We start from the raw sequence: 54,378 nt of genomic DNA on the forward strand, positions 1-54,378 counted from the left end.
GCGCGCGTCCTCCTCCGGAGGAACGACGCACGACCCTACGGGTCGTAAAGATGACAAAGCCCTACGGGCTTTCAAACCCATTCCTCCGGAATGGGTTTGTGAATTCCTCCGGAATTCTCGCGCTATCCCTGAAAGTGGTCCAGGTGTGCTTAGCGGCTTCGGGTTTTGGTTGTGACACACAGTCAGAAAAGTTTGAAAACCTGCCCACACGGCTCCGCAGTGCGGGCAGGCTGAACCCGGAAAACACCTTCAGCACTACTCGACACGCTCTCCCAGACAACTACGCGCCAACAAGAGGGGAGGGGCGGCCGGAGGGTGAACCACGTGTCTCATTCTCGGCCGTAGCTAAGAACTGGACTCATCGCCCACCACCCTGCATCACTAATAGTTAGGGGTAGAAACCGTTAATTTTGTGGTCCCCGCCGAATGCTCAGACGTACGGCACGTGAAGCTGCGCAGCCAGAAATCCCGCAGGCCAGACGACCCGAACGTTCCATGCCTGCGTAGACTCAATAAGCTGCCCAGAGCCAAAGACCTGCTCACCCAAACTGCATAACACCAGGTCAAAACCATGGCCACTGTGCAGATTCACCGACCGGCGACACAAGAAATCACCCGATACCGAATGACGAGCCTGCCTGCGCCCCACCGGGAATGGGGGCCTCAGGTCTGGCCCGCTCTTCCTGGGGCTGCTCCGCAAGGCGGCAAGGGCCGCCTCCGCCGGAAAACCTACCGTGTCGCGCCCCCAGATGGCCTCCGGTATCCGGACCAACATCGTCCACCAGCTCAAGGGCGACGTAGTGGACAGCGTCCTGCTGTTGCTGCCTGATGCCGGAAACGTCCAGCGCTGGGCGACCTCCGATCCGGCCACCGACGAGGTCCTACGGGTCTGGTACGTCGCCGTCACCCGCCTGGTCGCCATCTCCGTACCCGAGGAAGAGACCGAGGCGCTGGCGCACCTACTAGGTCCTGTCCGATGGGTCGCTGTCAGTGTGACTGAGTAAAGGTGGCGCCCATGGCCAGCGAATCCATTCAGATCCCTCTCGATCAGCTTCGTCGTGCTCTGGACCTGGCGATTCGGCACATTGAAGCGTCAGCCGAGCCCACCGTGATGCTCAGGGAAGACCTCTTTTGGTCTGTCTCAGCCGACGAGGTCTACGACGTCGGTGCCGAGCCCCAAGCCCTGACGGTCGGGCAGGCAACACCTTGAAGATCTGTTTGCTCACCAGGGCCTGCCTTGCAGACGTGATCCGGGCGATCGGCCAGGACGTTCCCTGACAGAGCTGCCGACGGCTCGCGGGCGGAGCGAGGCTACGGTCACCGTTCCGTGGAAGACGTAGGTACGCTCATCGAAACGGGTGGATACGGCCTTGAAGCACTTGGGTGCTTCGTTGCGGCGTTTGTAGATCGACTTGTCAAAGCCGGTAGGCCGACCGCCCGCGCTGCCACGGCGCCGGCGGTTGACCCGCTGGTCCATGCGCTCGGGGATGGTGTGCTTGATCGGCCGCCGCCGCAACTATCGGCGGTTCTGGCGGGACGAGTACGCCCTGTCGCCTCCGACGTGATCAGAGCGCGTGCGGAGTATCACCCAGATCACGCCATGGCGTACCGGTTCGCTGCCCGAAGAGTTTTGCGTTCAGCGATAGATGCAGCTCCAAGCGAGCCCACTCCTGATCCGACAGATCACCTCGCCCTATACCTGTCGGAGCGATCCTCGGGTGGACAGGTCCCGCGACCCATCGGACAGGCCCCAGCCCTCGAGGATCACCCGGACGTGTCTCGGCCAATGGCGCTCAGCTCGGTGTCGGGCACCGGGGCATCCAGTGCACGGCGTTCTCGCGGAAGGACGCGTTGGTGGGTACGAGGTCTGCTGTGCTGGTGTCGTCGAGGGCGGGGACGTTGATGCCGGTTTCCGGGATGTCGGAGTCGACCGCCGCGACTCTGGTGCCGCAGGTGGGGCAGAAGCCGCGCTTGGCCCTGCCCGGGAACGTTTCGAACCAGGTCGGCTCGCCGCCCTCACCCATCCACGTGACGCGCTCGAATCCGGCCACATCACCGGGGTTCCGCCGAGCCTCTGACAATGCTCGCAGTGACAGGTGTGCGGGTAGACCGCTGGTCTCGTGGCGGTGAAGCGGATCCGGCCGCACAGGCATCCGCCAGTGCGTACGTCTGCAACAAACGGCTGCGTGGTGCTCCTGCCCGGTGAGGTGTGGCGAGCGCCTGTGCGTGGCCGGTCAGCTGCCTTTGCGGGGCGCGGGAATTCTTGGCAGGAGTTCCCATAGTGGGCGTCCGCCGCCGGCCCAGGTCGCCAGGGTTCGGCGGTCGGCCAGGTGCATGTGCAGTTGCGTGGCAAGCGGTGCGCAGCGGGTGGAGAAGCGGCCGTTGGTGATGACGAGGACGATGTCCGCGCCGTACAACTGGCGGGCGGTTCCGTTGACTCGTTGGAGGTCGGGGGTGCCGACGGCTGAGCCTCGGTCGCCGTCCTTGCGGTGTTTGCACTGGATGACCCAGGTGCGGCCGAGAGGGTCGGTGGCCAGGACGTCGGCGCCGTTGTCGCCGGCGCCTCCGGTCTGGCGGGCGTCGGTGCATCCGTCGCGGCGCATGAGGTCGCGGACGGCGTACTCGAAGTCGCGGTGGTGGAGTGTGTCCAGTTGTCCCAGTTCGTAGCGCAGGGCTTGCTGCTGTACCCGGTTCCACAGTCGCCGTTGCTGGTGGCGGTGGAACCGCCATATTCCGGCCGCTGTCGCGGCGGTTCCCAGAACGGCCAGGATCCACCAGTGGGTCAGGAGCCACGCGATGGTGGCCCATGCCACCGCGACGGCCAGGGCGCCGGCGGCGAGCTGGGTCGTCCGGGCATCGTGCCGGCGCTGTCGGCGGGTGCGGGAAGGGCGGCGGCGCGGCGGGGTACGGCGGGTCTTCCGCCGGGGTGCGGGGCGGCGGGTGGCCATCGGGCGGCTCCGGTGGTGTCAGCGGCTGGAGTCGGTGATGCCGGTGGCGAGTTGGCCCACGAAGTCGAGGATTCCTTCGCCGACCGGGGTCGGTGCGATGACGATGCCCAGAGCGAGCACGATGATCACGGTGAGTTTCTCGTCGGTCCGGCTGCGGGCTTCTGTGCGTCGGCGCAGCCGCAGGAGAACGATGACGGCGAGCAGTACTCCCACGTTGATCGTCAGCATTCCGCCCGTCCCTGGATCACTCTCGGTTCGTTCCGACCCCTTGTGTATCCGTAACCCGCCCCGTTGCGTCGCCCGGTCGCTGATGATGACGTGAAGTGACTGGTTGGCCGGATTCGGTGTGCTTATCCGTTGGGGAATTCACTGTCCGAATTCCGCCAGCCCCTGGGGTGGGGAAGTCGCATGCTGAAGTCTGAGTCACCAGCGGATCGCACCAGGGAGGCGACGATGACCGCCTGCACCACCCTTTCCAGCCCGGTCGGCGATCTGTTCCTGGTCGGTGAGGAGTCGGGTACTGCGCCGGGCGGGACGGCGCTGACGTCGTTGTCGATGCCCGGGCAGCGGCGGGTGCCCGTGGTCCAGGGCGGCGGGCGCCGGGATCCTGGGGCGTTCGCAGTGATCGCGGCGCAGATCGGCGCGTATTTCGACGGTAAACTCGACTGCTTCGATATCGAGTTCACTGTTTCCGGCTCGGATTTCCAGCAGCGTGTGTGGGCTGCGGTCGAGGAGATTCCGTACGGAACGTCGACGACTTATGGTGCGCTGGCCGCGCGGCTCGGTATGGCTCGTGCGGATGTACGTGCCCTGGGTGGGGCTATCGGCGCGAATCCGCTTCTGCTGGTTCGTCCCTGTCATCGGGTGGTGGGGGCGGACGGTTCCATGAAGGGGTATGCCGGCGGCCTGGAGGCCAAGCGTCATCTGCTCACCCTTGAAGGCGTCCTGCAGCCGATGCTCGGCTGAGAGTACGGAGGAGTTCCTCATCATGTTTTCCACCCTTCCGGTCAGTACGCTCACCCGGCGTGTCGAGGCCGAGGACTGGCAGGCCCTCACCGGTGAGGTCGATGGGCACGGGAGTGCGCTGACCGGGCAGTTGCTCACGGCGGGGCAGTGTCGTGAGATCGCCGAGCTGTACGACGAGGACAGGTATTTCCGCTCGACGATCGATATGGCCCGCTATCGCTTCGGCTCGGGGCAGTACCGCTATTTCACCCATGATCTGCCTGATCCGGTGCGCGAACTGCGTGAGGCGTTCTACCCTCATCTGCTGCGCATCGCCCGTGCCTGGATGGCGAAGCTGGGCCGGCCCGCGCCGTGGCCGGACACGCTGGAGGAGTGGATCGCCATGTGTCACGAGGCGGGGCAGGCCAAGTCCGCTCAGATTCTTCTGCGCTATGGTCCCGGCGACTGGAACGCGCTTCACCGTGACGTGTTCGGCGAGATGGTCTTTCCCCTCCAGGTCGTCGTCGGGCTCGACGCCCCGGGTGCCGATTTCACCGGTGGTGAGTTCCTCATGACGGAGCAGCGGCCCCGCGCGCAGTCCCGTGGGTCGTCCGTCACCCTGCCGCAGGGCCATGGGCTGGTTTTCACGACGCGTGAGCGTCCGGTTGTCTCCAAACGTGGCTGGTCCGCCGGTCCGATGCGTCACGGTGTCAGCACGGTGCGGTCGGGGCGCCGGCGCACGCTGGGCCTTGTCTTCCATGACGCGACGTGAGTGCCGCTGCCGGCGGGCGGCCCGGTCCGCGGGTGTACACGCTGGTCGGGCCCGATGGGCGGTCTTTCGTGAGCGCCGTGCCGGGCACGCTGGGCGGGCACCGGCGGGGGCGGTTGTACGGGCGGTTGGACTGCCCTTCCGCCCTGCGCGCGATCGCCCGTGGTCATTATGTGAGGTACCGCGTGTTCTTCGCCGATGAGGGCGCCGCTCTGGAAGCCGGCTACCGGCCGTGCGCGGTGTGTCTGCCGGAGCGGTACGCCGACTGGAAACAGGGCCGGCGGCGGTCGGGAACGCTCTCGTGAGGGTGGTCAGAGAGGCAGCAGGTCGGGCCGTTTGGGGCGGGCGTCGTCGGCCGCCGATCCGCCGAACAGCCGTCGGCCGATCCAGGGCACGAAGTGTTCGCGTGCCCACTGGAGGTCGTCGCTCCGGCGGGTGGCGGGCGACCGGGGTGGGTCCATGGGCCGGGCGGTGGCCGCCCTCGCTCGCGTTCCGGGGGTGAGGAGGTCCGCGGCGCGCTGTGCCACTTGTGTGTGTCCGTACGCGGACAGGTGGAGGCGGTCATCGGTCCAGGCCCGCCGTTCCCTGACCGCGTCCAGTGACCACAGATCGACCACGGGGCAGCCGTAGCGGTCGGCGATCGCGCGGACGTGGGCCGTGTACGTGGCGATTCTGCCGCGCAGATGGCGCAGTACGGGTATGCCGCGGGTGTCGAACCCGGTGAACAGGACCACGGTGCCCGCGTCCTGTACGAGGGTGGCGACGGCGCGGTCGTACCGGTCGGCTATCCGGTCGGGGTCGCTGCCCGGTCGCAGGAGGTCGTTTCCTCCGGCGCAGAACGTGATGAGGTCGGGGTGGAGGGCGCGTGCGCGTGGTACCTGGCCGTTGATGATCTCGTCGATCAGTGTGCCCCGGACGGCGAGGTTGGCGTAGGTGAAGGCCGTTCGGGGGTGTTGCTGGGCCAGGTGGCCGGCGAGGCGGTCGGCCCAGCCGATCAGTGTGCCGTCCGCGGCTGCGTCGCCGAGGCCTTCGGTGAAGCTGTCGCCGACTGCCACGTACGACGCGATGCGGGGATCGCCGTCCGGGCCGGTCTTTTCCATGGGGTCCGCCTCGCCTTCCGTCGTCTGTTCCGGCTCTGTGGCAGGCATCGTGGTCCGGTGTCGCGAGGGCGGTCAATCGGGGCTGAGCGACTTGGGCAGATAGCGGCGCCGTCGCGTGTTGTACGGGGCGGGTTGCCCGGTGGTGGCTCCGACCTGGCCAAGTCCGGCTTGGCCGGGGGCTCCGGGCGGGGAAGGCTGGAGGCTGTGCCCACTGCGTCGGCGCGGTGCGGAGCGTCGCTTGGTCGGGCGGGGCCGCGTGCTCCGCCGAGGGCGGTCCGCGAAACGAAGGGAACGATCGTGCACGGTCCTGGTATCCGTCCGCTGACGTGGGAATCGGTCCATGTCGCGGCATCCGGACGCACTGTCCCGGCCCGGGTGCTGCGCCCGGGGGGTCCGCACCGGGGTTGGCTGGTCTGGGCGCATGGCGGGAGCTGGCGCAGCGGGTCGGCGAGCGACTGGCACGAGGCGTGTGCGGATCTCGCGCGGCATGCCTCGTACTGCGTGGTCAGTGTCGATTACCGGTTGGCGCCGGAGCATCGTCACCCTGCGGCGCTGGAGGATGTTCTCGCGGTCCTGGACTGGGCGCAGGAGCAGGCCGAGCGTGCGGGTGTGGGGCCGGTGGCCGTGGGCGGGGACAGTGCCGGGGCGACGATCGCCGCTTGTGCCGCTGTGGTCCGGCGGGACCGGGGGCTCGCGCTGTCGGCGCAGGTTCTGGCGTATCCGCCGCTGGATCCGTCCTGCCGTGCCCCTTCCTATGTGCGGTACGTGGGCAACTTCCCGACTCCGCAGGGGCTGGCCGAGGCGTGGCGGGAGTATCGCGGCGGTCCGGATGCCGGTGATCCGCCGGGTCTGCCGTCCACCCCGTTGTGGGTGGAGGACCTTTCGGGGCTGGCTCCGGCGATTCTCGGTGTCGGGGCGTTCGACCCGGTGCTGGACGATGTCCGTCACTACGCGGGGCGCTTGCGGTCCGCCGGTAATGAGCTCGTCTACCGGGAGTTCCCTTCGGGCCTTCACGGTGCGTTCCTCCAGCCGTCCGGCCGGCTCGCGGGCCCGGACGGCCCGTCGGCGCTCCGGCGGTGGCTGGGCGTCTCGCTCCGGGACCTGCGAGGCGCCGAGGCGGCCGTGTCCCCACCCGGCCCGGCCGCGGGGCCGGGTCCCGAATCCAAGGAGAAATCATGAACGGCACCCCGATGGCAGCCTCGGACGTCCCCGCCCACGCCGAGGCGTTGTTGCGGCACTTCGGTGATCTGCGGGACGGCACCCATGGGCATGCCTCCTCGCGCCAGGGCAAGGAATCGCTCTTCTCGGAGGCGGTCGAGCTGCTTGCCCCGTACGCCGTGCAGGCGCTGGAGGAGGTCAACACGTATCTGCTGAACGGGACCGGTGAGGTGGAGAGCACGGGAGTGCGGCGGTCGGCGGACGGTGGCGTGGTGGCTCTGTGGACCCTGTCCTGGCCGCAGCAGCGGGCGGAGGGCATCGAGCCGGTCACCATCGCCGCGCATTACGGCAGGGGTTTCCATCACCCGCATGTGCGGGGAGCGACGGTCAGTGAGTGGCCGCTGAACGTCTTCGACGCTCAGCAGGCGGAGGCCGAGCTGCCCACGCTGCGTGCGATCGTCGCCGCCGACCTGCACAACCTGGTCTTCCAGCGGGATTTCCGGATCGTGCCCGCAACCGTGGATCCGGCCGGTGCCGGCCGTCATGTCTGAGGAGCGTTCCATGTCGTTGCGTCTGTCGGTTCTGGACCAGACTCCGGTCGGGGAGGGGCATACCCCGGCTGAGGCCCTGCGGGCGTCGGTCGCTCTGGCCGAAGCGGCCGATCTGTTGGGGTACACCCGTTACTGGACGGCCGAGCATCACCATTCGCCCGGTTTCGCGGGCACCGCACCCGAGATCCTCGCCGGTGCGTTGCTGGCGCGTACGCGGCACATGCGGATCGGTACCGGCGGGGTGCTCCTTCCGCGGTACGAGGCGCTGAAGGTCGCCGAGGTGTTCGGTGTGCTGGCCGCGCTCCATCCCGGGCGTGTGGATCTCGGGATCGGGCGCGCGGGCGGGCCCGCGCACAATTTCGAGCGGCAGCTGGACGAGCTGCGTATGCGTCTGGGGCTGGCCCCTTCGGTCCTGCCGGGGCTGCCTTCGGGGCTGGTGGCTCCGGTTCCGCCGCAGATGTGGCTGCTGGGTGCCGGTACCCGTTCGGCTCAGTTGGCCGGCCGGCTGGGCACGTCTTTCGCCTTCGCGCACTTCTTGTTCCCCGCGCCCGCGCGGGCCGCTCTGGAGGCGTATCGCGGTGCGTATGCCGCTGTACCGGGGCGGTATCCCGCTCAGGGGGTGCTGGCCGTCCGTGTGGTGACGGCGGATACGGCGGCCAAGGCGGAGGAGCTGGCCGCGTCGGTCGTGCTCTGGCGCAGTCGCAAGGATCTCGGTGAGGATCTGCCGCTTCCCTCGCCGCACACGACGCGCAACCACCGGTGGACCGGTCAGGAGACCCAGCGGGCGCGGAGCAACGGGCGGGTACTGGTGTCCGGTGCTCCCGAGCAGGTGCGTGAGCAGCTGACGCGGCTGGCGGCTGACCACGGTGTGGACGAGCTCGTCGTGAACACCCTGACCCATGACCCGGCGGACCGGCTGCGGTCCTACGAGTTGCTGGCCGAGCTCTTCGAGCTGCCGGACCGATCCGGGCAGGACGCCCCCGCAACAGCCTCGGCCCCGGCGCCGGTGGGATGAGCTGCTGGGGGTGCGCCGCCTGGGCGGCACGCCCCCGGCCCCGGCCTGCGCCCGTGCAACCGATCGCGCCGGAGCGGGGTTCCTGGTGGTGGGGCTGTACCCCCGGGCGGCCGGGGCAGGCCCGTACCACCGACACCGAACGAGGCCACACCATGAGGTACCGCGACTCCCCCGCCCGCTCACCGCGGCTGGATTCCGCTTCCGGCGGGGAGGGCACGGAGGGGATTGCGGTACCTCACACCGGTCCCGAACTGGACGCGCTGCTGCGGCTCATCCCTGTCACGGTCCGCGATGTCGCCGTCGGCCATGGGCGCGCCGGTGTCCACCGGGATGCCGCCGAGGCTTTCGTCCGGGCGTGGGAGGCCACGGGGCGGGACGTCACGGCCGTGGTCGACTGGCCCGAGGACGCCGCCTCCTGGCTGCGCCCGGCGCAGCGGTTCACGGCCGGGGCCCCTGACGCCTGGGTGGTGGCCGGGGCGCCGCTGGGGTGGGCGCAGATGAGCAGGCGTCTGGTCTTCAGCACCGACTGGGCCGCGGAGCGTACGTACGCCTTCGCGTCGCTCGACTGCCCGCAGCTCGCCGAACTCGCCGGGCCCCGTGTCCTGGACGGGCTGCACGGGGTCACGGCCCGGGGTGGCACGTGGTGGATCGACGACGGGCGGAGCGTCCACCGGCCGCCGCCCGCGGCGCCCGGCGCTCCGTCCGGGGATGCCTCGGGCCGGGTGTGACCGGCGTCCGAACCGCCATGGAGCACGTATCCGAGAGCGAGCGTGTGACCGGCGTCCGAACCGCCGTATCCGTCGAGCACGTATCCGAGAGCGAGCGTATGACCAGCACCGCCAGTACCCCCACGACCTCCGCGGCCCCCACGGCTTCCGCGGCCTCCTCCGCTTCGGCCGGAGCCGTTCCGCACGATCGGGCCGATGGGGGGCCGGTGCCGGGCCAGGACGGTCTCGCGCGCTGTCCCTGGGCCGCCGGGCATCCGCTGAACCGCCAGTACCACGACACCGAGTGGGGGCTGGCCGTCCGTGGTGAGCAGGCGCTGTTCGAACGGGTCACCCTGGAGGCGTTCCAGGCGGGGCTGAGCTGGCTGACGATCCTCGCCAAACGGCCGGCCTTCCGCGCCGCCTTCGACGGCTTCGATCCCCTGAAGGTAGCGGCGTACACGGACGCCGACGTCAGCCGTCTGATGGCGGACGCCGGTATCGTCCGCAACCGGTCCAAGATCCAGGCCACGGTCCGTAACGCGGCCGCGGTGCTGGCGCTGCGTGCGCAGGGCGGGCTGGACGAGCTGATCTGGTCGCACCGACCCGTCACGACGCCGGTGCCGCGCACGGTGGCGGAGGTGCCCACGAGCACTCCCGGTTCGAAGGCTCTCGCCCGCGAGCTGCGGGGGCGTGGTTTCTCCTTCGTGGGTCCCACCACGGCCTACGCCCTGATGGAGGCCATCGGCATGGTCGACACCCATCTGGTGGGGTGCCACCGCCGGGGGACCTCGGGCGTGCACTCCTGACCGTGCGAACGGCGGTGCTCCGACGATCTGTCCATGTCGGACTTGTCTGGCGACCCCGTGTGGCGAACAGTTGGCCGACGACGGACGGGCCGAGGAGTCGCCATGCACCAGAACCTGCACATCAGCCGCCTACGGACCTTGATCACTGTCGTGGACCTGGGAGGCTTCCGGCGGGCCGCCGAAGCGCTGCACATCACCCAGCCCGCGGTCAGCCAGCACATCCGCCACCTCGGCGCGCTGATCCGGGGCCCGGTGTTCACCTCGACCGGCAGCTCGCTGCGGCTCAGCCGGGCCGGGGAGGAGCTTGTCGGCTACGCACGGCGCCTGGTGGCGCTCAACGACGAGGCCGTCGCCCGGTTCGTCACTCCCCGGGGCCGGCTCCAGGTGGCCGTGGGTGTCTCGGAGCAGCTCGCCGACGCGCTGCCGGAGTTCTTGGAGAACCTCTCCCGGCGGGCCCCGCACATCCGCGTCGACGTGCACACCGCGCTCACCGACAATCTCTCGGGACGGCTCACGGACGGCCGGCTGGATCTCGCGCTGCTGCTCAACGCCAGCCGCCAGGGTGCCGGTTACGAGACGCACGAGCTGGGGCGGCTCTCGCTGGCCTGGTTCGGCAGGCCGCCCTACGGCCGCGGGGAGCCGGTCCCGCTGGCCCTGTTCACCGAGCCGTGCGACATGCGGGGCCATGTCATGGACTCCCTCAGCGCGACCGCGACCCCCTGGCGTATCGGTTACGAGGGCTCCGAGTTCATCGGCCTGCGCGCCGCCGTCCGCGCGGGGCTGGGGTTCGCCTGTCTGATCACGAACGGCGACACGTTGTGGGGCCTGGAGCGCAGCTCCCACGCGGCGCTGCCCGATCCGCCTCCGCCCGTGCCGGTGGCGCTGGGCGTCCGGGCGGGCATCGATCCGCGCGTCACGGCGAGCGTGCGGGATGCTCTGCTGGAGTCGCTGCACGGCTACCCGTTCACCGGCGGGCGTCTCCCGGAAGCCCCGCCCCCGGGAGGCCCGCTCACGACGGCGGGGACCTGAGGGCCTGCCGTCGTGCCGTCACCGGGCCGGCCCGAACCAGCGGGCCAGGGAGGCCCGCAGGTCCTTCGCCTCCCGTGTACGGCCGTTGGCGCTCCACGCCGTACAGCCGTCGGGGCGCACCAGGAGGGCGGTGGCGGCGAAGGGCTCGTCGGCCACGGCGGTGACGATGTCCACCCGGTCGGCCCACGGGGCGGCCGCTTCGCGCAGGTCGGCGCGGTCGCCGAGGTCGAGCAGTACCGGGCGCGCGGTGTGCAGCAGCGCGGCGAGGGTGGTGGTCCCCTCGGTGGTCTTCAGCCGCAGGTCGGGGGCGAGGTGGCCGGTGAGGGGGCCGCCGCCGTCCCCTCCCATGTCGTACACCTGGGTGGTACCGGTGATCATGCCGCTGAGGTGGTCGTTGACCTCGTCGAAGTGCATGAGGTCGGAGAAGAGTTCGCGCAGCGCGTCGGTGCGGGGGTCCGGGTTCATCAGGGCGACCTGGGCCCGTACGTTGTGCAGGACCGCGGCCGCGACCGGGTGGCGCTCGGTGTGGTAGGTGTCCAGGAGGCTTTCCGGTGCCCCTGACCGCAGGTGGGCGGCGAGCTTCCAGCCAAGGTTGAAGGCGTCCTGCAGCCCGAGGTTGACGCCCTGTCCGCCCGCGGGGAAGTGGACGTGCGCCGCGTCTCCCACGAGCAGGACCCGGCCCTTGCGGTAGGTCTCGGCCTGCAGGGCGGCATCGCTGAAGCGGGTGAGCCAGCCCGGTGACTCCATGGGGACGTCCCGGCCGGCGATCCGCGCGACCTCGCCGCGCAGTTCCTCCAGTGTGACCGGGGAGTTCCGGGCGGGGTGCGGACCGCGGAAGTCGTACGTGCACACCCGGCTCGGGCCGGAGGGGCTGACCCACAGCAGAGTCCAGCCGCGCGGGGTGCGCTGCCAGCCCGAGGGCGCGGACCACGGATCGAGCAGTCGGACCTCGCCCATCAGCGCGGAGACCGTGGCGGGCGTGCCGGTGAACGGGATGCCGCTCAGTTTGCGGACCGCGCTGCGCGCGCCGTCGGCTCCGACGACCCATCGGGCCGTGGTGGTCCGGGTGCTGCCGTCCGTGTCGCGCAGGGTGAGCCGGACGTGGTCGTCCCTCTCCTGGAGGCCGACGAGTTCGCTGTCCCGCTCGATCCGGGCGCCCAGCGTCCGGGCGTGCCCGGCGAACACCTCCTGGGCCCATGCCTGGGGGCTGCCGACGATGACGGGGCCCTCGTCGACCACCCGGGACAGATCCAGGTCGAAGAGGGCGCCGAAGTGGAACCGGGTGCTTCTGGTGGCGTCGCGGGTGGCCGGGCGCCCCGGCTGGACCGCTTCCAGGATGCCGCGCCGGTGCAGCAGCTGCGCGGTGCGCGCGTGCAGGGTGCCCGCCTTGGACTCGGGGGACGGGGCGGGCAGCTTCTCGTACACCGTCGCGTCGATGCCCAGCAGGGCCAGTTCTCTGGCCATCAGCATCCCGACCGGGCCGCCGCCGACCACGGCGACCTCGGTGTCGGGGGCGGTGGCCGGGGCCGTTTCCCGGGGGCTGGCGGGCATCTGGGCTCCGTACGTCGGTGGGGTCGTCGGGAGGTCAAACCCCGTGCGGGCCGGGGCGGTTGCCTTCGTGGCCCTCGGCGCCGCCGGGCGACGGCAGCCGGACGGACTGGCGGTGCCGGAAGACGTCGCGCGGGTCCCACCGCTTCTTCGCCCGCTGCAGGCGGGGATAGTTGGCCTTGTAGTACAGCTCGTGCCAGGGGGACGAGGAGCGGTTGCGGGCGGGGTCGCTCAGGTCGCGGTCGGGGTAGTTGACGAACGCCCCGTCGGTGTCGGGGCCCGGTACCGGGACGCCACCGGTTTCGGCGTACACGTCCTCGTAGAACTCCCTGAGCCAGGTCAGGCAGCCGGCCTCGTCGGCGGGGTCGTCCCACCAGATCATCCAGGCCAGTTTGAAGGCGGCGTCGCGGTGGGGGAAGGCGGTGGCATCGTCGTCGGCCGCGGCGACCGCGCCGCCGAAGGAGCTGAGCATGACCGAGGCGGTCGGGTTCCCGCCGTCCTCGCGCGCCAGGTGGCGGTAGAGGGCGTCGATGTGGCGGGCGGGGAAGTCGCGGCGCATGTAGGAGGACTTGAAGGCGCCCTTCTGCGTGGGGTCGTTGGTGGTGGGGTTGGCCGTGCCCAGGTAGCGGGTGGCCTGCATCCAGGGAAGTCTGCGCGGGCGGGCGAGCTCGGGCATCGGGCCGTGTTCGCCCATCCGCGTGGTGACGGGGCCCGCCGGTGCGCGGACGCCCGCGGTGACGGCGGCGAGGAAGTCCTCCAGCTGCCGCAGCGATCCGGGGTCGTCGGCGGCCACCTGGGTGATCAGGCCGATGGCTCCGTTGGACCGGTGGTTGAGGGACAGCAGGCTGCACACGTCGCTGTACGGGTCGCCGGGCGCCCGGTGGGCCACCTGCCAGGCGCTGTAGTTGGCGACCAGCCTGACGAAGTCCTCGCGCCCGAGTTCGTCCCACTGCCACGAGATGGCGCTGACCCAGACCTCGGCGGGCGGGCGCGGCAGCAGCGCGGCGGGATCCGGCTCCCGGCCGGTGGGGGTCCCGGTGTCCGGTGAGCGGAACCAGTACCGGGTCACCACGCCGAAGTTCCCCCCGCCGCCTCCGGTGTGCGCCCACCAGAGCTCGCGGGCGGGGTCGTCGTCCTCCCGGGTCGCCACCACGGTGCGGACGGTTCCGTCGCGGTCCACCACGACCACCTCGACGGCGTAGAGGTGGTCGACCACCAGGCCGAGCCGGCGGCACAGGAGGCCCCAGCCGCCACCGCTGACATGGCCTCCCGCTCCCACCTGGAAGCACATGCCGCCGGGCACGGTCACGCCCCAGCCACGGTAGAGCCGCTCGTACACGTCCAGCAGCAGGGCGCCGGCCTCCACGGCGAACGCGTCGTGCTCCGGGTCGAAGTACACCGCCTTCAGCGCGGACATGTCGAGGACGATCCGTACGTCGGGGTGGTGGACGAAGTCCTCCCAGCAGTGCCCTCCGCTGCGTATGGACAGCCGCTTGTCGTCGCGCACCGCCCGCCGTACCGCTTCGGCGACCTCGTCCGTCGTGGTGGGCAGGAAGACCGTCTCCGGTGCGCAGACGAAGCGCTGGTTCCATCCCCGGACCAGGTCCGGGTAGCGGGCGTCCGCCGCGGTGACCGCGGTGACCGGGAGCGCCGGGAGGTCGCTCTTGGGTACGTCAGGGGGCATCGACTGGCCTAACGGGGCGGGGAGTTGGTGTCCCGGACGGTAGCCGGGGAGTCCCGCCGGGGCGCTCCGCATCTTGCGGAGCACGGCCCGCGGACCGTCTGGCTCGATTCTTCAGCGGCCACTGCGACAGTGCAGCCAGGAGAGAGACCCACCGCGGTTTCCGGCCTGTTCCTCTCCGGTCACGCAATGGATCACGATGGAAGAGGTGTGTCATGTCAAGCATGCCGCTGAGCGGCAAGGCACTGCGCCTGGCACGGCTGTCCAGACGGGGCGACGGGCGCTATCTGTTCGTTCCCCTCGACCACTCCGTGTCCGATGGTCCGGTTGCCGGCGGCGCTGAATTCCCCGGGCTGGTCCGGGAGATCAGCGAGGGTGGCGCGGATGCCGTCATCGTCCACAAGGGCCGGGCCCGGATGATCCAGCCGGGGCTGCTGACGCGTACCGCTCTCGTGGTGCATCTGAGCGCGAGCACCGCCCACGCTCCCGATGTCGACGCCAAGGTCCTGGTCGGTGACGTCGAGGAGGCCGTACGGCTCGGTGCGGACGCCGTCAGCGTGCACGTCAACATCGGCTCCGACACCGAGGCGGCTCAGCTCGCCGATCTGGGTGCCGTCTCCTCGGCGTGCGAGCGGTGGGGTATGCCGCTGCTGGCGATGATCTACCCGCGCGGGCCCCGGGTGGTCGACCCCACCCGGCCGGAGCTGGTGTCGCACGTCGTGAACATCGCGGCCGATCTCGGCGCGGACCTCGTCAAGACGGTCCTCGCCGCACCGGTCGAACTCATGGCGGAGGTCATCGCGAACTCGCCGCTGCCGGTCGTCGTGGCCGGCGGCAGTGGTGGCACGGGTGTCGACGCCGAACGGAGTCTGCACCGGTTCGCGTCGTCGGCGCTGGCCGCCGGGTGCAGCGGGCTGGCAGTCGGGCGGCGTGTCTTCGCCAGTCCTTCCCCCAAGCAAGCGGTCCGGGATCTGGCCGCAATCGTCCATGGCCGTGTGCTCGCGACCGAGCCGGCGCCAACCTCACACATGGCAGGTGTGCTGTGAAATTTGCCTGGATCGATATCCGTCCCGTCCCCGTCGAGCACCGCGAGGCGGTCATCGACGCGGCCGTCCACGCCCGGGTCGACGCCATCGTCGACAGCGACGTGGCGACGCTCGCCACGCTGCCGAACACGGTCAAGCGGGTGCTGGCGGGCGCCGAGCGCCCCGCCGACCAGGGTCTCGACGACCTGATCGTGCTGAACGAGATCGCCGACGCGGCGGAGCTGGGTGCGGCGCGGGCCCGCCACCGTGACGGCGAGAAGGACACCGCGGGCCTGGTCAACGTGGTCGACGACCCGACGCTGACGCTGGCCTGCGAGACGGCGATCGCGCTGCCGTACACGGTCGTCGAGTTCAAGGACCCGACGAAGATCCCGCTGGAGATCGTGATCGCGGCCGCGGACAGTTCGCCGGGGCAGCTGATCTGCCGGGCCGACGACCTCGAAGAGGCCCAGGTGATCGTCGACGTACTGGAGAAGGGCTCGGAGGGTGTGCTGCTGGCCCCCCGCGATGCCAACGACGTCTTCGCGCTGGTGGAGATGTTGCGGGTGAAGACCCCCGACCTGTCGCTGTCCACGCTGACCATCGACTCGATCGAGCACCTCGGGCTCGGTGACCGGGTGTGCATCGACACGTGTACTCACTTCGAGAAGGACGAGGGCATGCTCGTCGGCTCGTACGCGCACGGGTTCATCCTGTGCGTGAGCGAGACCCACCCGCTGCCCTACATGCCGACCCGCCCGTTCCGTATCAACGCGGGCGCGCTGCACAGCTATGTCTTCGGTCAGGACAACCGCACCAACTATCTCAGCGAGCTCAAGGCCGGCAGCGCGGTCCTCGCGGTCGGCGCCGACGGCCGTACACGCCGCATCGTGGTGGGCCGCATCAAGCTGGAGTCCAGGCCGCTGCTGAGCATCAAGGCGCATTCGCCGGAGGGCGTCGAGGTCAATCTGATCGTCCAGGACGACTGGCACGTGCGGATCCTCGGCCCGGGCGCGAGCGTGCTGAACGTGACCGAGCTGAAGAAGGGCGACCAGGTCCTCGGCCATGTCGCCACCGACAAGCGGCACGTGGGCTGGCCGGTCGGCGAGTTCTGCGTCGAGAAGTAGAAGCCCGGTGCCCGGGCCGGGCCGCCGTCGGCGACGGCCCGGCCCGGGCACCGTTCTGTGACCGGCCACGGAGGCAGTGGGGGAGGTACGGATGTCGCAGCAGTCCTGGTGGGGTGCGCAGTGGCTCGTGCACCGCGCGCGGGGCGACGTATGGGCGCACACCGGCCCGCCCGGCACGGAGGTCGGCGCGGCCGTCCTGCGCGCCGAGACGGAACGGCTGGCGCACATTCTTCGCTGTTACGGAATCGGGCCCGGCTCCACCGTCGCCCTGCACGGCACACCGAGCTTCACCCAGCTGTGGTCGCTGTTCGCGCTGTGGTCGCTGGACGCGCAGGTGGTGCTCCTGGAGCCGCGGCTGGGCAAGGCGGAGCGGGAGGCGCTGCTGGAGCTGAGTGCCCCGCAGTTCGTCATCACCTTCGGCGGTCCGCGGGGCCGTGAGGACGTGTTCGCCGGGGAGTGCGAGGTTCTGGTACGGCGCCGGAGCGGGGGGCGGCCCGCGCGTACCGGCCACTGCCTCGTGCAGTTCTCGTCGGGGACCACGGGCAGGCCCAAGGCGGTCGGCCGCACCGGTCAGTCGCTGCGGGTCGAGCTGGACCGGTTGCAGGCGCTGCCCGGGATGCCCCTGGCGGGCGAGCGGGTCGCGGTTCTGGGACCGCCGGCGCACTCCTTCTTCCTCGTGGCGGGGGTCCTGCACGCGCTGCGGGCCGGCGCCTGTGTGGTCTTTCCGTCGACGCAGGCACCGGACGCGCTCGCCGAGGCCGCCTCCCGGTCGCATGTGGTGATCGGCGGGCCGCCGCACTTCGCGGCGCTCGCGCACGCGGACGAGCGGTTCCGTCTGCCGGACCTGCGGCTGGCCGTGTCCGGCGGGGACGTCCTGGACGGGGAGACCGCCGGTGCCTTCGCCCGGCGGTACGGCGTGCTCGTGGGGCAGGGGTACGGCACCACGGAGACCGGCATCCTGGCCACCGATCTGTCCGGCGGGGCCGGTCCCGGGGCGGTCGGCACACCGGTTGCGGGGGTCCGCACCCGGATCGTGGGCGGTGTCCTGCACGTGCATCTCCCCGACTCCCCCTACGTGTTCGAGGAGTCGGACGAGGGCCTGTCCGGCGGTGAGGGCTGGATGTCCACGCAGGACCTGGTGGCCCTGGACCCGGCCACCGGGGTGCTGCGTCTGCGGGGCCGGCAGAGCGGGCCCCGCAGGTTCGAGCAGTACGGCGTCGATCCGCTGCGGGTCGAGTCGGTGCTGCGCGCCCACCGGGACGTCACCGACGCGGTCGTCCTGGGCGCCGACGCCCTCGATGTGCTGGTGGCGTGCGGGGACGGGCTGACGCGCACGGACCTGGGCGCCTGGTGCCACCGCTTCCTCGGCCCTTCCGCGGCCTCGCTGCGCTACCGGCTAGTGCCCGAGCTCCCGCGCACGGCCAGCGGAAAGGTGCTGCGCGACCGCGACCGGCTGCACGGGCGTGGCTGGTTCCCCTGTCCGGCCGCCCCGCGGCCGGCGGGCAAGGAGAGGGATGAGCGTGGTGAGGGAAGGCGACGTGGCGTACACACGTGACGTCACCGGGGCGTACACCAGCGACGAGGACCGCTGGCGGGCCGTGCGGGAGCACGACCGGGCCGCGGACGGCAAGTTCTACTACGTGGTGCGTACCACCGGGGTCTACAGCAGGCCCTCGTGCGTGGTGCGGCCGGCCCGGCGCGAGAACGTCATGTTCCTCCCGACGGCGGAGGAGGCGCGGGCCCGGGGGTACCGGTCGTGCCGCCGGTGCCGCCCCGACGAGCCGGGTCTGAGCCGGCTGCACGCGCTGGCGGTCGCGCGGGCGTGCCGGCTGATGGACGAGTCGGTGGTCCCGCTGAATCTGCAGGAGCTGGCACACGCGGCCGGTTACAGCCGCTTCCACTTCCACCGGATGTTCAAGGCGTTCACCGGGGTGACGCCGCACGCGTACGTGTCGGTGGTGCGCGCCCGCCGGGTCCGCCGCGAGCTGGCGGGCGCGCAGACCGTGTCGGACGCCATCTACAGCTCGGGGTTCAACTCCAACGGTCACTTCTACGCGGCGTCCTCGAGGATTCTCGGCATGACGCCGCAGGAGTTCCGTTCGGGCGGCCGGGGGGTCGTGATCCGGTACGCCTGTGCCGCCTCGTCGCTGGGCCCCGTGCTCGTCGCGTCGACGGACAAGGGGGTGTGCGCGGTGGTGCCCTCCGCCGACGGGGATCCGGCCCACCGGGTGCTGGCCCGGCTGTTCCCGTCGGCCCGGCTGGCGGTGGGCGACGCCGGGTTCGCCGCCCGGGTGCGGGCCGCGGTCGCGCGCGGGGAGCCGCCGGCGCCCGGCCGGGCGCTGCTGCCCGTCGATGTGCTGGAGATCTGCCTGTGCGAACGGGTGCGTCAGGAGTTGTCGGGGATGCCGTTGTCCGGGTGACACGTCGGCCCGGCCGGGAACCGGGCCGACGGAATCACCCCGCCGGCACGGGCGCTGTGTCACGTGCCGGCGGGGGCTTTCAGGAAGCGGACCGCCCAGGCCGCGGGCACCGCGAGGAAACACACCGCGAGACCGGTCAGCAGGGGCCCGTCCGCCCCGGCGCCACGCACCGCCGTGCCGCCCGCCAGTGCTCCCAGCGCGATGCCGGCGTTGACGGCGGACGCCGGCAGGGTGGCCGCCAGGTCACGGCCCGGCCCGGCCAGGTGGATCACCAGGTACTGGAGGGACGGTACGAAGCCGAAGCCGGCCAGACCCCAGACCGCGAGCGCCACGGCTGCCAGGGGTGCGGAACTGCCGAAGAGGTACAGGGTGCCCAGCGCGCCCACCAGTACGGCGGCCGCCGCGGCCACCGTGGTGGCGGGGGCCCGGTCGGCGGCCCTGCCGCCCGCGAAGGCACCGGCCGCGGTGGCCGCCCCGAAGGCCAGGAGGAAGGCGCTGACCACGGGCCCGGAGACGCCCGTGACCTGTTCCAGGAAGACGGTGATGTAGGTGAATGCCGCGAACTGGCCGCCCATGAGCAGGAATCCGACGCCCAGCACTGCCAGGACGCGGGGCGCCAGGGCGTGCCGGGCCTGGGTACGGAGCCGTCCCGGGCCGGTGGCAGCGGACAGCGCCGGCACACACAGCAGGGTCACGACGAGGGCGAGCGCGCCCAGCACGGTGATCGCGGCGAACGCCGTGCGCCAGCCCGTGGCCCGGCCGATCAGCGTGCCCGCCGGTACGCCGAGCGCGGTGGAGACGGCCACCCCGGCGAAGACCACGGAGATCGCCCGCCCCAGCCGCTCGGCCGGCACCAGTGCGGCCGCCGCGGCGAAGGCGGCGCCCATGAAAAGGCCCTGGAGGGCGCCGGTGATCAGCCGGGCGGCGAAGAGCATGCCGAAACCGGTGGCGGACAGGGCCAGCAGATTGCCCGCCGCGTAGCCGGCCAGCGACATCCTCAGCACCGCGCGGCGGGAGAGGCGGATGGTCGCCGCGGTCAGGACGGGTCCGCCGACGCAGATGCCCAGCGCGTACGCGGTCACCAGGCTGCCCGCCGTGGCGAGGGGCACGTCGAGGTCGCGGGCGACCAGGTCGAGGATGCCGACGACGACCAGTTCGGCCGTACCCATCACGAAGGTGCCCACGAACAGGCTTCCCAGTGCGAGCGCGGTCCGCCGGCCGCCCTTGCCCGCTCCGGGGACCGGGGCGTCCCGGGCGTCGGGCCCGGACCGGGTGCGCACCGTCATGTGTGCCTCTTCCTCTGGTGGCGCGGGGGTGCGTCGGGCTGCGGCCCGCGGCCCGGGGCGGCGCCGGGCGGGTGGGGGCGGCGCCCCTTCCGCGGGCGGGCCGGGTGGGCGCGCGGGGCGCCTGCTTCTCCGGCCGGGCGGGGGCGCGCCGCCTCGCCCCCGGCCGGGCGGTCCTGGTTCAGCCGTTGCTCCACAGGTTCCTGCGCAGGCCCTTGAGCCCCTCGAACGAGTCGAGGTCGGGCACCGTCCAGCCGTCCAGGTCGTACTCCTGGAGGCACTGCTCGGCGAAGCCCTTGTAGGCGTCCAGCTGACCGCTGGCGGCCTGCGCCTGGACGATGTCGGTGCGCACCGATTCGTGGTTGCCCGAGTAGTTGCGCTCGTACAGTTCGTGCCGTCCGCCGAACTCGGTGCCGACGGCGTCCCACAGGAGCTTCATGAGTTTGACGCGGCTCACCGCGTCGTGGCCGCCCGAGCCCCGTACGTACTTGTCCAGGTAGGGGCGGATCTCGGGGTTCTTGAAGTCCTCGGCGCTGGAGTTGATGTAGATCAGGCCGCTGGCGACGTCCTGCTCGATGATCTCCTTGATGCGGGGGTAGCCGATCGTCATGAACCAGCGGTACGCCATGCCGTAGTCGAGGCGGGGCAGCAGCGCGCCGTTCTTCCACTCCTGCGGGTTGCGGGCCGATGCGTCGCTGAGGGCCCAGAACATGTTCCGCCAGGCCAGCACCTCGCCGACCCGGGCCTGGACACCGCGGAAGTCCTTGGTGCCGGTCATCTCGACGGCCTTGAGCAGCAGCCCCGCGATGAAGTCGATCTTCACCGCCAGGCGGATGGAGCCGTGGAAGGTGAGCCGCTCCAGGAATCCGGACTGGGGCGCGAAACCGTTGACCTTCTCCACGTCCCCGTACAGGAAGACGTTCTCCCAGGGGATGAGGACCTTGTCCATCACGAAGATCGTGTCGTTCTCGTCGAGCCGGCTGGAGAGCGGGTAGTCGAAGGGGCTGCCCATGACGGCCGCGGTCGCGGCGTAGGAGGGCCGGCAGATCAGCTTCAGTCCGGGCGAGTCCATCGGGACGGTCGCGACGAGCGCGAACTTCTTGTCCTTCAGGGGGAGCCCGTAGTGCGAGATGAAGTTGAAGTGGGTGATCGCGGAACCGGTGGCCACGACCTTGGCGCCACTGACGATCAGGCCGTTCTCGGTCTCCTTCTCCACGTGGACGAAGACGTCCTTGACCTCCTCGGCGGGCCTGTTGCGGTCCACCGGCGGGTGGATGATCGCGTGGTTCCAGAAGAGCACCTTCTCCTGGGACTCGCGGTACCAGCGCTGGGCGTTCTCCTGGTACGGGGCGTAGTACTCGCTGTTGGCGCCCAGCGTTCCCAGGAACGCGGCCTTGTAGTCGGGGCTGCGGCCCATCCAGCCATACGTCATCCTCGCCCATTCCGCGATCGCCTCGCGGTCCTCCACGAGGTCCTGGACGCTGCGCGGGGTGCGGAAGAACTTGTGGGTGTAGCCGTCGCTGCCGGTGTCGGTGCGGGTGGTGAGCACGTCGCGCTTGGCCGGGTCGTGCAGGGCGTCGTACAGACGCGCGGTCATCAGCGCGGAGTTGCGGAAGGCCGGGTGCTTCGTCACGTCCTTGACCCGGTCGCCATAGAGGTATATCTCCCGGCCGTCGCTGAGACTCTCCAGGTACTCGTCGCCGGTCAGCGGGCGCGTCACGCGTGCCGGGGAGTCCGTACCCGCTGCGCCCGCGCCGGCGGCGTTCTGGCCGGCGGCGTCTTCCGCGTCGCCCTGCTTGAGCGTCATGTTCGTTTCCTTGTCCGGTTGATGATCCCGCGAGGGACCGGGGTGGAGGGGAGCACCGGGAGGTCAGCGGTGGCCCGTGCCCAGGGCGGCCGTGTTGTGCAGCGCGCGGAACGTTCCGCCGTGGAGGACCAGCGGTTCGCCGCCCGGGGCGTCGAAGCTCAGCACCTCGCCCACGAACAGCAGGTGGTCGCCGCCGTCGTAGGACGCCCAGGGGGCGCAGGAGAAGTGGGCCACGGTGCCCGCGAGCCGCGGTGCGGGACCGCCGCCCTGCCACTCGACGGTGTCGCGGGGGAGCTGTCCCCTGCCCGCGAAGCTCAGCGCGAGGTCGCTCTGGTCCGCGGCCAGGACGTTGACGCCGAACGGCCTGCCGGCCAGCAGCGTGCTCAGGCGGCTGCGCCGGTCCAGCGACACCATGATCAGTGGCGGCCGGAGCGAGACCGAGGTGAAGGAGCTGACGGTGGCCCCGTGCGCCCCTCCCCCTTCGCCCTGCTGGGTGGTGACGACGGTGACCCCGGACGCGAACTGCCCCAGGCAGTCCCGGAGACTTCGCTCGCCTGCGCTCACGAGAATTCCTCCTCATCGGGACGCGGGCGCCCGTACAGAATTCATGGAGATGGGGGTGCGAATTCGCTGGAACAATGGACACGCAAAAGAATGCGCCGCCCATTATTCCAACGATACGCAACCAGTGTCCCAGGGCCGCCTGAAGGATCAATCAAGGCGCCGTCCGGCGCAGCTTCCAATTGTTGACAGATATATTTGCTGCGGCTCTAATTGCCACACAGTGAGAGGCAGTTGCGACATGTATGCCTTCGGGCGCCGGTAAATCATCGAGGGGACCAGAGTGAGAATCCAGGTCGAGTTGAGTGACGCCGTGCAGGACTACGTCGCCGATGTGTCCCTGCGCGAGACCGATCTGCTTCGCGAACTGCGGGAGAAGACGTCCGAGCTTCCCCTGCACCTCATGCAGATCTCGCCCGAGCAGGGCCAGTTCCTGTCCCTGCTGGTGAAGGCGATCGGCGCCAGGCGCACCCTGGAGGTCGGTGTCTTCACGGGCTACAGCCTGCTGTCGACGGCGCTGGCGCTGCCGGAGGACGGTTCCGTGGTGGCCCTGGACCTGGACGCGGAGTGGGCCGCGACCGCGATGGAGTTCTGCGGCCGGGCCGGTGTCGCCGGCAAGGTCGATCTGCGGCTGGGCGACGCCCGCGACACGCTCGCGGAGCTGGTGCGCGAGGAAGGCGCCCCGGGTTCGTTCGACTTCGTGTTCATCGACGCGGACAAGGAGGGTTACGCCGAGTACTACGAGGCGGCCCTGAAGCTGCTGCGCCCCGGCGGGCTGATCGTGGTCGACAACGTCCTGTGGCACGGAGCGGTCGTCAACCCCGAGGCCCAGGACTCCGAGACCCGGGCGCTGCGCGCGTTCAACGCCAAGCTGCGCGACGACAAGCGGGTGGATCTGAGCCTGCTGCCGTTCGCCGACGGGCTCACCTTCGCGCTCAAGCGCTGAACCGCCGGCCGCTGAGCCCCTGAAACACCGGGCCCCTGAAGCACCGGGCCGCTGCCTCCCCGCCGCCGAAGCGGCGGGGAGGCAGCGGCCGTGTGGGGGGGGACCGTCAGGACGGAAGCTGGATGGACTGCCGGTGCCTGAAGACGTTCCGGGGGTCGTACGTCTTCTTGATCTGCTGGAGGCGCGGGTAGTTCCCCTTGTAGTAGAGGCCGTGCCAGGGCGTCGTGGACGTGTTCCGTGCGGGGTCGCTCAGGTCACGGTCCGGGTAGTTGACGTAGCAGCCGTCGGTCACCGTGTTGGGGACCGGGACGCCGCCGGTGTCGGCGTACAGCTCCTCGTAGAACTGCTGGTTCCAGGTCTCGTTGGCGGCGTCGTCCGCGGCGTCGCTCCAGAGCGACATCCACATCATCTTGAACACCGACTCGCGGTGCGGGTAGGCCGTCGCCGCGGGCGCGACCGTGTTGACCCGGCCGCCGTAGGAGCTGAGCGTCACCGAGGCGCGCGGGTTGGCGAAGTCGGTACGGGTCAGGTGCTTGTACATGACCTCCACCTGGCGGGCGGGGAAGCCGGCGCGCATGTAGGACGACTTGTAGTCCTGGCGCAGCGTCGGGTCGGTGAGGTCCACGTTCGTGGGGCCGAGGTAGCGGGTGGCCTCCAGCCAGGGCAGCCTGCGGGGCTCCACGAGCTGGGCCATCGAGCGGAACTCGCCGACGTCCCGCGTGAGCGCCCCGTGCGCGACGCCCACCCCGCTGTTGATGGCGGCGAGATAGTTGTCGTGCAGCGCGCGGGCGTCGGGGACGGTCGCGTCGACCTGGGTGACCATGGCGATCTGCCCGTTGGACTTGTGCGGCAGCACCAGGAAGCTGGCCAGCGCGTTGTACGGGCTGGTGGGGCCGCTGTTGGCCGTGAAGAACGAGGCGTAGTTGGTGACCAGGGCCCGGAAGGAGGCGGCGTCCATGTCGCTCCACTTCCAGGACACCGCGCTGAGGTACACCTCGGCCGGCGGCTTGGGCAGCAGGGCCGCCGGGTCGGTGCCGGTGGCGCCGGGGGTGCGGAACCAGTACCGGGTGATGACACCGAAGTTCCCGCCGCCGCCTCCGGTGTGCGCCCACCACAGGTCGCGGTTGGGGTCGTTGCTGTCGCTGGTGGCCACGACCGTGCGGGCTTTGCCGTCCGCGCCCACGACGACCACCTCGACGGCGTACAGGTAGTCGATGATCAGGCCCAGCTGACGGCAGAGCAGGCCCCAGCCGCCGCCGCTGACATGGCCGCCGGCGCCGACGGAGTAGCAGATGCCGCCGGGCACGGTGACGCCCCACACCGGGTAGAGCTTCTCGTAGACGTCCAGCAGCTGCGCGCCCGTCTCGACGGCGAACGCCCGGCGCGTGGGGTCGTAGTAGACCTGGTTGAGCAGCGAGACGTCCAGGACGACCTGCACCTCGGGGTTGAAGACGAAGTCCTCCAGGCAGTGGCCCCCGCTGCGGACGGTGATCCGCTTGTTCTCCGCGACGGCCTTCTCCACGATCGCGGGTATCTGTGCGGCGGAGCCGATGACGTGCACCGCCTCGGGGCTGCCTATGTAGCGCTGGTTCATGCCGCGGACCAGGTCCCGGTACCGCTGGTCCTTCGGTGTCACGGCGACGGGGCCGAACGCCATGCCCGTCGTCGTCGACGTCGTCGGAACGTCCGCCGCCTGTGCCGGCGTGGCGAGCGCCGTCGTCGCTCCGCCGAGCGCGCTCGCGCCGCTGACCGCTGCCGCGGCCCCGAGGAACCGGCGTCGGCCGATCCCGTCTGTCTTCTGCGCCATCCTTGAAGCCTTCTTCTGTTGTGGTCACTCGGACCGGACAGGGACGGCCCGTGCTCCCCGGAATTGGTGTACGGGCGTGGAATCGCGCGGAATTCGTGTACCGGTCCGCTGTACTCGCGTCGTCGCAGGCAGGAGTCACCGCCCGCCGTCCGCAGCCGACTGTACGACCGGCTCCCCGCGGCTCCACTCCAAATGTTGCGGCGCACGCTGCGGAATTGTCCGCAGGCCCTTATCCGATATCTGCGGTCCGCTTTCCTCACCGTCCGCGACCGAACGGTCACGCGCTTTCGACGCAATCGCAAGATGCGGGAGTGCCCCGAGCGCGCCCGAACACCGAGCATCGGTATTCGGTTGCCTTTTCCACGGACATTTCCCGAACATAAGGAGCGGTTATCGTGGCGGTAAGCAGAGGCGAGGTCTACGAGAATCCGCGGTGCGGTGAGCGCGTGGTCGTCAGGACGCCCGCGTCGGAGACCGACGGCCTCAGGACCATCCTGGACGTGTACGCGAGCCCCGGCGGGGCCGTGTCGGGCGAGCACGTCCACCCGGTGAGCGAGGAACGCTTCACCCTGGTGCGGGGGAAGGTGGCCTTCCTCATCGGCGGGCGGCAGGTGACGCTGGAGCGGCCCGGTCAGAGTGTGCTGATCCAGCCGGGCATCGAGCACCGCTGGTGGAACTGCACCGGCGAGGAGTCCTACCACATCTGCGAGGTGCGGCAGAACGCCGATCGCTTCGAGACGCTGGTGCTGCGGCAGCTCTTCGGCCTCGCCCAGGACGGCAGGACCAGCCCCGAGGGCATGCCCAAGTTCCTGCAACAGGTCGTCACGACACTGGAGTTCGGTGACGTGGTGCGCTTCACGACGCCGCCGTGGCGGGTGCAGCGCCTGCTGTTCGGGGCGCTGGCACCGGTGGCCCGGATGCTCGGCTACCAGGGATGCAATCCGGAGTACCTGGACCGCAAGCCGTCCGAGACCGTCGAGCTCGAACCGCTGCCCGACGAGGTGGCGGCCTGGCACTACGCGGACGCCGACGGCCCGCGTCCCTGAGCCGGCGCACCGCGTGCAACCCGTTCGGCGCGGGCGGGGTTTCCCCCCATGAGAGCGGAACGCAAGAGCTCCTCCCCCACCGCGGTGGGCGAGTACATCACCACGATAAGGACTTTCATGGACCTGCAGCTTTCCGGCCGCGTAGCAGTCGTCACCGGCGCCTCGAAGGGCATGGGGCTCGCCATCACCCGTACCCTCCTGCAGGAGGGCGCCCGCGTCGTGGCCGCCTCCCGCAAGATCAGCCCCGGTCTCCACGAGCTCGCCGGACCGAATCTGGTGCACGTCCCGGTCGACCTGACCGACCGTGACGCGCCCGCCAGCGTCATCGAGCGTGCGATCACCGAGTTCGGCAAGCTGGACATCCTGGTGAACAACGCCGGCGGCCCGCCGCCCGGCGTGTCCCTGCCCCGCGGTTCGTTCCTGGACGCCTCGGACGAGGACTGGCAGGCGATGTTCAACTTCAACCTGTTCTCCGCGGTCCGCGCCGTCCGCGCCGCGATCCCGCACCTGCTGAAGAGCGACGCCGCCTCGATCGTCAACATCACGTCGGGCAACGCCCACCAGCCCTCGCCGATCAACGTCGACTACGGTGCGGCCAAGGCCGGTCTGGCCAACCTCACCAAGCAGCTGTCCGGCGAGTTCGCCCCGCAGGGCATCCGGGTCAACGCGGTCGTCCCGGGCGTCACGCTCACCGAGTGGTGGACCGAGGAGGGCGGCGTCGCCGACAAGATCGCCGCACAGGCGGGCACCGACCGCGACAGCGTCATCACCACCGTCGTGCCGCAGATGCTGAACCTGTCCACCGGCCGCTTCGTCGAGCCCCAGGAGATCGCCGACGCGGTCGTCCTGCTCGCCTCGCCGCGTTCCGGCAGCACCACGGGCACCGAGCTCGTCGTCGACGGCGGGCAGCTCAAGGAGATCTGACCCGTACCGCGTGGCGGGTCCCGGAGGGCCGGGGCCCGCCACGCGTCTGTTCACACGGTGCCGGTCACCGGCACCCGGGCTCCGCTGCCCGTACTCCCCGCCCGCCGTGTCGGGCCTCGCCTCCTGGAGCCGGCATGGCGCTGTCCCACCTTGTCCGCAGGCCGGACGGGGCCCCGCCCGCCGTGTCCGGGAGCCGGGGCCGGACCGGGCCCGGCACGTCCCCGCTCCCGCTGACCCTGCTGGTCGCGCTGGCTCCGCTGCTGGCCAACGCGGACGCGGGCGTCGTGGTCCTGGCGCTGCCGGAGATCCAGCACGATCTGTCGATGAGCCTGTCGGGCGTGCACTGGGTGACCAATGTCTACGTGCTGCTGGTCGGCGGGCTCCAACTGCTGGGCGGGCGGCTGACGGACCTGGTCGGCGCGCGCCGGCTGTTCCTGTGGTGTCTGGCGGGATTCGCGGCCGCGTCGGCCGCCTGCGGTGCCGCGCCCAGCGGGGCACTGCTGATCGCATTCAGGGCCGCGCAGGCTGTGTGCGCGGCCCTTCTCGTTCCCTCCGCCATGGCCCTCCTGCTCGCCCGCTCCACCGGCCGTGCCGAGCGGGCCCGGGCACTCGCTCTGTGGGCGGGAGCCGGTGGTGCCGGATCGATCCTGGGCGTGCTGGCCGGGGGCGTGGTGGTGGACCGGCTGGACTGGCGCTGGGCCTTCTACCTCAGCCTCCCTGTCGCCTTCGCGGCGCTGTTCGCCGCGCGCCGGCTCTGTCCGCCGGACGCCGTGCGGGCCGGGACGCGGACCCCCGACGGGACGCCGGACCCGCACGGAAGACGGGCCCCGGACGGAACGCGGGCAGCTCCGGACGGGTCACCCGTGCGGGGGCCCCGGGTGGACTTCCTCAGCTCCTTCGCCCTGATCGGCGCCCTGTTGAGCCTGGTCGCGGCCCTCGTCCGCATCCCGGGAAACGGGAGCGCGGCCGGCACCTGGGGGCTGTGTGCCGTGTCCGCCGCCCTCTGGGCGCTCCTCGCGGTGCGCCAGACGCGGTCCGCCGATCCCCTGCTGCCCGTGGCCGTCCTGCGGGACCGGGGTCTGGTCGCGGGCGCCGTCGGCATACTGCTGGTCTCCGCGGCCACCGGGCCGGTGGTCTTCATCTGCAGCATCTACCTCCAGCGGGTGCACCACTACAGCCCGCTGGAGGCCGGCGGCGCACTGCTCCCCATGGTCGGCGGCATACTCCTGGTCGGCCGCGGGTGCGCCCGCATGCTCGCCCGGCACGGTCCTCGGCTGCCCTGCCTGGTCGGCTGCGCCCTGGTCGCCGCCGGGCTGCTGATGCTGACGAACGTCACCCCTGAATCGGGTTACCTGACGGGCCTGCTCCCGGGCCTGGCGCTGACCGGTGCGGGTCTGCCCTTCATCTGGATGACCTGCGAGGTGACCGCGTGCGCCGACATCTGTATGCGCAATGTGGGGCTGGCCGCGGGCGTGGTGCAGTCCGCGGGCCAGATCGGTGCCGCACTCGGGCTGGCCCTCGTGGTGACGATCTGCGCCCCGGCCGCCGACGGCAGCGGAGCGGCCGCTCTCGCCGGGGGCGTCTCCCAGGCGTTCTGGCTGGCACTGGCGCTGATGGTCCCCGCGGCGGCCAACGCCCTCATCGGGATGCGTGCGAAGAGCGCCGTCTGAACTCCTGTACGGCCGGCACCCGGCTGCCCGGGCGCGGTCCGGGCCGCTCGGCGGCAGCGTGCGGTGCGACGAGGTCCAAGGAGAGCCGCCACTGCGGCCTCGACGGGGACTCCAGCCGTGGATGTGCCGTAAGGATGTCGGTGTTGAGCTGCTGGATACGGTGCGAGGGCGCCGCCCCGTGCTCGTCGCGCAGCGCGCGCCGCAGCCGGTGGAAGACGGCCAGCGCGTCCACCCGCCGCCCCGACCGGTACAGGGCGAGCATCAGCTGGGCGGCGAGGTCCTCGTCGGCGGCGTACTCGTGGGCCAGCGAGCTCAGTTCGCCGATGAGCCCGTGGTGGCGGCCCAGGTCAAGGTCCGCGCGTATCCGCCTGCCGACGGCGTCGAGCCGGTTGCGTTCGACGACCGCTATCGCCGCGTGGAGCAGCGGACCGGTCGGCACGTCCACCAGGATCTGGCCGCTCCATCTGCGCTGGGCCGCGCACAGTTCGAGGGCGCCGCGGGCCAGCGCGCCGCTGTCCAGGCTGTTGCGGGCGACCCGCACCTCTTCCTCGTACAGGTCGAGGTCCAGCTCCCCCGGCCCGACCCGCAGGACGTAGCCCTGGTCCCGGGTACAGATCCGGCCGGGCCCGGCCGTCTCACCGGCGGCCCGGCCGCCCAGGGTGCGGCGCAGCTGCATGACGTACGTGTGGACGGCCGCGACGGCGCTGGAGGGCGGGCTGTACTCCCATAACTCCTCGACGAACTGTGACATCGACACGACGTGGTTGGCGTTCATGAGGAGCAGCGCCAGCATCTGACGCTGCTTCGGGGCACTGGGCGTACGGTCGATTCCCCCGTCGACGACGGACAGCGGACCGAGTACACAGAAACGCATTGATCCTCGCTTTTCTCGCGACCGCCACAGGGAGGTTTTCCCGCGGCCGGCCGTAACGAAAATCCCTGCAGTGGGTCAGCAGAGGTTTCCCGGGAATTCTTCTGTGTTCCACAACGCCCTGAGCGGGGTCGGATCATTCCGCGTCGAGCGGGGATCAGCGGAATTGATCGAAGCCATTCAGTCCGCTAATGGCCCGTCACGAGGCGGATGAGCGCTGCCGGGTCGGCGGGCAGCTCGTCGCCGCGCCACGCGACGTGCTGGTCGGGGCGGACCAGGACCAGGCGCCGTCCGTACAGTTCGCGTGCCTGGGCACCGGGCAGCTCCAGCGTGGTCAGGGGGACTTTGTGGTCCGCCGCCGCGGTGGCCAGCGCTTCGGCGCGGGGCGCCCGGCCGCCCACCCGCAGCAGGGTGAACCCGGTGCCGAGCCGGTCGAACAGCGAGCTGCCGGGGCCGTGGTCGTCGTCCAGCCACAGGTGCGGTGTCCTGCCGCCGGGTACCGAGGAGGGGGTGTACGAGGTGAACGCGTCGGCGGGCGGGGCGGACCCGCCGGCGTCGATGATCGCCGAGGTGTCGTAGCGGGCCCCGAGCTGGACGCCGAGGGTGTCCAGTGTCAGCTGTCCGTACTCGGCGAGTGCGAGGCCGGTCTTCTCCCGCGCGGCGCGGCCGTCGGCCGAGTCGTCCTCGAGCGTGGCGGGCCGTTCGATCGCTCCGAGGCCGATGCCCAGCCGGCGTGCGGCCGCGGTGTTGCGCAGGGCGACCGGCCTGCGCTCGGCTTCGTACGAGTCGAGCAGCCGCCCGCCCGCCCAGCCCTGGACGGCGGCCGCGAGCTTCCACGCGAGGTTGGCGGCGTCGTCCGCGCCGGTGTTCATGCCGAAGCCGCCGTTGGGGGTGAACAGGTGGGCCGCGTCGCCGGCCAGCAGCACGCGGCCGTCGCCGAAGCGCTCGGCGACCAGGGCGGCGCCCGCCGTCCACGGCCGGTGGCTCAGCACCTCCACCGGCAGGTCGACGCCGGCCGCGCGCCGGACGAGCCGCACCAGTGTGCCGTCGTCCGCCGTGTCCGGGTCCACGGAGCTGGTCAGGAGGAAGAACTCGGCGGCCCCGTCGAGCGCGATGAGGTTGAGCGCGAGCTCCCCGTTGAAGACCCAGTTGCTCCAGGCGGCGCGGTCCTTGAGGAAGTCCCGGTACAGCGTGGGTACACGCAGATGGGCCGCGGTCGCCCGGCGGCCCAGCACGTCCTGGTCCAGCGCGCCCTCCCCGCGGTAGGAGATGCCCAGCCTGCGGCGTACGAAGCTGCGCCCGCCGTCGGCCCCCACCGCGTAGCGGGCGTGCCAGGTCCGCGGTCCTGCGGCGCCTTCGGCGGTCAGTACCACCCGGTCCGGCTCCTGCCGGAGGCCGGTGACCCGGTCACCGAAGCGCAGGGTGATGTGCCCGGCGGCACGGGCCCGGTCGAGCAGCAGCCGTTCGACGTACATCTGGTTGGCCCGGTGCATCGGCTCGGGGACCTGGCCGGTCCGGTCCTGTGCCGCGACCTGCCTGCGTGACTCCCCGGGGCCGGGCCAGGGCAGTCGCGCCAGTGCGTGACCGCTGTACCGGGTGGAGAAGGAGATTCCCGCGTCGTGGTGGGCGGGCAGGCCCAGGGCGCGTACCCGGTCGGCGAGGCCCAGGGTGCGGTAGTGCTCCATGGTGCGGGCGTTGTGGGTGCTGCCCCTGGGTTCGTCGGGCACCGAGGAACCGGCGTTGAAGACGACGGAATCGACGCCGTACCGGTCGAGGAACAGGGCGAGCAGCAGTCCGACGGGGCCGCCCCCCACGATGGCGACCGGTGTGGTCGATGGTCGGTCCATCCGACGGGCCTCCAGCCGTAGTTCCGACAACTGCCGCGGGCATCTTCGCAGTGGTATCTGAAGAATGGATCGAGGCCCATTTCCGGCTGCCCGGCGGCGTCCCGGCAGCATCCCGGAGAAGGAATCAAGGCCGCGCTTTCCGACCGCCCTCCGGCAGCGGAATCGGGGCCGGGGGATTCCGGCAGCGTCCCGGCGGCGGAATCGGGGCCGTGGACCGGATTTATAGGGAGACCTTGCAGACTTCGGGCGAGCCGGGTCGGCAGAAGCCCTGCCGAGCGCCCCGGGTCCACCGTCCTCGCCCCAAATTCGGCTCTCCATGCGGAGCGTGAGGTATTTCTATGTTCCTGTTCGGCACACACCGGTCGGCAGCGCAGCGCATGCGTCTCTTCGCCGGTCGCGGACTGGGCGCCGGAAACTTCTTCTGGTACGCCTGGAAGGTCGCCGACGACCGTGACCGGCCGTTGATCTTCCACCCGGACGTCGACTCCCCGTCCTGGGCGACCGAGCAGTTGGAAGGCCTGTCCCTCAACGACATCCGCGTCGCCGTGATCCGCTACGCGAACTGGTACCGCGAACAGGGCGTGACGGCCGGCACCCATGTCGGTGTCCTCACCCGCAACGGGCTCTTCGGCCTGCTCCACCACATCGCCCTCACGGGCCTGGGCGCCGCGGCCGTGCACTGCAACCCGCGGATGGAGCCGGCGACGGCGGCCGAGTACTTCCTGCGCACCGAGGCCGAACTGGTCGTCGGTGACGACGCGCTGCTGAACGCGTGTGCCGGCCAGTGGGAGGCCGGTGCCGTGGACAGCCCGCCGCGGCTCCAGGACATCCAGGTGCTGGACGCCACCGCCACCGGGCCCGCCCGGCCCCTGGCCGGATTCCCCCACCGGCACTCCCCCGACGACCTGGTGATGATCTCCCACTCGTCCGGCACCACGGGCCGCCCCAAGGCGCCGGTGTTCCACCACGGTTCGTTCTTCACCGGCAAGCGCGAGCGGCTGTGGACCTTCCCCTCGCTGCGTACGGACCGGCTGCTGACCGCCCTGCCGCACAGCCACTCGGCCGGCATCAGCTACCTGAGCATGGCCATCCTGCTCGGTATCCCCACACTGATGCTGGACGGCGCGAACGGCGAGCGGGCCGTGCAGGCCATCAACAGCTTCCGCCCCACCACGATCCTGGGCTTCCCGCTCACGCTCGCCGAGATCGATCCCGGCGAGATCCTGCCGGAGGCCGCCCAGTCCATCCACACCTGGAACGGGATGGGGGACGCCTCCCACGAGCGGCACATCCGCCCGCTGATCGCCCTCGGCAGCCGCGGCAGGGGCGCCAAGCGGGTCCCCGGCTCGGTCTACCTGGACGGTCTCGGGTCGTCGGAGATGGGGATGGTTCTCTTCAAGCAGGCTTTCACTCCCACGACTTCGCGGTACGGGCGGCTGATCGGCGCGCCCGCCCGAGTGGTGCGCCGGGCCGCCGTGCTCGACGAGGCCGGCCGCGAGGTGCCGGCCGGGCAGGCGGGGCGGCTGGGCGTGCGCACGCCCAGCGTCACGCCGGGTTACTGGGACGACCCCGGGCTGAACGAGGAGTCGCTGGTCGACGGCTACTTCCTGACCGGTGACATCGTCCGCCGGGACGCCGAGGGCCGGTGGTACCACCTCGACCGCACGCCGGACGTCATCAGGACCGGTGCCGGTGACGTCCACAGCCTCCCGCTGGAGGAAGTGGTGCTGCTGACGACCGGCGCCCTGGACACGGCGGTCGTGGCCGTGGAGGACCCGCGGGACCCGGAGCTCTCGGTCCCGGTCGCGGTGGTGCACTACGCGGACAGCACCGAACGTGTCCCGGGCGACCTCCTGCGGGCCTGCAACGCGGCCCTCGACGCGGCGGGTCTGGCCCGCCTCCACGCCCTGGTCCTCGCCACCGGGCGGGACGAGCTGCCCGTCGGAGTGACCGGCAAGGTCCTCAAGCGCCGTCTGCGCGAGGAGCACCGCCGTCTGCTGCACGAACCGGCGGGGGACACCGTCGCGATCGCCCAGCGGTCCGCGCACTCCGGCTGAGCCCGCCCCGCCTCCGTACCCCCACCTCGCAGGAAGGCCCCTTCATGGTCGACCGCATCGCAGCGCGCCGGGTCGTCGACATCATCACCGGTGCCTGGCAGTCGCAGGCCCTGTACGCGGCCGTGGCCCTGGACATCCCCGACCACATCGCCGCGGGACACACCACCGACGAGAAACTGGCGGCCGCCGCCGGAGCCAGCGAGGACGGCATCACCCGTCTGATGCGGCTGCTGACGGCCATGCAGGTCTTCGAGGGCACGGGCGAGGACGGCTACCGGCCGACCGCCGTCAGCGAACTGCTGCGCGAGGAGACCGACCAGTCCATGAAGGACATGGTCCGGATCTACGGCGAGGAGTTCCACCGGGCGTGGGGGGCGGTCGTCCCCGCCGTCAGGAGCGGCACCTCCGGCTTCACCCACGCGTTCGGGGTCTCGCTGCACACGTATCTGCGCGGTGAGGCGTCGGCGGGCCTGAAGTTCCAGCGGGCCATGAACGCGGGCAACGTGTTCTTCCCCGATGTCCTGGACGCCTTCGATTTCGGCGCGAGCGGCACCGTCGTGGACGTGGCCGGCGGCAGCGGGGCGCTCCTGGCCACCGTACTGCGGGCCCACCCCGACATCCACGGCATCCTCTTCGACCAGCCCCACATGGTTCCGATCGCCCGACGACATCTCGACGCGGCGGTCGGTCCCGGCCGGTACGAGGCCGTGGGAGGCGACGTGTTCCAGGGCGTGCCCGGGGGCGCCGACGTCTATCTGCTCGCACGGGTGCTTCAGGACTGGGACGACGAACGCTGCGTACAGCTGCTCTCCCACATCCGCCGGGCCATGCCGGACGGCTCCCGCCTGCTGATTCTGGAACGGGTCATTCCCAGGGACGGCTCGGCGATGCTGCCGCTGCTGTGGGATCTGCATCTGCTCATGGCCGCCGGCGGCCGTGAGCGGCAGCTGTCCGGCTACCGGGACGTGCTCACGGCCGCGGGGCTCCGTCTGGAGTCCGTGCACCCGCTCGCCCTCGAAACCAGCCTGCTGGTCGCGGCCCCGGTCTGAGGGCCGTCCCGCAGGGCCTTCGTTTGGAAGCTTTTTCCCCTCCTTCGAGACGTATCGGAGCATCCGGATGAGCAGCGGGGACCTCACGGTCTGCATCGTCGGGGCAGGGCCCCGGGGCCTGTCCGTGCTGGAGAGAATCTGTGCCAACGAACGGAAGTCCGCCTCCCACCCGGCGGTGACGGTCCATGTCGTGGATGCCGCCCGTCCCGGTCCGGGCCAGGTCTGGCGGACCGGCCAGTCACCGCATCTGCTGATGAACACCGTCGCCTCGCAGGTCACCGTCTACACCGACGGCAGTGTGGTGATGAACGGCCCCATCGAGGACGGGCCGAGCCTGTACGAGTGGGCCAAGTCGCTCTGCCTCACGGGACATCCGGCGACGGCCGCGGCCGATCCCGGCGGCCGCTTCCGTGCCGAGGCGGCCGCGCTCGGCCCCGACTCGTATCCCAGCCGGGCGCTGTACGGCCGTTACCTGGAGGAGGTCTTCGCCACGACGGTCTCCCGGGCACCCGCGCACGTCACCGTCGTGGAGCACCGGGCCCGGGCCGTCGCCCTTGACGACGCCCCGGCCGCCGGCGGCGTCCCGCCCGGCCCGGCGGCGGCAGCCCCGGGCAGCGGGCCCCAGGTCCTCACGCTCGCGGACGGCACCCGGATCACGGGGCTGGACGCCGTGGTGCTCGCCCAGGGGCATGTGCCCGCCGCCACGTCGCCCGACGAGGAGCGCCTCGCCGGGGAGTCGCGGGCCCACGGACTGCTCCACGTCCTGCCGGCCAACCCCGCGGATGTGGACCTGTCCGCCGTCCGACCGGGGCAGGGCGTGCTGCTGCGCGGGCTCGGGCTGAACTTCTTCGACCACATGGCCCTGTTCACCCTCGGGCGAGGCGGCCGCTTCGAACGGTCCGGCGGTGATCTGGTCTACCGGCCGTCGGGCCGTGAGCCGCGGCTGTACGCGGGGTCACGGCGCGGTATTCCGTACCACGCGCGGGGCGAGAACCAGAAGGGTGCGACCGGCCGCCATCTGCCCGCGCTCCTCACCCCCGAGGCGGTCGCCGTGCTGCACCGGCGCGCCCTGGACGGTGAGCGTCTGCACTTCGGCAGCGACCTGTGGCCGCTGATCGCCAAAGAGGTGGAGAGCGTCTACTACGGCACGGTGCTGGCGGCCCGCGGCGAGCAGGCGGGGAGCGCGGAGTTCACCGCCCGCTACCTGGCCGCGCCCGCGGGCGCGGACGAGCAGCGGTTGCTCGACGAGTACGCCATCGGCCCCGGCGAGCGCTGGGACTGGGAGAAGATCTCCCGCCCCTACGGCGCCCGGGTCTTCGCCGGCCCGGCCGACTTCCGGGACTGGCTGCTCGGGTATCTGGCGAAGGACGTGCAGGACGCGCGGGCGGGCAACGTCGACGGACCCGTGAAGGCCGCCCTGGACGTCCTGCGTGACCTGCGCAACGAGATACGGCTCGCGGTCGATCACGGCCGGCTGGAGGGCAACTCCTACCGGGACGATCTGCAGGGCTGGTACACGCCGCTCAACGCCTTCCTGTCGATCGGCCCGCCCGCCTCGCGCATCGAGGAGATGATCGCGCTGCTGCGGGCGGGGGTGCTGGAGGTGCTCGGGCCGGGGATGAGCGTGCGCATCGTCGAAGAGGACGGGGCGGCGTTCTTCGAGGCCACTTCCGACCGGGTGGGCGGGGAGCCGGTGCGGGCAGGCGTACTGGTCGAGGCCCGGCTGCCGGAACCGGACGTGCGGCGCACCGCCGACCCGCTGCTGACGCATCTGCTGGCCACCCGGCAGGCCCGCGCCTACCGCATCGACGGTACGTGTGGCACGAGTTACGAGACCGGCGGCCTGGCGGTCACCGAGCGTCCTTACCGTCTGGTGGACGCGGAAGGCCGCGCCCATCCGCGCCGGTTCGCGTACGGCGTCCCCACCGAGGCCGTCCACTGGGTGACCGCGGCCGGGATCCGCCCGGGCGTCAACTCGGTGACGCTGGGCGACTCGGACGCCCTGGCACGGACGGTGCTGAGCCTGGACTCCGCCCCGTCCTCCGCGCCCGCGCCCGACGCGCCGGACAGCGACTTCACCGAAGTGATGGCATGACGGCGGCCCCGGGCCCCGGCCCCGACGCCGGTCTGCTCTCGCCGGTGCGCGCCGGGACCCCCGCCGAGGAGGCCGTGGACGACCGGGCCTGGCTGCAGGCCATGCTGGACGCCGAGTCGGCGCTGGCCCGTGCGCAGGCGGCGCTCGGCACCGTGCCGCCGGCTGCGGCGCGCGTCATCACCGATACCGCCCGCGCCGGTCTGTTCGATGTGCGGGCGCTGGCGCTGGCCGCGCGCGAGACGGCGAATCCCGTCGTGGGGCTGGTGCGTGAACTGACCCTGCTGGTGGCACGGGAGGACCCGGCCGCCGCCGAGTACGTACATCGCGGCTCCACCAGTCAGGACGTCCTCGACACCGGCGCGATGCTCGTGTCCGCCCGGGTGCTGCGCCTGGTCCTGGCCGATCTGCGGCGCACGGCCGAGGCACTGCGCGCACTGGCCGCCGAGCACCGCGACACCGCCATGGCCGGCCGGACCCTGACGCTGCACGCCGTACCGACCACCTTCGGGCTCAAGGCCGCCGGCTGGCGGGATCTGGTGCTGGACGCGGCCGACCGGGTGGCCCGCGTCCTGGAGACGGGACTGCCCGTCTCCCTCGGCGGTGCGGCGGGCACCCTGGCCGGCTATCTGGAGTACGCGGCGATCGACGCGGCGGACGACATGCGGGCCACGGCCGGCGGCGGAAGGGACCCCGACCCGCAGGACCGCACACCGGCCACCGACGGCAACGGCTCACACCCCGACGCGGTGAACGGCACGCGGGCGACGGCCGACGGCACGTACCTCGACGCCCTCAACAGCGCCTTCGCGGCGGAGACGGGGCTGGCCCGGCAGAGGACGCCGTGGCACTCCCTGCGTACGCCGGTCGCCGACCTGGCCGCGGTGCTCGCGTTCACCACGGGGGCGCTCGGCAAGATCGCCGTCGACGTGCAGTCGCTGTGCCGTACGGAGGTCGGCGAGGTGGGTGAGCCGGACGTCGCGGGCCGCGGCAGTTCCTCGGCCATGCCGCACAAGCGCAACCCGGTACTCGCCACGATGATCCGCAGCGCCGCCCTCCAGGTCCCCGCGCTCTCCGCCGGGCTGGCCGGGTGCATGCTCGCGGAGGACGAGCGGTCGGCGGGCGCCTGGCACGCGGAGTGGCAGCTGCTGCGCGAGTGTCTGCGGCTGGCCGGAGGGGCGGCCCACACGGCCGCCGAGCTCGCCGGGGGACTCGTCGTCCGGCCGGAACGCATGCGCGCCAACCTCGGCATGACGCAGAGCCAGGTGGTGTCCGAACGCGTCGCCGCGGTGCTGGCCCCGCGGCTGGGCCGGGGCCCGGCCAGGGACCTGTTGTCCCAGGCGTCCACGGCCGCCCGGCGCACCGGCCGGCCGCTGGCCGAGGTGCTTGCCGCGCTCCCCGAGGTGGCCCGTCATCTCGACGCCGCGGAGCTGACGGTCCTGCTGGACCCGGCCGGTTACACCGGGGCGGCCGGTCCGCTGGTCGACCGGGCGCTGCGGCGGCCGGGCGGACGGCTGCCATGACCGTGCGCCGCGTCCCCGCCGCCCGTCGTTGTCCCGCCCACCCGTCCGTCCCCGACCAAGGAGTCGCCTTGTCCTCCCGTCTGTTCACCTCGGAATCCGTGACCGAAGGTCATCCCGACAAGATCGCCGACCAGATCAGCGACACGATCCTCGACGCGCTGCTCGCCCAGGACCCGGCCTCCCGGGTGGCGGTCGAATGCCTGGTCACCACCGGCCAGGTGCATGTCGCGGGCGAGGTCACCACGACCGCCTACGCCGACATCGCCGCCCTGGTCCGGCAGAAGGTCCTGGAGATCGGCTACGACTCCTCCAGCAAGGGCTTCGACGGCGCTTCCTGCGGCGTCTCGGTGTCCATCGGCGCCCAGTCCGCGGACATCGCCCAGGGCGTCGACACCGCCTACGAGCAGCGGGTCGGGGGCGAAGCCGATGAGCTCGACCGGCAGGGCGCGGGCGACCAGGGCCTGATGTTCGGTTACGCCTGCGACGAGACGCCCGAACTGATGCCGCTGCCGATCCACCTCGCCCACCGGCTGGCGCGCCGGCTGACGGAGGTCCGCAAGGACGGCGTCGTGCCCTATCTGCGTCCCGACGGCAAGACCCAGGTCACCATCGAGTACGACGGCGAGCGGCCGGTCCGTCTGGACACCGTCGTCGTCTCCACCCAGCACGCGGCCAACATCGACCTGCAGACGCTCCTGACCCCCGACATCCGGGAGTTCGTCGTGGAGCACGTCCTGGCCCGGCTGGCCGAGGACGGCATCAAGCTGGACACCGAGGGCTACCGGCTCCTGGTGAACCCCACCGGCCGCTTCGAGATCGGCGGCCCGATGGGTGACGCCGGCCTCACCGGCCGCAAGATCATCATCGATACGTACGGTGGCATGGCCCGGCACGGCGGCGGCGCCTTCTCCGGCAAGGACCCCTCCAAGGTCGACCGCTCCGCCGCGTACGCGATGCGCTGGGTCGCCAAGAACGTCGTCGCGGCCGGGCTCGCCGCCCGCTGCGAGGTCCAGGTGGCGTACGCGATCGGCAAGGCGGAGCCCGTCGGCCTGTTCGTCGAGACCTTCGGCACGGCCACGATCGGCACGGAGAGGATCGAGCACGCGATCGGCGAGGTCTTCGACCTCCGCCCGGCCGCGATCATCCGCGACCTCGACCTGCTCCGCCCGGTCTACGCCCGCACCGCCGCCTACGGCCACTTCGGCCGCGAACTCCCCGGCTTCACCTGGGAGCGCACGGACCGCGCCCAGGCACTGCGCGAGGCGGCGGGCCTGCTCCCCGGCTGACGCCCGCTCGTCCCGCTTCCCACTGAACCGCAAGGCCCAAGGAGATTACGCCGTGCGCATCGCCGTGACCGGTTCCATCGCCACCGACCATCTGATGGTCTTCCCCGGACGGTTCACCGACCAGCTGATCGCCGAACAGCTCGACAAGGTCTCGCTGTCCTTTCTGGCCGACTCGCTGGAGATCCGCCGGGGCGGGGTCGCCGCGAACATCGCGGTGGGGCTGGGCCGGCTCGGCCTCGGTCCGGTGCTGGCGGGCGCGGTGGGCGGTGATTTCGCCGACTACCGCGCCTGGCTGCACGACAACGGCGTGGACACCGAACTGGTCCATGTGAGCGAGTCCCTGCACACCGCGCGCTTCGTGTGCACCACGGACGCCGACCACAACCAGATCGCCACCTTCTACGCGGGCGCGATGGCCGAGGCCAAGGAGATCACCCTGGCGGCGAGGGCCCGTCGTGTGGGTGGTCTCGATCTGGTGGTCGTCGCGCCCAACGACCCGGAGGCCATGCGCCATCACACCGACGAGTGCCGCCGGCTGGGGATCGACTTCGCGGCCGACCCCTCCCAGCAGCTCGCCCGCCTGGACGGGAAGGAGACCCGCCGGATCGTCGACGGGGCCCGCTTCCTGTTCACCAACGCCTACGAGGCCGCCCTGCTCCGCAAGCAGAGCGGCTGGTCCGAGGAGGGTGTCCTGGAGCGGGTCGGCACCTGGATCACCACTCTGGGACCGGACGGCGTCGTCATCGCGCGCGCGGGGCGCCCGGCGCTGCGGATCCCCGCGGTCCCCACCACGGATCCGGTCGATCCCACGGGCGTCGGCGACGCCTTCCGTGCCGGTTTCCTGGCGGGCACGGCCTGGGACTGGTCCGACGAACGTGCCGCCCAGCTCGGCTGCGCCCTGGCCACCACGGTGCTCGAATCGGTGGGCACCCAGGAGTACAAGCTCTCCGTACCCGATCTCCTGCACCGGATCGGGACCGCGTACGGGCCGGTGGCCGCCCGTGAGATCGCACCGCGCCTGACGGGTGTGTCCGCATGAGTCCGCGGGCCCCCGAGGGGGATCCCACCGTGTCGCCGGCGCGGCCGGACGAGGGTCTGAACGACGTCCTCGCGCGCGGTGAGCGCTCGTACTCCTTCGAGTTCTTCCCCCCGAAGACCGAGGCGGGAGAACGCACGCTGTGGGACGCCGTGCGCCGGGTCGAGGCCGTCGGCCCGACCTTCGTGTCGGTGACGTACGGAGCCGGCGGGTCCTCCCGCGACCGTACGATCGCCGCCGTCGAGCGCATCGCGGCGGAGACGACCCTGCGACCCGTCGCCCACCTCACCGCCGTCGGCCACTCGGTCGCCGAACTGCGCAACATGATCGGGCAGTACGCGGACGCCGGCGTCCGGGACGTCCTCGTCCTGCGCGGCGACCCGCCCGGCGACCCGGCCAGTGCCTGGGTCCCCCATCCGCAGGGCTTCCGGCACGCCCATGAACTGGTCTCGCTGGTCAAGGAGACGGGCGACTTCAGTGTCGGGGTCGCCGCGTTCCCCGAGCGGCACCCCCGCTCCCCCGACTGGGAGAGCGATGTGCGGCACTTCGTGGACAAGTGCCGGGCGGGGGCGGACTACGCCATCACCCAGATGTTCTTCGACGTCGAGCACTATCTGCGGCTGCGTGACCGGGTCGCGGGCGCCGGCTGCGACACCCCGGTCATCCCGGAGATCATGCCCGCCACCGATGTGCGGCAGATCCGCCGGTTCGCGGAGCTGAGCAACGCCACCTTCCCCGAAGACCTGGCCCACCGCCTGGAGGCCGCGCGGGACCGGCCGGCGGCCGCCTACCGGATCGGGGTCGAGCACGCCACCGCCATGGCCGGACGGCTCCTCGACGAGGGCGCTCCCGGGCTGCACTACATCACGCTCAACCGGTCCACGGCGGCGCTCGACATCCATCGCGCCGTACTGGGCTCACAGAGCCTGCGTGTCGGCTGACTCCTCGTACTCCGGAGGTTCTCCGGCGCAGGAGAAGGGAGGCCGGGCGCGTGCCGGCCGGCCCCGACCGCCCCTGACCTGCCCTCTACCCCACATGCTGCGGGCCCCCGCCTCACGACGGGGGCCCGCAGCATGAAAAGCAGCACTTATCGCCTCGATAATCAATTGCAATAAAATTGACCGGCCCGAAACCTTGTGCCTACCGTAGTACCTCAATGGAACAGACGTCTTCGAAAACATGGAGAAGGCAATGGAAATGGGCGTACTGGGGCCATTGTCGCTGTTCAACAACGGGGTTGACCTGGCGCCGGGCGCACCGAAGCCACGCCAGCTGCTCGCCTTCCTGATGCTCAACGCCAATCAGATGGTCCGAGCCAGTGAATGCATAAAAGAGCTCTGGGATGCCAGCCCCCCGAAGAGTTCGATGTCCACACTGCAGACCTATGTGCTGCAAATAAGACAGGCCCTTCGCGGTAATTCTCCGGTGAATGACCGGAGCCATTCCCTGGTCACCCGGAACCATGGCTACCAGCTGAAGATCCCGCTCCACGCGTTCGACCGCTTCCGCTTCGAGTCCCTGACCCGGCGCGGCCAGGAGGCCGCGACGAGGGGCGACTTCGAAGAGGCCTCGGAGCAGTTCTCCGGGGCTCTCGCCCTGTGGCGCGGACCCGCGCTCGTGGACGTACAGACAGGCCCACTCAGCACCACCCATCTCGTCGAGCTGGAAGAGACCCGCAAATGCGTGCTGGAACGCCGCATCGAGGCGGACCTGCAGCTCGGCAGGCACCGTGAACTCCGGGACGAGCTGGGGGCCCTGGCCGTACTGCATCCCACCCACGAGAACATCCACGCCCAGTACATGCTCGCCCTGCACCGGTCCGGCGAGCGGACCCGGGCGCTCGCCGTCCACCACGGGCTGAGCCGCATGCTGAGGGACGCCCTGGGCATCGAGCCGACCCCGCGTATGCAGCGCCTGTACGAGGCCATCAGCGCCGGCGACCCCGTGCTGGACGCTCCGACGGTTCCCGCCCGGACGAAGTGAGCGCCGCACGTCCGCTCACGGGCGGGAACTTCGTCTCTCCGGCAACCCTATTCATCGGGACGGTGTTTCCTCAGTGATGGAAGACGAGGCCGAGCAGCTGACAGAACTGCTCGCGCGGGATCTGGACGGCGGCTTCACCGAGCTGGTCCGGGTCCACGCGAGGGCGGTTCACCTCTTCCTGTTGCGGGTGACCGGTTCCGCCGCCGAGGCGGACGACCTGGGACAGGACACGTTCCTGCGCGCCTACACGGCGCTGCAGGGCTACTCCGGCCCGCGCCGGCGGGAGCTGCGGCCGCGCGCCTGGCTGCTGACGATCGCGGCGAACGTGTGGCGCAACCATGTGCGCACCAGCATGCGGCGACCGGTGTCGGCCATGCGAGTGGAGGACGCGGAAGATATGTGGAGCGACGGGAGGCCCGGGCCCGAGGAGCGGGCCTCGACTGCGGAGGACCGTGACCTGCTGGTCGCGGCCCTGTCCGAACTGCCGGAGATCCACCGGGTACCCGTGGTCCTGCGGCATGTGATGGGCATGAGCTACGCGGAGGTGGCGCAGGTGCAGGGGTGCCCGGTAGGGACGGCCAAGGCGCAGGTCTCCCGGGGCCTGGGCAACCTGCGGCGGCTGCTCGAACCACGGGAAGCGGTGCGGAAGGAGGTGGCGATGTGAACCAGGACGACGAGGGGGTCCTCTCCTCGGCCGGCAGCCTGGAGTCCGGGCTGGCCGGACTGGGCCTGGGCGAAGCGGTCACTCCGGAGGACTTCGCGCTGCGGGTCCTGCGGAGGGCGGGAATCTCGCAGGACCGGTACGACACCTACGTACGTCTGGAGACGGCCGCGGGCGGCCTGTTCGTGGCGTTCGGCCCCGAGGCCGTCACGGGTTCGGCGCTCGAGTCGGGCGCTTTCCGGGGGGCGGGGCGGCTGACGAAGGAGCGGTTCGAGGAACTGCACCGCCGCCGTGCGGGCCGCTCGGCGATCCCCGGCGGCAAGCCGCTGACCGGCCTTCGGCCGGCGCTGCGCACCGGCCGCACCCGGCAGGTGCCGATCGACCTGTCGGGCCTTCCCGTGGGCGAACGTGCCGTGCTGGAGGCGGTACGCGCCATCCCTCCGGGCCAGTTGCGGCCCGTCACCTGGATCGCCCGGGAAGCCGCCCTGCCTCTGGAACTGGGCGCCGAGACGGTCGTCGGCTTCCTCGCCAGGAACCCGGTGACGGTGCTGATCCCGTGCCACCGGGCGACCGACGACAACGGCACGCCGTGCGACGCCGCCTACGTACAGGAGGTGGGTGACGCGCTGCGCGGCGCCGAGGGCATCGACATGGTCGCGGTGCGGCAGTGGGCGCGGGGCGGCTCGATGCTCCTGGGCAGCGACACCACCCACATCTACTGCCACCCCACCTGCGCGCACGCGCGACGGATCACTCCGGCGCACCGCGTCCCCTTCCACACCGCCAGGGACGCCCGCAGGGCGGGCTACCGGGCGTGCAAGAGCTGCCGCCCGCTGACCGTCTGAGCCGGACGGAACCGAACCGGACGGGCCCGGACGGGACCGGCCGGGCCCCTACCGCATACGGAGAGTCGCACCATGCCCGACAGCGCCGCCCCCACCGCCGCACGGACCGGCACGGACGTGTCGGTCACCGTCCTGCCGACCCCTCTCGGTGACCTGCGCATCGCCGCTACCGCGGACGCCCTCGTCTACTGCGGGTTCCAGCCGGCGGACGAGTTGCGGGCCCGGCTGGAGCGCGCGGGACTGCGCGAGGCCGCCGGATCACCCGGTACCGGCCCCCGCCGTCCGGGCGCCCCCGACGGCGCGGCCGCCCTCCTCGACACCGCGGCCGCCCAGCTCGACGCCTATCTCGCCGGACGGCTGCGCTCGTTCGACCTGCCTCTGGACCTGCGGCTGGCCACCCCGTTCAGCCGCGAGACGGTATCGGCACTGGACGCGTTCGTCCCGTACGGGCGGACGGCGACCTACGGCGCGCTCGCCGAGGCGCTGAACCGGCCGCGCGCCGCCAGAGCGGTGGGCACCGCCCTCGGATCGAACCCCCTGTGCGTGGTGCTGCCCTGTCACCGCATCGTGGGGTCGACGGGAGCGCTCACCGGCTATGCGGGCGGTGTGGAGGCGAAGCGCCACCTCCTGGGCCTGGAGGCCCGCCCCTGAGCACGCGTCCCGGCGGGGCCGCGGCCGGCTCGCGCGGGGGCTGCCCGGCCGTGCGGAGCAGCGCGGCGATCTCCGCGTACCCGTAGTCGCGTGCCATCTCCCGGGGCGTACGGCCGTCGCGGCCCCGCAGATCGGTGCGCGCGCCCGCGGCGAGCAGGACCCGGACCGAGGCGAGATGCCCGTGCCAGACCGCGTCGTGCAGGGCGGTGTAGCCGTTGTACGGGCCCTGGGCGTCCAGGGCGAGGCGGGGGTCGCGCACCAGGGTCGCGAGGACGTCGGCACGCCCGTTGTACGCGGCCTTGTGCGCGGCGGTGGCTCTCATGAGGTGATCGGTGAGGCTCGCGTCCGCGCCCCGGTCCAGAAGGGTCCGCACCACCGCGTCGTGCCCCTCGCGTGCCGCGTCCAGCAGCGGCGTGTGGCCGTCCGGCGCCCTGGTGTCCACGCCGTGCCCCGCGTCCAGCGCCTGCGCGACCACGTCCCGGCCGCCGGTGCGGGCCCCCTCGTGCAGCGGGGCGGACTGTGCCCGGGCCCGGGCCGCCCGTGTCCGGGTGATCAGGCGTACGTAGGTCCGCTGGTCCTCGTCGCACGTCAGGGGGCCGAGTTCGTCGGCCCGGTAGCCGCCGTGGGCCGCGATGTCCGGGTTGGCACCCCGGCGCAGCAGAAGGGCCACGGCGGGCGCCCGCTTGTGCCAGACCGCGTCGATGAGCGGGGTGTGGCCGTGGGTGGGGGCCTGCTGGTCCACGAACGCGCCGTGGTCGAGCAGCAGCGCGATGACGTCGGTCGCACCGCACTGGGCGGCGCCGTGAAGGGCCGAGGCGCCCGTGCGGGTGTCCAGGAGGTGCGGATCGGCGCCGGCGCGCAGGAGCAGCTCCGCTCCTGCCGCCCAGCCGCGTGCCGCCGCCCGGTTCAGGGGAGGGTGACCCGTCCGGTCCTTGGCGTGGGGGTCGGCGCCGGCCGTCAGGAGGTGTTCCAGACGGACGAGGTCGAGGTCGTCCACGGCACGGCCCAGGGACGTGGCCGTGTCGGTGTGGGTGTCGGTGTCGGCTGCCATGTGGGGACTCCTCCGTACGTCCGTTCGCGGGAAGGGCCGTTCAGGCGGCACGGGCGTGAGGTGCGGTGCGGCGGGCCTGCGCGGCCGGGCGTCTGCCCAGGACGTCGATGGCCTTCGCGAGGCGGCCCGCGTCGGGTACGCCCTCGGTACGCCACGGGCCCACGGACACCGTCGGAACGGTGTGGATGCGCAGGGTGCCGGCGGCCTCGCGCTGTTCCCGGCGGTAGCGGTCCAGGTCGGCGGCCGAGGCGAGCTGCGCGTCGAACGCGTCGGCGTCGAGGCCGATCTCATCGACGAGCGCGGCCAGGACGGCCGGGTCCCCGATGTCCCGGTGCTCGCCGAGGTGCGCCTCGAAGAGGCGGTCGTTGTAGGCGAGACCGGCGCCGTGGCGCTGCGCGAAGTCGAAGCCCCTCAGGGCCCGTCCGGTGTGCGGGAGGGGGGACGGAGGATCCGTACGGAACGCGATGCCGAACCGCTCCCCCATGGGCAGCACGGAGTTCTCCCACACGCCGTCGGGGTAGTCCTTCTTGCCGGTGGCCGGTATGCCCTCCGGGTGGAGCTCGAAGGGGCGCCAGCGGACGTGGACGTCCCCGTTCCCGACGGTCTCGGTGATGATCTTGCGGGCCATCACGGAGAAGGGGCAGATGTAGTCGAACCAGACGTCGATCGTGAGGGGCATGTGCGGTCTCCGTTCGCGAGGCGGGTCGGTATCGGACGCGGGCCGAGGCGCCGGGTGAACGGCCGTTCCACGGCGACGTACAGGAGCCTGGCCAGCAGCAGGGACACGGCGAGCGCGGCGAGCAGCAGCGCCGTGGCCACCGGTGTGGACCAGCTCCGGCCGGTGCCCAGCACCTGGTGTCCGTACGTCAGGACCAGCCGGTGCACCAGATAGAAGGCGAACGAGGTCTCGCCGAGCCACTGCATGGTCCGCCCGGTGAGCGCGGTGCCGCGCCCGGCGGCGTCACGGGCGGCGACCGCGCAGATCAGCAGAGCGAGCGGAACGACCAGCGCGGCGACCAGCCCGTAGAGGTAGGGGAGCCGAGTGGCCAGGCCGCACCCCGCGACGGTCAGGGCCACTGCCTGAACCGGTCCTGGGCCGCGCCACAGGCCCTCCCGCACGAGGCGGGCCAGCAGGATGCCCAGGACGAACTCCAGGGCCCGCACCGGCGGCAGGACGTAGACGAACCAGTACTTCCACAGCCCCGTGGTCCCGTCCGGCATGCTCACCAGCGGCCGGGCCGGCAGCAGACCCGCGACCAGCGGCACGGCCACGACGGCGGCCGTCACGGCACCGGCGTACCACCAAAGGCGCGAGGGGCTCACTCGCGACAGCCATCGCCACAGCAGCGGGAAGCACAGGTAGAACAGCAGCTCGCACGAGAGGGACCAGCTGACCGGGTTGCCGCTGATGAAGACGGAGAGCCTGGGTGACCAGGCGTGCAGAAGCAGCAGATTGGCGATCGCCTCGCCCGCCGCGACGCCGCCAGCCGCCGCGAGCAGGGCGAAGGCGAGAAGTGCGGTGACCAGGTGGGCCGGATAGATCCTGGCGAGGCGCCGCCGGATGAAGCGGCGCGGAGGGTCGTCCGGCCGGGCCGACCAGGCGAGTACGAATCCGCTCAGGACGAAGAAGAAGGAGACACCGGCCCAGCCCGCCTTGCCGAACAGCCCCGCGACGGCGTCCCCCACACCCGCGTCGGCGAACACGCCCTCGAAGGAGGCGTGGAAGGCGAAGACCGCGGCGGCGGCCCAGAACCTCAGACCGGTCAGCGACACCAGGCGCACCGGACGGTCGGCTGCTGCTGCTGCTGCTGCCATGCGGGGCGCTCCTCGGACCGGTGGTGGCACGCGGGCCGGCTCTCCCGTGTGCGCCGTTGCCTGCGGCACGCGGGGTGCGCAGGGAACGGCCGTGCCACGTGGGCCGCGGTGGTGCGGCGCGGCCCCCAGAAGACCAGAGCCACCGCGCGAGCGGTACGTGCACGGGCCGGACCGGCGCGACTCCTCCAAGTCGAACAAGTAGGCGGACCCGGCCGCAGCACGCTTGCCGCCCGCCCCGGCCGGCGGTTTGACTGCGGGGGCCGCGACGGTTTCGTCCCCCGGGCCGTCGCGGCCCTCACTCGCCGTCCCAGGAAAGTGGTCCTCCATGCCCACGATCGCGGCCCAGGAACTCACCACGGCCATGACGGAGCAGCTCGTCGTGGAGTGGTACGAGGCGCTCGACCAGCACGCCCCGGTCGAGGAACTCGTGCGCCGCGTCGTGTCCGACGGCCTGGTCATGTCCTTCCCCGAGGGCACCCTGGAGGGCGTCGAAGCCTTCCGCGACTGGTACGGGACGGTCACCCACCGCTTCTTCGACGAGGTGCACGTGGTGCGCTCGGTGACGGTCGGCCCGCGCACGGCGGACGAGGCGGGCGCCGAGGTCCGGAGCGTCCACGTCATCGTCAACTGGCAGACCCGGGTGTGGACCCCGCCGGCCTCGCACAGCCAGTGGCTGGGCTTCGACGCCCACCAGACGTGGACCGTCGTGCGGGAGGACGGCGCGGCCCGCATACGCAGCTACGTCGTGGACCGCCTGGTCCCGATGCCGGGGTCGGCCGCGCTCTGAGGGCTGTCTCCGTGGAGTTCGAGTCGGTCACGGTTCACGTAACCCGCGCCATGCGACCGTCGTGGCGCGGGAAACGAGGTTGTGTCCGCGGACACGGCACTCACATGATCTGACGATGGATGACACACCGGGCCGGACACCGGCCACCTTGCACCCCCTGCGCGCCGCAGCGCGTGAGACGGGCTTCACCCTGTCCTGCGAGGAACGCACCGGAAACCTGTTGGCCGTGCTCGCGGCTGCCCGGCCCGGCGGCCGGATTCTCGAACTCGGCACCGGCGTGGGCGAGGGCACTGCCTGGCTGCTGAGCGGGATGGACGGCGCCTCCAGCCTCGTCACCGTGGAACTCGACCCCGCGGTCCAGGCGGTCGCCCGCCGGCAGTTGGGTGCTGATCCACGCGTGACGTTCGCGGCAACGGACGGCGGGGACTGGCTGGAGGCGTACGACGGCGAGCCGTTCGATCTGGTCTTCGCGGACACGTGGCCGGGGAAGTTCACGCACCTCGGTCGAGCCCTGGAGCTGGTGGCCCCGGGCGGGACCTACCTGATCGACGACCTCTTTCCCCAGCCCGGCTGGCCCGAGGACCACGCCGTCTCCGTCGAACGTCTGCTGGCCGAACTGGAGGAAAGGGAAGACTTCCGGTCCGTCCGCCTGGGCTGGGCCAGCGGACTGCTGATGGCGGTACGTTCCGGCTGAGCCGGCCGGGTCCCAGGCTGATGCCGGCAGGCAGAACGCGGCATCGGACGCCGGTCTCCACCGTCGTCTGCGCATGGGCATGAGGTGCTCCTCCGCCCATTCGGGCGTTGTTCGCTCGCACGAGTGAGTCGCGCTTCCGCATCCGAGTGCCAACGTTCTACGGTTCACCGCGTGTTGGGGTCCCTCTTCTCCCCCAGCACCCTTTGCCGTCCGGCCACGAACCGAACGGCTGCGAGCGGCCCCGGTGACCGTGCCGGATAGCCGGGGCCGCCGACCCGCCCCCGTCGCGGTCAGCCCCTTCCGCAATCTGCACGTCGGCTATGCCGAACAACTGTCATGGGCGCTCTACCGGCTGGACCGCAAGGAGTACGGAAAGGCGGGGCCTGCGCCTTCTTGCACGTCGAGGCGTTCGTGAGTACCGGCTGCCGCCGATACCTGCGTGCGGTTCGTGGGGACGAGCCACGGGCACGACCTGGCCCTGCCTGGAGGAGGTCAGGCTGTCGGTCGGCTGTGCAGCGGGACGACAACCTGGCGGCCGGTTGCCCGCCCTCCGAGCCGGTAGAACTTCACCTGACCCTCTTTGTGCGTGTAGTCCAGCCACCCGTCTGTCGCAAGTTCCTTGCGGGCGCGTGAGAAGTGCGGGGCCGGAACGCCCGTGAGCTCGGCGAGGTCAGCCGCCGTTCGCTCGACGCCGTATTCCAATCCGCCCAAGATCGCGTACGTCATCACCAGGTTCTGCTTCAGGTGCGACAGCTCGCTTATGCGCGCCTGGAGCGCTACGAGCTCCGGGTACGGGCCGTTGGCGGGCATGGGTCGCCTCCTTCGATCCAGCGCCGGTACGACGCCCCGGCAGAGTAGGCAGATGGTCGCAGTAGAAGAACACGCGGAACGCATCCCCTGTGATACCCGAGTCGCCGGACAGCATCGCCAGCACGCGCTCGAACGAAAACTGTCCGTGTCGGCCGCCGAGGCTGTAGGCCCGACGTGGGGCCTCCTCCTCATCGGGCTCCCGTAACTCGTGAACCTCACCAGTTGCGACGTTCAAGAGCTCTCGGCTGTGCCCGTTGCGTCGTCCCTTTGGCACGTACGTCCCCTGACCTGGGCCTCCCCTGAGAACCAAACATTACTGCAGACGACATGACACAGAAGGTCATCGAAGGAACCTCCCGATTCCTTCGATGACCATTGACGACATGACGCCTGTGGTCATGGATCGGCATCCTAGGATGCCGATCCCCTGACTGTTTTTGCAGTTCAGAGGGTTGCGGGGGCTACGTCCTCTCTATACGGAAACATAGCTTTTCAACCGGCGCGCCGTTCGGGAGGGCCTGCGGTCCTCGCGCAAGCGCTCCGGTCCTCGGCGAACTCGCCCCGCTCCGGCCCCCATCCGTCGGTTGTTCCCGGCCGCTGTTGAAGGCAGCAAAAGGGGGCTGAGGTGTGCGGGGGTGGCCGTGGCCCCTTCAGGACGTTCCGGTACCCGCTGGCCCCTGGGGGATCCGTTCGGTGCCTGATGTTCCCTCAGTAGTCGGCCCTGTTCTCGTGCAGCTACGGCCAGGTGGCTCTCCCGCGCGGTCTTGAGCGCCTTCTCGAACTGCGGGCGTACGCGGATACGGGTGCTGATCTTCTCACTGAAGATTTCGTCCCGCGGGATGCCGTGCTGGGTGAGCGCGTCGAGCTGTGAGCCGAGTTCCTGGCTGCGGTGGGAGCATCTTGCGTACCCGATGCGGATGTCTGCGCCCGGCAGGTCCGGGTCGATGGGGGCCGGCGGCGGGGTGGCGGGCCGCCACGGCTGCCCGGGGGCACGGCCGGCGGGGGTGGGCGCCAGTAGGAGTTTGGCGAGCCGGGGCACCTTGGTGAAGCGGCCGGTGTGGTAGGCGGAGGCGACTGCACCGGAGCGCCAGCGGCACGGCGAGCCCGGCTGTGCGTCGCACTTCGGGCAGGGGCGGCGTTCGACGTCGTCCGCGTCCGACAGGTCAGACGCGCAGAGGCCGTGAGGGCCCGTCATGACCCCGGATTTGCGCACCATGCAAGCCTCAGAAGGAGGCCCGTGCCGCTTTTGAGTGAGAACAGGTTCCGAGAACTGATACGCGATCACCGAAGGTCCGGCGACTCGTTCTTGATCTTGCTCGGGCAAAGGGTTGTTCGTGAGAGCCGGTTCGTCTACACGCCGAGCGAGGCCAGCGCCCGGCGAGTGACGTCGTCCGGGGCCGCAGCGATGACGTCATTGAGCGCGTCCATGGATGCGTGAAGGTCGCTGATGGCCTGAGCGATGCGGTCGCGCTCCTGATGGAGGTCGGCGAGCAGGTCCGAGCAGGTAGGAACGAGGCGGTCGCCGGTGTCCCGCAGGCACGGCAGGACCGTGGCGATTGTCGAGGTGTTCAGGCCGGCGGCCAGCAGGGTACGGATGCGGCGGACGATGGCGACGTCCTCTTCAACGTATTCCCGGTAGCCACTGGGGAGCCGCTGCGGGTGAAGCAAACCCTGTTCTTCGTAGTAGCGCAGCAGGTGCACGGCCACGCCGGTCCGCCGGGACAGCTCACCGATGCGCACAACGACCTCCTGATGGCAAGGCGGCCATGGCCCGCCCATCTTGACTCTCATATCGATATGAGACTTTAGCGTCTGCGGCATGAAGGTGAATAAGGGTTTCGCGACGCTCGCGGCATTGTGCGCGAGCGTCTTCGTCGTGGGTACCTCGGAGTACCTGATCGCCGGGCTGCTGCCCCAGGTCGGAGCTGATCTTGACGTCTCCGTGGAAACTGCGGGACAAGCGGTGACCGCATACGCGCTCGGAGTGGTGGTCGGGGGGCCGCTCATGGCCCTGCTGACCTCGCGTCTGCCGCGCAAGGGGCTCGCCATTGGCCTGATGCTGCTGTTCGCGGCGGGCAGCGCGATCAGCGCGCTGGCGCCGTCGTTCGGTCTGCTCCTGGTGGGCCGCGTGGTGTCCTCGCTCAGTCACGCCGCCTTCCTGTCCCTGGCGCTGGTGACGGCGACCCGAGTGGTCCCGGCTGAGAAGACGGGCTCGGCCATCGCTACCGTGGCGTCCGGCTTCACCGTGGCCACGCTCCTCGGAGTGCCCCTGGGGGCCCTGCTCGGGCAGGGCGCTGGATGGCGGTTTCCGTTCGCCGTGTTGACCGTTCTGTCCCTGGTGGGCGCCGTGCTCCTGGCGGCCGTGTTGCCCCGGCAGGAGGCACCGTCCACGCGACTGCGTGACGAGATACGCGTAGTGGCACGTCGGCCGGTCATGCTCGCCATCGCCACCACCGCGGTGGGCTTCTCCGGGGTCGCCACAGTGTTCACCTACATCGCCCCGCTGCTGACCCGTGTCTCCGGCTTCTCCGCCGCCTCGGTCTCCGGTCTGCTGCTCGTCTACGGCGCGGGTAGTTTCCTCGGCAACCTCACCGCCGGAAAGCTGACCGACAAGTCGATGAGCGCCACCGTACGCGGGGTATTCGGCGGGCTGGCGGGAACGCTCTTGCTCGTCCCGTTCGCCGTGGTGTGGCAGCCCACTGCCGTGGCAGCACTCCTGCTACTCGGCCTGCTCGCCACCGCGACCATCGCCCCGCTGCAGGGACTGATCCTGCACCACGCGGGCGCCGCCCCGAACTTGGCGGTCTCCGTCAACGTGGGCGCCTTCAACCTCGGCGCCGCAGCCGGCTCGGTCATCGGCGGCGCGATCGTCGCCGCCGGCGCTCTGCGATGGACCGGCCTGGCAGGCGCGGTACTGAGCCTGATCGGACTGGCCCTCACCTATCTCGTCCTGCCCCGGACACGGACATCGGCGAACGGCGCCGGACACGAAGCCTCGATCGCCGTCTAATTCCCCGTCCACTCACCTCGCAAGGGAGGTCGCCATGCACGCGATCCAAATTCCTCGCCGCGGCGGGCCCGAAGTCCTGTCCGTCCGGGAGGTTCCCCAGCCCGTTCCAGGAGCCGGCGAGGTACTGATCAGTACCGTCGCCAGCAGCCTGAACCCGGTGGACTGGAAAACTCGCGCATGGAACGTCGGGCCCCAGCTTCCCGCCACCTTGGGGTGGGATCTGGCCGGAGTCGTCACCGCCGCCAACCACCCCCGCTACCGTCCCGGGGGACCGGGTGATCGCGATGTCCGCACAGATCGCCACCGGCCGCAGTACCTGGGCCGAGCAGGTCGCCCTGCCCGCCCGGCTGCTGGCGGCAGCACCCACCACACTTCCGCTGGCGGATGTCGCGGCACTGCCGCTGGCCGGAGTAACGGCGCTGCAGTCCCTTAACCGGGCAGCAATCACCGACGGAGACCACATCCTGATCACCGGCGCGGCCGGTGCCGTGGGCGGCATCGCCGTCCAACTCGCCCACCGAGGCCACCGTCGACGCCTTGGTCTCACGCCCCGAGCACCTCGACACGGCCGGGAACTCGGCGGGGGTTCCTGCATTCAGGCCTCCTGGGGTCCCTGGCACACGCGACTACGCCGCCGAGGACCCGCTTAGACCGAGCGGATTGAGCGCCGCCGCCGGGAGTCCGTGTTGCCGACCTTCCGGGGAGCGTCCGCCCGGGCGTCGGGGGTGATCGGCGGGTCCCCCAGGGCGGCCGCGACCAGACGGCGCAGTTCGGGGTTGGCGGAGAAGAAGTAGCGGGCGTTGATGCGGTGCCCTCCTGCCTCGTCCCGCACCAGCAGGCCGAGGGCGGTGAGCCGGGCCAGCGCGTCGTACACGGTGGACTCCGCGTGATCCATGTCGGCCGCGGCATCCACGACCGGGATGGTGATGTGCGTGAAGAGGCCGCCCTGACGCTCTATCCAGTCAAGAACACAGCGCTGCGCGGCGCTCAGGTTCAGTGTGTAGAGCGGCGGGGTGACGAATTCCTGCTCGGGATCGAACGGGGCGGGGGCTGTGGTCATCAGCTCGTTTCTCCAGCAGCTCGGCGGATCGGGATCGCAGCCGTTTCCGTGGCCGTCCCGAGCTTGGGCACCGCCTCGGCGTCCACGGTTCTTGCCCGGGCCTTCGCATCGGGTGCCACCCTGGGTGGGGCGAGCCGCTTGCAAGCGGTGACGTGAGAGCTCCCGGCGCCTTCCCAGTATCGGAGCGGTGTCAACTGGTAGGCGGCGGCACGCGGAGAAGGCTTCAACAGCAACGCCAGCTTCGTGAGCCGGGCCAGGGCCCTCTTGCAAGTCGAGGCGTTCGCGTCGATCTCCTCCGACAGCACCTTCGGGGTGACGCGAATCGCGGCGCTCGCGGCGCCGTGCTCGCGCAGCCAGTCCAGCGTCGCCCACTCCGC

General features: G+C 71.2%; 54 protein-coding genes and 2 pseudogenes (1 of these 56 only partly in view). 35 read left to right on the forward strand and 21 right to left on the reverse strand.

Features of this window, described 5'->3' with window-relative positions:
• The first annotated feature begins 749 nt into the window (after positions 1-749).
• Both ACGFZA_RS36610 and ACGFZA_RS36615 read left to right on the forward strand, forming a co-directional pair.
• Positions 750-1,004: a hypothetical protein gene (locus tag ACGFZA_RS36610; RefSeq protein WP_385274651.1), complete on the forward strand. Its 255-nt coding sequence runs from the start codon at positions 750-752 to the stop codon at positions 1,002-1,004.
• Between the two features lie 11 nt (positions 1,005-1,015).
• The gene (locus ACGFZA_RS36615; protein WP_385274648.1) at positions 1,016-1,210 is read left to right on the forward strand and encodes a hypothetical protein; all 195 of its coding nucleotides are present in this window, start codon (positions 1,016-1,018) and stop codon (positions 1,208-1,210) included.
• 90 nt (positions 1,211-1,300) lie between these two features.
• On the opposite strand, the pseudogene ACGFZA_RS36620 reads toward ACGFZA_RS36615, so the two are convergent.
• From ACGFZA_RS36620 to ACGFZA_RS36635, 4 genes and pseudogenes are all read right to left on the reverse strand, one after another.
• Positions 1,301-1,579: pseudogene (locus ACGFZA_RS36620) on the reverse strand (IS5/IS1182 family transposase); the annotation flags it as partial.
• A gap of 214 nt (positions 1,580-1,793) precedes the next feature.
• Positions 1,794-2,051 (reverse strand): aldehyde-activating protein, encoded by a 258-nt coding sequence (locus tag ACGFZA_RS36625; protein ID WP_393684900.1) that lies wholly within the window; start codon positions 2,049-2,051, stop codon positions 1,794-1,796.
• A 183-nt stretch (positions 2,052-2,234) separates the two neighbouring features.
• Positions 2,235-2,948 (reverse strand): restriction endonuclease, encoded by a 714-nt coding sequence (locus ACGFZA_RS36630; RefSeq protein ID WP_385274642.1) that lies wholly within the window; start codon positions 2,946-2,948, stop codon positions 2,235-2,237.
• An 18-nt stretch (positions 2,949-2,966) separates the two neighbouring features.
• On the reverse strand, positions 2,967-3,176 hold the full coding sequence (locus tag ACGFZA_RS36635; RefSeq protein WP_385274639.1) for a hypothetical protein: 210 nt from the start codon (positions 3,174-3,176) through the stop codon (positions 2,967-2,969).
• 225 nt (positions 3,177-3,401) lie between these two features.
• Between ACGFZA_RS36635 and ACGFZA_RS36640 the strand changes: the two genes are divergently transcribed.
• The 3 genes from ACGFZA_RS36640 (at position 3,402) to ACGFZA_RS36650 (ending at position 4,967) form a co-directional block, all read left to right on the forward strand.
• Positions 3,402-3,914 carry a methylated-DNA--[protein]-cysteine S-methyltransferase gene (locus ACGFZA_RS36640; RefSeq protein ID WP_393684903.1) on the forward strand — a complete coding sequence of 171 codons (513 nt, stop codon included), beginning with the start codon at positions 3,402-3,404 and terminating at the stop codon, positions 3,912-3,914.
• Between the two features lie 22 nt (positions 3,915-3,936).
• Positions 3,937-4,665 carry a 2OG-Fe(II) oxygenase gene (locus ACGFZA_RS36645; RefSeq protein WP_385274634.1) on the forward strand — a complete coding sequence of 243 codons (729 nt, stop codon included), beginning with the start codon at positions 3,937-3,939 and terminating at the stop codon, positions 4,663-4,665.
• Positions 4,666-4,742: 77 nt separating this feature from the next.
• Positions 4,743-4,967: an Ada metal-binding domain-containing protein gene (locus ACGFZA_RS36650; protein WP_393684996.1), complete on the forward strand. Its 225-nt coding sequence runs from the start codon at positions 4,743-4,745 to the stop codon at positions 4,965-4,967.
• A gap of 6 nt (positions 4,968-4,973) precedes the next feature.
• Here the strand turns inward: ACGFZA_RS36650 and ACGFZA_RS36655 are convergent, their stop codons facing one another.
• A complete protein-coding gene (locus tag ACGFZA_RS36655) occupies positions 4,974-5,762 on the reverse strand; it encodes an SGNH/GDSL hydrolase family protein (protein ID WP_385274628.1) in 789 nt (262 codons plus the stop codon).
• Between the two features lie 375 nt (positions 5,763-6,137).
• Between ACGFZA_RS36655 and ACGFZA_RS36660 the strand changes: the two genes are divergently transcribed.
• From ACGFZA_RS36660 to ACGFZA_RS36685, 6 genes are all read left to right on the forward strand, one after another.
• Positions 6,138-6,941 carry an alpha/beta hydrolase gene (locus tag ACGFZA_RS36660; protein WP_393684999.1) on the forward strand — a complete coding sequence of 268 codons (804 nt, stop codon included), beginning with the start codon at positions 6,138-6,140 and terminating at the stop codon, positions 6,939-6,941.
• Positions 6,938-7,471, forward strand: a complete 534-nt coding sequence (locus ACGFZA_RS36665; RefSeq protein WP_385274622.1) for a hypothetical protein — start codon at positions 6,938-6,940, stop codon at positions 7,469-7,471. The genes ACGFZA_RS36660 and ACGFZA_RS36665 overlap by 4 nt, the downstream gene beginning before the upstream one ends.
• A 10-nt stretch (positions 7,472-7,481) precedes the next feature.
• Positions 7,482-8,486: an LLM class flavin-dependent oxidoreductase gene (locus ACGFZA_RS36670; RefSeq protein WP_393684906.1), complete on the forward strand. Its 1,005-nt coding sequence runs from the start codon at positions 7,482-7,484 to the stop codon at positions 8,484-8,486.
• 152 nt (positions 8,487-8,638) lie between these two features.
• Positions 8,639-9,214 (forward strand): hypothetical protein, encoded by a 576-nt coding sequence (locus tag ACGFZA_RS36675; RefSeq protein ID WP_385274616.1) that lies wholly within the window; start codon positions 8,639-8,641, stop codon positions 9,212-9,214.
• A gap of 206 nt (positions 9,215-9,420) precedes the next feature.
• The gene (locus ACGFZA_RS36680) at positions 9,421-9,999 is read left to right on the forward strand and encodes a DNA-3-methyladenine glycosylase I (protein WP_393684908.1); all 579 of its coding nucleotides are present in this window, start codon (positions 9,421-9,423) and stop codon (positions 9,997-9,999) included.
• 102 nt (positions 10,000-10,101) lie between these two features.
• Entirely contained in the window at positions 10,102-11,028 is a 927-nt protein-coding gene (locus ACGFZA_RS36685; RefSeq protein WP_393684910.1) for a LysR substrate-binding domain-containing protein, read from the forward strand.
• 18 nt (positions 11,029-11,046) lie between these two features.
• Here the strand turns inward: ACGFZA_RS36685 and ACGFZA_RS36690 are convergent, their stop codons facing one another.
• Both ACGFZA_RS36690 and ACGFZA_RS36695 read right to left on the reverse strand, forming a co-directional pair.
• Complete coding sequence (locus ACGFZA_RS36690) at positions 11,047-12,579, reverse strand: FAD-dependent monooxygenase (protein ID WP_385274608.1); 1,533 nt, start codon at positions 12,577-12,579, stop codon at positions 11,047-11,049.
• 34 nt (positions 12,580-12,613) lie between these two features.
• Positions 12,614-14,260 (reverse strand): FAD-binding oxidoreductase, encoded by a 1,647-nt coding sequence (locus ACGFZA_RS36695; protein WP_393684913.1) that lies wholly within the window; start codon positions 14,258-14,260, stop codon positions 12,614-12,616.
• A gap of 221 nt (positions 14,261-14,481) precedes the next feature.
• Between ACGFZA_RS36695 and ACGFZA_RS36700 the strand changes: the two genes are divergently transcribed.
• The 4 genes from ACGFZA_RS36700 to ACGFZA_RS36715 all read left to right on the forward strand — a co-directional run bounded on the left by ACGFZA_RS36700 (position 14,482) and on the right by ACGFZA_RS36715 (position 18,829).
• Positions 14,482-15,303, forward strand: a complete 822-nt coding sequence (locus ACGFZA_RS36700; RefSeq protein WP_385274688.1) for a 2-amino-3,7-dideoxy-D-threo-hept-6-ulosonate synthase — start codon at positions 14,482-14,484, stop codon at positions 15,301-15,303.
• The gene (locus ACGFZA_RS36705) at positions 15,300-16,409 is read left to right on the forward strand and encodes a 3-dehydroquinate synthase II family protein (protein WP_385274602.1); all 1,110 of its coding nucleotides are present in this window, start codon (positions 15,300-15,302) and stop codon (positions 16,407-16,409) included. The genes ACGFZA_RS36700 and ACGFZA_RS36705 overlap by 4 nt, the downstream gene beginning before the upstream one ends.
• 91 nt (positions 16,410-16,500) lie before the next feature.
• The gene (locus ACGFZA_RS36710) at positions 16,501-17,964 is read left to right on the forward strand and encodes a class I adenylate-forming enzyme family protein (RefSeq protein WP_393684916.1); all 1,464 of its coding nucleotides are present in this window, start codon (positions 16,501-16,503) and stop codon (positions 17,962-17,964) included.
• Positions 17,948-18,829: a bifunctional transcriptional activator/DNA repair enzyme AdaA gene (locus ACGFZA_RS36715; protein ID WP_385274597.1), complete on the forward strand. Its 882-nt coding sequence runs from the start codon at positions 17,948-17,950 to the stop codon at positions 18,827-18,829. Before ACGFZA_RS36710 ends, ACGFZA_RS36715 begins: the two co-directional genes overlap by 17 nt.
• Positions 18,830-18,888: 59 nt before the next feature.
• Here the strand turns inward: ACGFZA_RS36715 and ACGFZA_RS36720 are convergent, their stop codons facing one another.
• The 3 genes from ACGFZA_RS36720 to ACGFZA_RS36730 all read right to left on the reverse strand — a co-directional run bounded on the left by ACGFZA_RS36720 (position 18,889) and on the right by ACGFZA_RS36730 (position 22,483).
• The gene (locus ACGFZA_RS36720) at positions 18,889-20,115 is read right to left on the reverse strand and encodes an MFS transporter (RefSeq protein ID WP_393684918.1); all 1,227 of its coding nucleotides are present in this window, start codon (positions 20,113-20,115) and stop codon (positions 18,889-18,891) included.
• 178 nt (positions 20,116-20,293) lie between these two features.
• Positions 20,294-21,919, reverse strand: a complete 1,626-nt coding sequence (locus ACGFZA_RS36725; RefSeq protein WP_385274591.1) for a 4-hydroxyphenylacetate 3-hydroxylase family protein — start codon at positions 21,917-21,919, stop codon at positions 20,294-20,296.
• A gap of 63 nt (positions 21,920-21,982) precedes the next feature.
• Positions 21,983-22,483, reverse strand: coding sequence for a flavin reductase family protein (locus ACGFZA_RS36730; RefSeq protein WP_385274588.1), 501 nt, complete (start codon positions 22,481-22,483; stop codon positions 21,983-21,985).
• Positions 22,484-22,763: 280 nt separating this feature from the next.
• Between ACGFZA_RS36730 and ACGFZA_RS36735 the strand changes: the two genes are divergently transcribed.
• Positions 22,764-23,426 (forward strand): class I SAM-dependent methyltransferase, encoded by a 663-nt coding sequence (locus ACGFZA_RS36735; RefSeq protein ID WP_385274585.1) that lies wholly within the window; start codon positions 22,764-22,766, stop codon positions 23,424-23,426.
• A 106-nt stretch (positions 23,427-23,532) separates the two neighbouring features.
• On the opposite strand, the gene ACGFZA_RS36740 is transcribed toward ACGFZA_RS36735, so the two are convergent.
• On the reverse strand, positions 23,533-25,233 hold the full coding sequence (locus ACGFZA_RS36740) for an FAD-binding oxidoreductase (protein WP_393684921.1): 1,701 nt from the start codon (positions 25,231-25,233) through the stop codon (positions 23,533-23,535).
• Positions 25,234-25,628: 395 nt separating this feature from the next.
• Here ACGFZA_RS36740 and ACGFZA_RS36745 point away from each other — a divergent pair, with 395 nt between their 5' ends.
• The 3 genes from ACGFZA_RS36745 (at position 25,629) to ACGFZA_RS36755 (ending at position 28,873) form a co-directional block, all read left to right on the forward strand.
• Complete coding sequence (locus ACGFZA_RS36745) at positions 25,629-26,279, forward strand: cupin domain-containing protein (protein WP_385274579.1); 651 nt, start codon at positions 25,629-25,631, stop codon at positions 26,277-26,279.
• A 117-nt stretch (positions 26,280-26,396) separates the two neighbouring features.
• On the forward strand, positions 26,397-27,203 hold the full coding sequence (locus ACGFZA_RS36750) for an SDR family NAD(P)-dependent oxidoreductase (protein ID WP_385274576.1): 807 nt from the start codon (positions 26,397-26,399) through the stop codon (positions 27,201-27,203).
• Positions 27,204-27,337: 134 nt separating this feature from the next.
• Positions 27,338-28,873 carry an MFS transporter gene (locus ACGFZA_RS36755; RefSeq protein ID WP_393684924.1) on the forward strand — a complete coding sequence of 512 codons (1,536 nt, stop codon included), beginning with the start codon at positions 27,338-27,340 and terminating at the stop codon, positions 28,871-28,873.
• On the opposite strand, the gene ACGFZA_RS36760 is transcribed toward ACGFZA_RS36755, so the two are convergent.
• Together ACGFZA_RS36760 and ACGFZA_RS36765 are read right to left on the reverse strand one after the other, a co-directional pair.
• The gene (locus ACGFZA_RS36760; RefSeq protein ID WP_393684926.1) at positions 28,842-29,747 is read right to left on the reverse strand and encodes a BTAD domain-containing putative transcriptional regulator; all 906 of its coding nucleotides are present in this window, start codon (positions 29,745-29,747) and stop codon (positions 28,842-28,844) included. The two genes, ACGFZA_RS36755 and ACGFZA_RS36760, sit on opposite strands and share 32 nt — an antisense overlap.
• A 185-nt stretch (positions 29,748-29,932) precedes the next feature.
• Positions 29,933-31,591, reverse strand: coding sequence for an FAD-dependent monooxygenase (locus ACGFZA_RS36765; RefSeq protein ID WP_393684928.1), 1,659 nt, complete (start codon positions 31,589-31,591; stop codon positions 29,933-29,935).
• 377 nt (positions 31,592-31,968) lie between these two features.
• Here ACGFZA_RS36765 and ACGFZA_RS36770 point away from each other — a divergent pair, with 377 nt between their 5' ends.
• The 11 genes from ACGFZA_RS36770 to ACGFZA_RS36820 all read left to right on the forward strand — a co-directional run bounded on the left by ACGFZA_RS36770 (position 31,969) and on the right by ACGFZA_RS36820 (position 44,774).
• Positions 31,969-33,648, forward strand: a complete 1,680-nt coding sequence (locus tag ACGFZA_RS36770) for a class I adenylate-forming enzyme family protein (protein WP_393684930.1) — start codon at positions 31,969-31,971, stop codon at positions 33,646-33,648.
• Between the two features lie 44 nt (positions 33,649-33,692).
• The gene (locus tag ACGFZA_RS36775) at positions 33,693-34,697 is read left to right on the forward strand and encodes a methyltransferase (RefSeq protein ID WP_385274561.1); all 1,005 of its coding nucleotides are present in this window, start codon (positions 33,693-33,695) and stop codon (positions 34,695-34,697) included.
• Between the two features lie 67 nt (positions 34,698-34,764).
• Entirely contained in the window at positions 34,765-36,792 is a 2,028-nt protein-coding gene (locus ACGFZA_RS36780; protein WP_393684933.1) for an FAD/NAD(P)-binding protein, read from the forward strand.
• The gene (locus tag ACGFZA_RS36785; RefSeq protein ID WP_393684935.1) at positions 36,789-38,312 is read left to right on the forward strand and encodes an adenylosuccinate lyase family protein; all 1,524 of its coding nucleotides are present in this window, start codon (positions 36,789-36,791) and stop codon (positions 38,310-38,312) included. The genes ACGFZA_RS36780 and ACGFZA_RS36785 overlap by 4 nt, the downstream gene beginning before the upstream one ends.
• A gap of 68 nt (positions 38,313-38,380) precedes the next feature.
• Positions 38,381-39,598: a methionine adenosyltransferase gene (gene metK, locus ACGFZA_RS36790; RefSeq protein WP_385274552.1), complete on the forward strand. Its 1,218-nt coding sequence runs from the start codon at positions 38,381-38,383 to the stop codon at positions 39,596-39,598.
• Positions 39,599-39,650: 52 nt separating this feature from the next.
• Positions 39,651-40,637 (forward strand): carbohydrate kinase family protein, encoded by a 987-nt coding sequence (locus ACGFZA_RS36795; RefSeq protein ID WP_385274549.1) that lies wholly within the window; start codon positions 39,651-39,653, stop codon positions 40,635-40,637.
• Positions 40,634-41,575: a methylenetetrahydrofolate reductase [NAD(P)H] gene (gene metF, locus ACGFZA_RS36800; protein WP_393684938.1), complete on the forward strand. Its 942-nt coding sequence runs from the start codon at positions 40,634-40,636 to the stop codon at positions 41,573-41,575. The genes ACGFZA_RS36795 and metF overlap by 4 nt, the downstream gene beginning before the upstream one ends.
• A 256-nt stretch (positions 41,576-41,831) precedes the next feature.
• A complete protein-coding gene (locus ACGFZA_RS36805; protein ID WP_393685001.1) occupies positions 41,832-42,617 on the forward strand; it encodes a BTAD domain-containing putative transcriptional regulator in 786 nt (261 codons plus the stop codon).
• Between the two features lie 76 nt (positions 42,618-42,693).
• The gene (locus tag ACGFZA_RS36810; RefSeq protein WP_385274540.1) at positions 42,694-43,281 is read left to right on the forward strand and encodes an RNA polymerase sigma factor; all 588 of its coding nucleotides are present in this window, start codon (positions 42,694-42,696) and stop codon (positions 43,279-43,281) included.
• Positions 43,278-44,123 (forward strand): Ada metal-binding domain-containing protein, encoded by an 846-nt coding sequence (locus tag ACGFZA_RS36815; RefSeq protein ID WP_393684940.1) that lies wholly within the window; start codon positions 43,278-43,280, stop codon positions 44,121-44,123. The genes ACGFZA_RS36810 and ACGFZA_RS36815 overlap by 4 nt, the downstream gene beginning before the upstream one ends.
• A 72-nt stretch (positions 44,124-44,195) precedes the next feature.
• Positions 44,196-44,774: a methylated-DNA--[protein]-cysteine S-methyltransferase gene (locus ACGFZA_RS36820; protein WP_393684942.1), complete on the forward strand. Its 579-nt coding sequence runs from the start codon at positions 44,196-44,198 to the stop codon at positions 44,772-44,774.
• Here the strand turns inward: ACGFZA_RS36820 and ACGFZA_RS36825 are convergent.
• The 3 genes from ACGFZA_RS36825 to ACGFZA_RS36835 are packed head-to-tail and all read right to left on the reverse strand — an operon-like array spanning position 44,710 to position 47,640.
• A complete protein-coding gene (locus ACGFZA_RS36825) occupies positions 44,710-45,825 on the reverse strand; it encodes an ankyrin repeat domain-containing protein (RefSeq protein WP_393684944.1) in 1,116 nt (371 codons plus the stop codon). The genes ACGFZA_RS36820 and ACGFZA_RS36825 overlap by 65 nt on opposite strands.
• Positions 45,826-45,865: 40 nt before the next feature.
• Entirely contained in the window at positions 45,866-46,504 is a 639-nt protein-coding gene (locus tag ACGFZA_RS36830; RefSeq protein ID WP_385274529.1) for a DsbA family protein, read from the reverse strand.
• A complete protein-coding gene (locus tag ACGFZA_RS36835; RefSeq protein ID WP_393684946.1) occupies positions 46,453-47,640 on the reverse strand; it encodes an acyltransferase family protein in 1,188 nt (395 codons plus the stop codon). Before ACGFZA_RS36835 ends, ACGFZA_RS36830 begins: the two co-directional genes overlap by 52 nt.
• A 325-nt stretch (positions 47,641-47,965) precedes the next feature.
• On the opposite strand from ACGFZA_RS36835, the gene ACGFZA_RS36840 reads away from it, so the two are divergent.
• Together ACGFZA_RS36840 and ACGFZA_RS36845 are read left to right on the forward strand one after the other, a co-directional pair.
• The gene (locus tag ACGFZA_RS36840; protein WP_385274523.1) at positions 47,966-48,427 is read left to right on the forward strand and encodes a nuclear transport factor 2 family protein; all 462 of its coding nucleotides are present in this window, start codon (positions 47,966-47,968) and stop codon (positions 48,425-48,427) included.
• A gap of 115 nt (positions 48,428-48,542) precedes the next feature.
• Positions 48,543-49,121 (forward strand): O-methyltransferase, encoded by a 579-nt coding sequence (locus tag ACGFZA_RS36845; RefSeq protein ID WP_393684949.1) that lies wholly within the window; start codon positions 48,543-48,545, stop codon positions 49,119-49,121.
• Between the two features lie 492 nt (positions 49,122-49,613).
• Here ACGFZA_RS36845 and ACGFZA_RS36850 read toward each other — a convergent pair whose 3' ends face one another.
• The 3 genes from ACGFZA_RS36850 to ACGFZA_RS36860 all read right to left on the reverse strand — a co-directional run bounded on the left by ACGFZA_RS36850 (position 49,614) and on the right by ACGFZA_RS36860 (position 51,671).
• The gene (locus ACGFZA_RS36850) at positions 49,614-49,931 is read right to left on the reverse strand and encodes a hypothetical protein (RefSeq protein WP_385274516.1); all 318 of its coding nucleotides are present in this window, start codon (positions 49,929-49,931) and stop codon (positions 49,614-49,616) included.
• A 472-nt stretch (positions 49,932-50,403) separates the two neighbouring features.
• Positions 50,404-51,147, reverse strand: a complete 744-nt coding sequence (locus ACGFZA_RS36855) for a recombinase family protein (RefSeq protein ID WP_393685003.1) — start codon at positions 51,145-51,147, stop codon at positions 50,404-50,406.
• Positions 51,148-51,281: 134 nt separating this feature from the next.
• A complete protein-coding gene (locus ACGFZA_RS36860; protein WP_385274510.1) occupies positions 51,282-51,671 on the reverse strand; it encodes a MerR family transcriptional regulator in 390 nt (129 codons plus the stop codon).
• 79 nt (positions 51,672-51,750) lie between these two features.
• Between ACGFZA_RS36860 and ACGFZA_RS36865 the strand changes: the two genes are divergently transcribed.
• From ACGFZA_RS36865 to ACGFZA_RS36875, 3 genes and pseudogenes are all read left to right on the forward strand, one after another.
• On the forward strand, positions 51,751-52,941 hold the full coding sequence (locus ACGFZA_RS36865) for an MFS transporter (RefSeq protein WP_393684952.1): 1,191 nt from the start codon (positions 51,751-51,753) through the stop codon (positions 52,939-52,941).
• 34 nt (positions 52,942-52,975) lie between these two features.
• A pseudogene (locus ACGFZA_RS36870) lies at positions 52,976-53,131 on the forward strand (NADP-dependent oxidoreductase); the annotation flags it as partial.
• 94 nt (positions 53,132-53,225) lie between these two features.
• On the forward strand, positions 53,226-53,591 hold the full coding sequence (locus tag ACGFZA_RS36875) for a hypothetical protein (protein WP_385274691.1): 366 nt from the start codon (positions 53,226-53,228) through the stop codon (positions 53,589-53,591).
• On the opposite strand, the gene ACGFZA_RS36880 is transcribed toward ACGFZA_RS36875, so the two are convergent.
• Positions 53,588-54,001, reverse strand: a complete 414-nt coding sequence (locus ACGFZA_RS36880) for a MarR family transcriptional regulator (RefSeq protein WP_385274504.1) — start codon at positions 53,999-54,001, stop codon at positions 53,588-53,590. The genes ACGFZA_RS36875 and ACGFZA_RS36880 overlap by 4 nt on opposite strands.
• Positions 54,001-54,378, reverse strand: partial view of a MarR family transcriptional regulator gene (locus ACGFZA_RS36885; RefSeq protein WP_385274501.1) — the 3' portion only. Its footprint extends 159 nt past the window's final position; the window shows 378 of its 537 coding nt (coding positions 160-537); its start codon lies off the right edge, out of view; the stop codon is at positions 54,001-54,003. Before ACGFZA_RS36885 ends, ACGFZA_RS36880 begins: the two co-directional genes overlap by 1 nt.

This window comes from Streptomyces sp. NPDC048211, from assembly GCF_043202315.1.
In the GTDB taxonomy this organism is placed as follows: Bacteria; Actinomycetota; Actinomycetes; order Streptomycetales; family Streptomycetaceae; genus Streptomyces.

What these genes read in the sequence shown, in the direction of transcription:
- ACGFZA_RS36610 (WP_385274651.1), top strand. Translation starts at nt 750, where the DNA reads ATGGCCTCCGGTATCCGGACCAACATCGTCCACCAGCTCAAGGGCGAC.
- ACGFZA_RS36615 (WP_385274648.1), top strand. Translation starts at nt 1,016, where the DNA reads ATGGCCAGCGAATCCATTCAGATCCCTCTCGATCAGCTTCGTCGTGCT.
- ACGFZA_RS36630 (WP_385274642.1), bottom strand. Translation starts at nt 2,948, where the DNA reads ATGGCCACCCGCCGCCCCGCACCCCGGCGGAAGACCCGCCGTACCCCG.
- ACGFZA_RS36635 (WP_385274639.1), bottom strand. Translation starts at nt 3,176, where the DNA reads ATGCTGACGATCAACGTGGGAGTACTGCTCGCCGTCATCGTTCTCCTG.
- ACGFZA_RS36640 (WP_393684903.1), top strand. Translation starts at nt 3,402, where the DNA reads ATGACCGCCTGCACCACCCTTTCCAGCCCGGTCGGCGATCTGTTCCTG.
- ACGFZA_RS36645 (WP_385274634.1), top strand. Translation starts at nt 3,937, where the DNA reads ATGTTTTCCACCCTTCCGGTCAGTACGCTCACCCGGCGTGTCGAGGCC.
- ACGFZA_RS36655 (WP_385274628.1), bottom strand. Translation starts at nt 5,762, where the DNA reads ATGGAAAAGACCGGCCCGGACGGCGATCCCCGCATCGCGTCGTACGTG.
- ACGFZA_RS36665 (WP_385274622.1), top strand. Translation starts at nt 6,938, where the DNA reads ATGAACGGCACCCCGATGGCAGCCTCGGACGTCCCCGCCCACGCCGAG.
- ACGFZA_RS36670 (WP_393684906.1), top strand. Translation starts at nt 7,482, where the DNA reads ATGTCGTTGCGTCTGTCGGTTCTGGACCAGACTCCGGTCGGGGAGGGG.
- ACGFZA_RS36675 (WP_385274616.1), top strand. Translation starts at nt 8,639, where the DNA reads ATGAGGTACCGCGACTCCCCCGCCCGCTCACCGCGGCTGGATTCCGCT.
- ACGFZA_RS36685 (WP_393684910.1), top strand. Translation starts at nt 10,102, where the DNA reads ATGCACCAGAACCTGCACATCAGCCGCCTACGGACCTTGATCACTGTC.
- ACGFZA_RS36690 (WP_385274608.1), bottom strand. Translation starts at nt 12,579, where the DNA reads ATGCCCGCCAGCCCCCGGGAAACGGCCCCGGCCACCGCCCCCGACACC.
- ACGFZA_RS36695 (WP_393684913.1), bottom strand. Translation starts at nt 14,260, where the DNA reads ATGCCCCCTGACGTACCCAAGAGCGACCTCCCGGCGCTCCCGGTCACC.
- ACGFZA_RS36700 (WP_385274688.1), top strand. Translation starts at nt 14,482, where the DNA reads ATGCCGCTGAGCGGCAAGGCACTGCGCCTGGCACGGCTGTCCAGACGG.
- ACGFZA_RS36710 (WP_393684916.1), top strand. Translation starts at nt 16,501, where the DNA reads ATGTCGCAGCAGTCCTGGTGGGGTGCGCAGTGGCTCGTGCACCGCGCG.
- ACGFZA_RS36720 (WP_393684918.1), bottom strand. Translation starts at nt 20,115, where the DNA reads ATGACGGTGCGCACCCGGTCCGGGCCCGACGCCCGGGACGCCCCGGTC.
- ACGFZA_RS36725 (WP_385274591.1), bottom strand. Translation starts at nt 21,919, where the DNA reads ATGACGCTCAAGCAGGGCGACGCGGAAGACGCCGCCGGCCAGAACGCC.
- ACGFZA_RS36740 (WP_393684921.1), bottom strand. Translation starts at nt 25,233, where the DNA reads ATGGCGCAGAAGACAGACGGGATCGGCCGACGCCGGTTCCTCGGGGCC.
- ACGFZA_RS36750 (WP_385274576.1), top strand. Translation starts at nt 26,397, where the DNA reads ATGGACCTGCAGCTTTCCGGCCGCGTAGCAGTCGTCACCGGCGCCTCG.
- ACGFZA_RS36755 (WP_393684924.1), top strand. Translation starts at nt 27,338, where the DNA reads ATGGCGCTGTCCCACCTTGTCCGCAGGCCGGACGGGGCCCCGCCCGCC.
- ACGFZA_RS36760 (WP_393684926.1), bottom strand. Translation starts at nt 29,747, where the DNA reads ATGCGTTTCTGTGTACTCGGTCCGCTGTCCGTCGTCGACGGGGGAATC.
- ACGFZA_RS36765 (WP_393684928.1), bottom strand. Translation starts at nt 31,591, where the DNA reads ATGGACCGACCATCGACCACACCGGTCGCCATCGTGGGGGGCGGCCCC.
- ACGFZA_RS36770 (WP_393684930.1), top strand. Translation starts at nt 31,969, where the DNA reads ATGCGTCTCTTCGCCGGTCGCGGACTGGGCGCCGGAAACTTCTTCTGG.
- ACGFZA_RS36775 (WP_385274561.1), top strand. Translation starts at nt 33,693, where the DNA reads ATGGTCGACCGCATCGCAGCGCGCCGGGTCGTCGACATCATCACCGGT.
- ACGFZA_RS36780 (WP_393684933.1), top strand. Translation starts at nt 34,765, where the DNA reads ATGAGCAGCGGGGACCTCACGGTCTGCATCGTCGGGGCAGGGCCCCGG.
- ACGFZA_RS36785 (WP_393684935.1), top strand. Translation starts at nt 36,789, where the DNA reads ATGACGGCGGCCCCGGGCCCCGGCCCCGACGCCGGTCTGCTCTCGCCG.
- metF (WP_393684938.1), top strand. Translation starts at nt 40,634, where the DNA reads ATGAGTCCGCGGGCCCCCGAGGGGGATCCCACCGTGTCGCCGGCGCGG.
- ACGFZA_RS36805 (WP_393685001.1), top strand. Translation starts at nt 41,832, where the DNA reads ATGGGCGTACTGGGGCCATTGTCGCTGTTCAACAACGGGGTTGACCTG.
- ACGFZA_RS36810 (WP_385274540.1), top strand. Translation starts at nt 42,694, where the DNA reads ATGGAAGACGAGGCCGAGCAGCTGACAGAACTGCTCGCGCGGGATCTG.
- ACGFZA_RS36820 (WP_393684942.1), top strand. Translation starts at nt 44,196, where the DNA reads ATGCCCGACAGCGCCGCCCCCACCGCCGCACGGACCGGCACGGACGTG.
- ACGFZA_RS36825 (WP_393684944.1), bottom strand. Translation starts at nt 45,825, where the DNA reads ATGGCAGCCGACACCGACACCCACACCGACACGGCCACGTCCCTGGGC.
- ACGFZA_RS36830 (WP_385274529.1), bottom strand. Translation starts at nt 46,504, where the DNA reads ATGCCCCTCACGATCGACGTCTGGTTCGACTACATCTGCCCCTTCTCC.
- ACGFZA_RS36835 (WP_393684946.1), bottom strand. Translation starts at nt 47,640, where the DNA reads ATGGCAGCAGCAGCAGCAGCAGCCGACCGTCCGGTGCGCCTGGTGTCG.
- ACGFZA_RS36840 (WP_385274523.1), top strand. Translation starts at nt 47,966, where the DNA reads ATGCCCACGATCGCGGCCCAGGAACTCACCACGGCCATGACGGAGCAG.
- ACGFZA_RS36845 (WP_393684949.1), top strand. Translation starts at nt 48,543, where the DNA reads ATGGATGACACACCGGGCCGGACACCGGCCACCTTGCACCCCCTGCGC.
- ACGFZA_RS36850 (WP_385274516.1), bottom strand. Translation starts at nt 49,931, where the DNA reads ATGCCCGCCAACGGCCCGTACCCGGAGCTCGTAGCGCTCCAGGCGCGC.
- ACGFZA_RS36855 (WP_393685003.1), bottom strand. Translation starts at nt 51,147, where the DNA reads ATGGTGCGCAAATCCGGGGTCATGACGGGCCCTCACGGCCTCTGCGCG.
- ACGFZA_RS36865 (WP_393684952.1), top strand. Translation starts at nt 51,751, where the DNA reads ATGAAGGTGAATAAGGGTTTCGCGACGCTCGCGGCATTGTGCGCGAGC.
- ACGFZA_RS36875 (WP_385274691.1), top strand. Translation starts at nt 53,226, where the DNA reads ATGTCCGCACAGATCGCCACCGGCCGCAGTACCTGGGCCGAGCAGGTC.
- ACGFZA_RS36880 (WP_385274504.1), bottom strand. Translation starts at nt 54,001, where the DNA reads ATGACCACAGCCCCCGCCCCGTTCGATCCCGAGCAGGAATTCGTCACC.